The sequence below is a fragment of the Mesorhizobium sp. B2-2-3 genome (assembly GCF_006442405.1).
Taxonomy (GTDB): Bacteria; Pseudomonadota; Alphaproteobacteria; order Rhizobiales; family Rhizobiaceae; genus Mesorhizobium.
Genome location: NZ_VFWC01000011.1, coordinates 111,790 through 167,792, shown reverse-complemented (window position 1 = coordinate 167,792; position 56,003 = coordinate 111,790). Strand labels below are relative to the sequence as shown.

The following is a 56,003-nucleotide window of genomic DNA, read 5'->3' as shown; positions in this document are numbered from 1 at the left end:
GCGTTATGCCCGGTTCATAGACCGCGACCGTGGTGCTGCCGTTCAACGGATTGGCGTATTTGACATCGAACAGATTGTCGGCGCGGAAATCAACCTTCAGATTGTCGGTCGCCTGGTAGCTGGCGAAAGCGTTGACCAGCGTATAGTCCTTGGCGATCGGGTTACCCTTGGGCTTGCCATTGTACTGCACCTCGCCGCCGACAGTGAGTTTGTCCTCGAGGAAGCGCAGGCCGAGCTGCACGGTGACCTGCGCGGACGGTATCGTGGCAAGGTCCGCCCGATCGCCTTCGTAGGATATGGTGTGACCATTGATGATGGAGGCGGAAAGTCCGGCGTAGCCCCATGCTGCATCATAAACGCCTTCCATCTCGAAGCCGTTGATCTTTGCCTTGGCGAAGTTCTGGTACTGGAAGCAGATCGGAATGCCCGGCCCGAAGGGGCACCCACTGGTCGGATCGAAGGCCGACAGCGTAACGCCGTCAATATAATCGTCGACGTCGTTGTTGAAATAGGCCGCCTTCAGCCGAAACGCGTCGCCGGACTCGAGAACGTCGTTCTGCTTGTAATTGACACCGAATTCGACGGTCTTGCCGGTTTCGGGCTTTAAATTGGGATTGGGCAGGAACGGGAAGCTGACGCCCGCCGGATGGTTGCCGCTGATCAGGGTTTCGGTCAGCGAAGGCGACCGGTAGCCCTCCGCGTAGGTGCCGTAGAATTGCAGGCCGGCAAGGCCGGCGCTTTCGAAAGGCGAGACGCCGACGGTGACGCGCGGCGACAGGCGGTCGCCCGACGTTTCGTGCGTGTCGTCCTCGAGGCTGTAATTGTCATAGCGCAGCCCGGCAATGACTTCGAGCCAATCCCAGCTGAGCTTGTCCTGGACGTAGGCGCCAGAAACGTTGCGCTTGCCGGAAGGCGTGTAGAAGCTGTCGCCGCCTGCCGTGCCGCCAGTCTCGACGTCGTCATTCACCCAGTCGCCGCCATAGGTCAGTTCATGCGCGAGGCCGCCTGTCTCGAGTCGCGACGTGTTCCAGATGTCGATGGCGGCTGTGCCGACATCGAAGGTCGACGTCGAACCTGCCGGCAACATCACGGGAAGGCCGGTGACGGGATCGAAGCGGCGCTGCGGAACAAGGCCGGTCAGGTCGAGATTGGTCTTGTTGTAGGAGGTGTTGACGTGGAGGTCGAGCCAGCTCCTGTCTTCGTCCGTGACATTGTAGCGAGCCGTGAAGGTGTTCGATTTCAGGTCGACGTCATTGACCGGCATGCCGCCGCTGATCTCGTTCCAGCCGTCGCTCGAACCGACCCAGCCGAGCTTCAGTTCGCTATTGTCGCTCGGGCGGATCGTGGTCTTTAGCAATCCGCTCAGCACGTCGAAGCCGGTGCCCTTGACGGTGTCGCCGTCGCCATCCTTGTAGTCGTCATAATTGCGGTAGACGATGTTGCCCAGCGCATCCAAATTGTCGTTAAAGCGATAGGCGCCGGATGCGCTGGTGGTCCAGCCCTTGCCGTTGCTCTCGTAGCGTCCGGTGACGGAACCAGCCCATGTCTCGTCCGGCTTGAGGAAGTCCTGGGCGTCCTTGGTGTCGAAGAAGACCACGCCGCCGATCGCGCCCGAGCCATAGGTGTTGGCGACCGGCCCGCGGATCACGTCGACGGATTTGATAAGCTCGGGGTCGACGTAGAAGGTCGATTGGGTGCCATGGTCGGAACGTTGGAAGTTCTGCCGCGCGCCGTCGACGATAACCGCGACGCGACCGAAATCCTGCAGGCCGCGGATATTGACGCTGGTGCTGACGCGCCTGGCATCGGCCTGCGCCGCGACGCCGGGCACGCCGAACAGCATTTCGTTCGGCGTCGTCGCCATGCGGCGGTCGAGCTGTTCCTGGTCGACATGGCTGGCCGAGGCCAGCGATTGGATGGCCGTTTCTCCGGTGCGGCTGATGACCAGCACCTTGTCGAGCAGCGTTGCGCCCGCTGGCGCCGGCTTTTCCCCCTCAGCCTGCTTCGATTGATCGGCCTGCTCTCCCGCCGCCTGTGCTGATTGCTGAGCGTTGGCAGGTGGCACGTATAAGGCAATCGCCGCCACGCCCGCCAGCAAAGCCGCTGCACCCTTCGCCGCCGACCAGCCGCGCCGTTCCCAAATCGCTAACCCCATGTGCCCCAACTCCAAAGTTTCCAGGTTCGATGCGGGCTGGCCTGGGGCTGGCTGGCATTTGTGATCGTATTCGCGTCTTAAATCTTGACTAATTTAATCCGGTATTGCACTGACTAGTAAACATGATTATTCAAGTCAAGAATGAATCGGATTACGCAAACGCCTAGCCAGACGCCCGGCACAGGAAAGGACCGATCCACATGAACACGCACAATCCCAACGACTTCCGCTATCGCGTCCGCCGGTCCGACGATGCTTCCGCCCGCTTCGACCGCGTTCAGCTGGCGGTGCGGACGCTGTCGAGCAACACGCTGTTCCAAGGTGAGCACGAGATCGGCATCGAGCATCACGGCGCGCTCTACCGGCTCAAGATCACCCGTCAGGGCAAGCTCATCCTCAACAAGTAAGCGTAAGGCAGCAGGACAATGGACCAGCGCGTAAAACCCACCCCGCACGAAATCCGGCGGGCGCGGACGGATAATCCGAAAACGCGCGAGCGCGATCTGGCCGCACAGCTTGGCATTTCGGAGGCTGAGTTGGTGGCCGCGCATTGCGGCGACGGTGTCGTTCGCGTCGAGCCACGCGTCAACGATCTTCTGACCGGCCTCGAAGCCGTCGGCGAGGTGATGGCGCTCACCCGCAACGAAAGCGCCGTGCATGAAAAGATCGGCGCCTACGACAAGGTCGTCACCGGCAATCACAATGCCATGGTGCTGGGCGAGAACATCGACCTGCGCATTTTCCCGAAAATATGGGCGCACGGCTTTGCCGTGGAAAAACGCGACGGCGACGACATCCGCCGCAGCCTGCAATTCTTCGACGCGGCGGGCGAGGCGGTGCACAAGGTGCATCTGCGGCCGGGGTCAAACCTCTATGCCTATCAGAAACTGGTCGCTTCGCTGGAATCGCCGAACCAGGAGCCACTGGTCGCCATTTCGGGGCCAGCCGCCGAGAACGAAGGCGAGGCGGTGACAACGACCGCGAATCTCGACGATCTGCGCGATCGCTGGAGCCGGCTGACCGACGTGCATCAGTTCTTCGGCATGCTGAAGACGTTGAAGCTCAGCCGCCGCCAGGCGGTGCGCATGGTGGGCCAGGACTATGCATGGCTGCTCGACAATGATGCGGTGAGAGCCATGTTCAATCGTGCCGCCGAGGGCGAGATGCCGATCATGTGCTTTGTGGGAAACCGTGGCTGTATCCAAATCCATTCCGGTCCGGTCAAGTCGATCAAGCCAATGGGGCCATGGATCAATGTGCTGGACGAGACCTTCCATCTGCACCTGCGCACCGACCACATTCATGAGGTCTGGGCCGTGCGCAAGCCGACCAAGGACGGCCATGTTACGTCGCTGGAGGTCTACGACGCCGGCGGCAACATGATCATCCAGTTCTTCGGCAAGCGCCATGAAGGAGAGGGTGAGCGCGACGACTGGCGCTTCCTGGCCGAGAACCTGCCGCGCATTCCAAGCCCGACCGCAGCCTGAGGAAACGATGATGGGTCTTCTCACCGGATTGATGGTTGTGCGCGGATCGATGCTTGGCCCGATGCTCGGTCTTTCCCTTGCCTTCGGCGCACCGCAGCCGGCCAACGCCGGCGACGGTGTCTCCGTCTTCGCCGATCCCACCAGGATCGCGTCCATCGGCGGCTCGATCACCGAGATCGTCTATGCGCTCGGCGAGGAAAAGCATCTTGTGGCGCGCGATTCCACCAGCCGCTATCCGAAAGCAGCTCTCGACCTGCCAGATGTCGGCTACATGCGCCAGCTGTCGCCGGAGGGTGTGCTGTCGGTCAACCCTTCGGGCATGCTGGCGCTGCACGGCAGCGGCCCCAAGGAGGCGCTCGATGTGCTGAAGAAGACGAGCATCCCCTTCATCGAAGTGCCTGACCGGTACGACCGTGAAGGCATCCTCGAAAAGGTCCGCGTGGTCGGCAAGGCGCTCGGCGCCGACGCCAAGGCCGAAGCGCTGGCCAGGGAGATCGATGCCAAGCTGCAGGCGGCGGAAAAGCAGACGGCCTCGATCGAGGAGCGCAAGCGCGTTCTGTTCGTGCTGTCGATGCAGGGCGGCAAGATCATGGCGGCCGGCAGCGACACCGCGGCCAACGGCATCATCAAGCTGGCCGGCGGCGTCAACGCGATCGAAGGCTTCTCCGGCTACAAGCAACTGTCTGACGAGGCTGTTGTCACCGCCAGGCCGGACGCGATCCTGATGATGAGCAATGCCGGGCCGCCGGTATCGGACGATGAACTGTTCGGCAACGCATCGATCGCCTCGACGCCGGCCGGAACCGCGCGCAAGCTGATCCGCATCGACGGCGGCTATCTGCTCGGCTTCGGACCACGCACGGCCGACGCCGTCCACGAACTCGCCGCCGCGCTCTATGGCACGCAGATTACGGACTGAGCGGCATGGTCGACCAGTCGATCGCCAGGCCGGCGGAGAGGAAGATGGCCAGCGCCGGTGACCGTTCCGGGCGCGCCCGTCTGGTCATCGCGCTCGCCTGCGTCATGCTTGCGGCAGCGGTATTGCTGTCGCTGACCTCCGGCGCCTCGGATGCCTCCGCCGTCAAGGTCGTCGGCGACTGGCTGTTCGGCGCAGCGCCTGGCGACGTGGCGATGAGCGCGCGAGATCGCCTCATCGTCTATGACATAAGGCTGCCGCGCGTCGTGCTCGGCGTGCTGATCGGGGCCGCCCTCGCGGTGTCCGGCGCGGTCATGCAGGGGCTGTTCCGCAATCCGCTTGCCGACCCCGGCCTTATCGGTGTTTCGGCGGGCTCCAGCCTCGGCGCGGCGGCCGTCATCGTGCTCGGCACGACCGTGCTGTCGCCGGTGACCGCCTCGTTCGGCGCGCTGACCCTTCCTCTGGCGGCCTTCGGCGGTGGTTTGTCGGTGACGTTGCTGCTCTACAAGGTCGCGACGCGGCAGGGCCGCACATCCGTCGCCACCATGCTGCTTGCCGGCCTGGCGCTGGCCGCACTTGCCATGGCGCTGACCGGTATCCTGATCTTCATGGCCGACGACCGGCAACTGCGCGACCTGACCTTCTGGCAACTCGGCTCGCTGGCCGGTGCGACATGGCAGAAGATCGGCTCTGTCGGCCCGGTCATCGTGCTTTCGCTGGCGGCGATGCCGTTCCTGGCTCGCGGCCTTAATGCGCTGGCGCTGGGCGAGGCGACCGCCGGCCATCTCGGCATTCCGGTGCAGCGGCTTAAGTACACGGCCATCGTCGGCGTCTCGGCGGCGGTCGGCGCCTCCGTCGCCGTCAGCGGCGGCATCGGTTTCATCGGCATCGTGGTGCCGCATCTGCTGCGCCTGCTGATCGGCCCCGACAATCGCTATCTGCTGCCGGCCTCGGCGCTGCTCGGCGCCTCGCTGCTGCTTTTGGCGGACGCGGTCGCGCGCACCATCGTGGCGCCCGCCGAACTGCCGATCGGCATCGTCACGGCGATCGCCGGAGCGCCGTTCTTCCTCTGGATCCTGCTGCGCAAGCGCGGCGTCATCGACCTGTAGGGGTGTTTCATGATCGAAGCGCGCGATGTTTCGGTGGCGATCGGCAGGAAAGGCATTGTCGCCGGCGTCGATTTCGAGGTCAGGCCGGGTGAGATTTCGGCCATTGTCGGCCCCAATGGGTCGGGCAAGACGACCTTCCTCAAGGCGCTGTCGGGGGAACTCGCGCATACCGGCCGGATTGCCATCAACGGCCGCGAGCTCTCGACGATAACGCCAGTCGAGGCGGCGACGCTGCGCGCGGTGCTGCCGCAGGCGACGACCTTGTCGTTTCCCTTTACTGTGCGCGAGATTGTCAGGCTCGGCCTTGTCGGAGGCCGCTCAGGTGTGCTGCCGGGCGAGGACGAACGCCTGCCGGAACGGGCGCTGGCGCGTGTCGACCTCGACGGTTTCGCCGGCCGCTTCTATCAGGAGCTTTCCGGCGGCGAGCAGCAGCGCGTTCAACTCGCCCGCGTGCTGTGCCAAATCTGGGCGCCGGTGCTCGACGGCAAGCCGCGCTATCTGTTCCTGGACGAGCCGGTGTCCAGCCTCGACATCAAGCACCAGCTGATCATCATGAACATTGCCCGCGACTTCGCCAGAAGGGGCGGCGGCGTGGTTGCCATCCTGCACGACCTCAACCTGACGGCGATGTATGCCGACCGGATTTTCGTCATGCACCGCGGCCGGCTTGCCGCCACCGGTTCGCCGCAGGATGTGCTGAGCGACGATCTGATCGAAAGGGTATTCGGTTGCCGCTTAAAGGTTGGAGTCCTGCCAGCCGGCAATATGCCGTTCGTGCTGCCTCAATCAGCGGCCTAGATTCTGGCAGCGGCCTAGATTCTGGACGTTCGCCGCAGGTCCAGCCTGCGGCGAACCGGATCAGGCCGCCGGTGCGCGGCGCTCCAGCAGGTCAATGCCGAGCAGGTTGCGCACGTTCGGACGCGCCGCCACGAGATCGGCGATCGTATAGCGGGCAAGGACCGCGAAGAAGGCGTTGAGCGCCTCGCGCAACGCGGAATTCAGCGCGCAACTGTCGACCAGAGGGCATTCCGCGGCGTCGTTCTCGAAGCACTCGGCCATGGCGAAGCTTTCCTCCGTCACGCGCACGACGTCGAACAGGTTGATCGATTCCGCGGCACGGCCAAGCCTGACGCCGCCATTGCGGCCACGCACCGTCTCGACAAGGCCATTCTCGACCAGTGGCTGGAGGATCTTGAACAGGAAAAGCTCCGACACCGAATAGGCGGCGGCGATCTCGGGGATGCGGCTCAGCCGATCGGTATTGGCCGCGCAATACATCAGGATGCGCATGGCGTAATTGGTCTGGCGGGTAAGTCGCATCTTGTCCTCACAAAGCGCCGGCGAGCTGCGATCACGCCAGATTTTGAACTTTGCTGGTGCGGCTTTGCTCCGAGCTTTCGGATTCGCCACACTGGCCTCGGCGGAATATGGCCTATACCTTGGAATAATTCCAGACTAGCTTCGCCTAATAGCTGAATATTCCCGTCAACTTTGTGTGCGCAAGGCGGCAAGACGCGGGCCGAATCGGCTGTCACGCGCATTTTCTCGGGCGAAACACCAGAGCGGTCCAGTGATTGGCAGAATGGCCGACCGCCCTAACTCTTTGTTTTCACACAATTCCCTGGGGAAAGCGCCAGGCGCTTTTCCAGAGAACAGCGTTACACACCTTTCCTGGAATGCTCTAAATAGATCAGAGATCGACGAGGAGCGGCTCTGACATGTCACAATCAGCCACGGCCCTGGCTTCCGGCGGATACGATGCCGACGCGCATGCCAAGCTTACAATGCTGCGGCGGACCAAATTCGTCGCCACGGCGGCACTTGCGCTTTGCGTCGCCGTGTTCGCTCTGGCCAAGTCCTTCGAGAGCACCTATCCCTGGCTCGGCTTCGTCGCCGCCTTTGCCGAGGCGGCGACCATTGGCGGCCTGGCCGACTGGTATGCGGTGGTCGCGCTGTTCAAGCGGCCTCTCGGTCTGCCGATCCCGCACACCGCGATCATTCCCGAGAACCAGAACCGTATCGCCGATAGTCTCGGCCGTTTCATCGAAGCCAATTTCCTTGCCCCCGAGCCGGTGCGCGAAAAGTTGGCCGAGGTCGATTTCTCGGCGCTCGTCGCCGACTGGCTGGCCGATTCCGAACGTGCCGCGGGCCTGTCGCGTTTCGTCGTGCGCCTGGTTCCGCAGACGCTTGCCGCCGTCGAGCAATCGGGGCTGCGCGGCTTCGTCACCAGCCGGATGCTGGAGCAGATCGAAAAAGTGCCGCTGGCGCCGTTGGCGGCCGAATTGCTCTCGGCCCTGACCGACGATCGCCGTCACCAGAGGCTGTTCGATGAGTTCATCAAGGTGATCGGCCGGTTCCTCAACGATGAACAGGCGCTGACGACCATGCGCGAAAAGATCCGCGAGGAACTGCCGTCGCTGTTCAACCTGTTCAGGGCCGACGCCTATCTCCTGAAGAAGATCGTCGCCTCGGCCGGTTCGCTGCTCGACGAGGTGAGAGCCGATCCCGAGCACCCGATGCGCGCAGAATTCGATCGTTTCGCACAGGGCTTCGTCGAGCGGCTGAGAACGTCGAAGCAATATGCAAGGCGCGCCGAGAAGCTGAAGCGCGATTTCCTCGCCAGGCCGGAAGTCAAGGCGCTGGCCGGCGACATGTGGGAAAGCCTCAGCCTGTTCATCGAGCAGGATGCCAAGGCGCCGCGATCGATCATCCGCGCGCATCTTGCCAACATGTTCGTCGAGGTCGGCCGGCATCTGGCCGGAGACGCCAAGATCAGGGCCGACATGAACCAGGGATTCGTGGTGGCGCTGTCCTCTTTCGTCGAGAGCCAGAAGAGCGGCGTATCGAAATTCATCGCCGACCAGGTCAAGCGCTGGGACCTGGCGCAGCTGACGCGGCTGATCGAGATGAATATCGGCCGGGACCTGCAATATATCCGCTTCAACGGCATGATCATCGGCGGTCTGGCCGGCATCGTGCTTTACACCGCGGAGCGGCTGTTTCTCGTCAATTGACGGGCGCACGCCATGCCCTATTCTCATGGGCGGGGCATCAGCAGTCGCGGCAACAGGGGAGCAGATGAGCATGGCCAAACAACCGGATTCCGATTCCTTCACGGACATGTTCGGCCGGTTCGGCCGCGATCTGAAACTGCCCAATGTCGATGTCGAGGCAATCCTCGCGCACCACCGCAAGAACCTTGAAGCGCTGGAGAAATCGGCGCGGGCAAGTGCCGCCGGCGCGTCGTCGCTGTTCTCCAGGCAACGCGAGATGCTGCAGGACACACTGCGCGAAATTGCCGACATGACGCAAGGCTACAGAGCGCCCGGCACGCCGCAGGACCTGATGGCCAAGCAGACTGAGTTCGCCAGGAAATCCTTCGAGACCACGCTGAAGAATGCCAGCGAAGTGGCCGAACTGGTCAGGACATCCGGCACCGAATCGGTCGACATCCTGCGCATGCGCATCAAGGAGGCGATGGAGGAAATCCGCGCCGGCTACGAGAAGAAGTAGCTTGCGTGACAAAGACCGGTTGCCTGCCAACCCTGCGCCAGGCGTAGTTTTGTTCGGATGCTCTTTCATCGGCCGCCATGCTTTTACACCATGGGTACCCTCAAATGCCAAGGCCGGGCGAACACGGCTTGACGTAGGACCATGCCAGGATTCGCGTCGGTCCCGGCGGAACGGAATCATGCAGGGCGAATTGACAGAGGCCGCCGGTTCGTGGTCCGGAAGCGTTGGAAGCCATCGGGAAAACAGGAATGACCGAAATACGGCCTAAGACGCCGCCGACCTACGAGCAGTTGAGGACGATGTCCGGGCAGGAGCTTGGCGTCTCGGAATGGACGACAGTCGACCAGAACCGTATCAACCAGTTCGCCGAATGCACCGGCGACCATCAATGGATCCATGTCGACCCCGAACGGGCGCGGCGGCAAAGCCCGTTCCGCACGACGATTGCACATGGCTATCTGACGCTGTCGATCATCGGCGCGCTGGCGCTCGGCATGGGAATCGTGCCCGAGAACACGCAGGCCGCCTTCAATTACGGCTTCGACAAGGTGCGTTTCCTGGCGCCGGTCAAGGTGGGCGCACGCATCCGGCTGCGCACCACGCTGCTGTCCATGGAGGACAGGGGGCCGGGCCAATACCTGATGAAGGCCGCCAACACCGTCGAGATCGAGGGCGAGGAAAAGCCGGCGCTGACGGCCGAGACGCTGGTCATGCTCTATGAGCGCCGCAAGCGGGCAGGGGCCTGAGCGGCATTCGCCCAAGCCCCCTGAATTGATCTTCGTCAGGCATTCTCCGCCCGCCGGCTCGGCAAAAGGCTGAGCGCCAGCGCCGCCACCGCCAGTGCCGTTGCCGTCTGGAAGGTCACCTGCATTCCGCTGGCCGCCGCCGCTGACGTCAGCATGCCTTGGCCGATGGCTTCGCGTCCTCCGGCCGATGCGGCGGCGAATATGGCGCCCATGACGGAGGCGCCCGTAATGAGGCCAAGGTTGCGCGACAGATTGAGCAGGCCGGAGATGACGCCGCGTTGACCGGCGCCGACGCTGCTCATGACGGCGGCGTTGTTCGCTGTCTGGAACAGGGCATAACCGAAGCAGGTCACGGTGATGGGGACGACATAGCTGGCGATGCCGAGTGTCGTTATCGCCAGGGACAGGAGGAACGTGCCCGTGGCAAGGCCGAGCAGGCCCGCGACCATCATCCTTTTGGCTCCGAAGCGATCGGCAAGGCGTCCGGCAAGCAACGCCGACAGCGCAGAGACCAGCGGGCCTGTCGAGAGCACCAGTCCGACGTTTGCCGCCTCCAGTCCGAGCCCGCGCGAGAGATAGAACGGCGCAACCACCAAAGTCGCCATCATCACGGTGGCAACGATCAGGTTCATGGCCAGGCTGGCGCTCAGCGAGAGATCACGGAAGGCGGAAAGCTCGACCGATGGGTTTTTCGCCATCCTTTGCGCAGTGGCGAACAGGAAGATGCCGATGCCAGCCGCGACCAGCAGGCCGAGATTGATGAGCCCGAAACTGCCTCTACCCAGTGTCATCGCCAGCGCGTAGGCCGCCAATGTCAAGGCCAACAGGCCCGTGCCCAAACCATCGAAGCCGGCTTGGCCGGTCCACGCCGTCCGGTTGCCGGCAGGCAAAGCACGCCAGGCCATTGCAAAGGTCAGGATGCCGAGCGGCACGTTGACCAGGAAAATCGAACGCCAGCCGAGAGCGGCGATCAGCAGGCCGCCTATGGAAGGGCCGAGCGTGGTGCCGATGGCCGACATGGCGCCGAGCAGGCCCATGGCGCTGCCGGTCCTGGCCTTGCTCACCGTCTCGGCGACAACGGCCAATGTCAGCGCCATCATCAGCGCCGCGCCAAGCCCTTGCACCGCCCGCGCCGCGATCAGCAGCCACAAAGCCGGCGAGAGGCCGCAGAGCACCGACGCCGATGTGAACAGCGCGATGCCGAAAAGCAGCAGCGGCCGCCGGCCGAGCATGTCGGCGAGGCGCCCGGCACTGACGATCAGGATGGTGATGGCGAGCAGATAGGCAATCACGACCCATTGCACCTGTTGGAACGAGGCATCGAATGCCTGCATCAGCGAGGGAAGGCCGACGCCGGCGATGCTGGTGCCGAGCGACGACAGCAGCGTGGCCAGCGACAGGCTCGCCAGCGCCCATCCAGCCGATGGGATTTTCTGTGCGACCGATGCGTGCTCGTTGCGATGTTGCTCAGTGACTGCCACGGCGATCTCCCTTTGTCGGCTTCAGGTCGAAGCTTCGAAGATCTAATCGTTTGTATGATGTGGCGGAACGCGCAGCATTTGCATTCTATTCGTGCGTTGCACGCCACATCAGCGGATTTCGTGCTAGGATCGAACCATGTCGCCGCCCGATCTCAACCTGCTCGTCGCCCTCGATGTCCTGCTGGACGAAGGCAGCGTGGCGCGTGCGGCGACGCGATTACGGCTCAGCCCCTCGGCGATGAGCCGCACGCTGGCGCGCCTGCGCGCGGCGACGGGAGATCCGCTGCTGGTGCGGGCCGGTCGCGGTCTGGTTCCAACGCCACGCGCGCAGGAACTGCGCCAGCAGGTCGGTCGTGTGGTTCAGGATGCGGAAACGCTGCTGCGCCCGGCGAGGCTGCTTGATCTGCCGGGCCTGGAGAGGACCTTCACGCTGCGCACCAATGAAAGCTTCGTCGAGGAGTTCGGGCCGCGCCTGATCGCCCGCATCCAGGCCGATGCGCCGGGCGTGCGGCTGCGTTTCGCGCCGAAGTCGGACAAGGACATGGCGTCACTGCGCGAAGCGGCGATCGACCTGGAAGTAGGTGTGGCCGGCGAGACCGGGCCGGAGGTGCGCATCCAGGCGCTTTTTCGCGACCGTTTCGTCTGCGCGGTGCGCAGTGGCCATCCGCTCGGCCAGGGCGCGATGACGCCGGAACGCTATGCGGCCGGCCGCCACATCAATGTTTCGCGGCGGGGCCGCGAAAGGGGGCCGATCGACGAGGCCTTGAGCCGGCTCGGATTGCAACGAATGGTCGTGTGCATGACTTCCGGTTTTTCGGCCGCGCTCGCGATGGCGCGCGCCTCGGAACTGATCGCCAGCGTGCCCGAGCGGCATACGCAAGGCGCGCGCGCCGGCATGCAGACTTTTTCCCTGCCGGTCGACATTCCGGCGGTCACCATTTCCATGCTCTGGCATCCGCGGCTCGATGCCGATCCGGCGCAGCGCTGGCTGCGGAGTTGTGTGCGCGAGATTTGCGTGAAGTCCTGATCGCGCAAGCCGCGCCCCGGCCGTCAACGCGGCATGGCTGCCTCCAGCACCTTGAAAATCCGCTCGTCTTCGCATTGCGCAACGTTGAAGCGCAGGAATCGGCTGGCTGATCGCGACAGGCTGAACGCGTTCCCGGGCGCCAGCACGACATTGGCCGCAAGCGCGCGGCGGGCAGTCTCGGCTGCGTCCACTGCATCCGGCAGGCTGCACCAGAGGAACAGACCGGCAGGCTGCTCGATCCAGGGCGTGATCCCGATCGCCTTCAGCCGAGCGCTTGTCTCGATCATGGCACGTGAGAGCCGGGCGCGCAGCAGGTCCATATGCTTGCGATAGCTGCCATCCCTGAGCAGGGTCAGCACCAATTCGGCCGCGAGCCGCCCGCCGCCGAAAGTGGTGGCGATCTTGAGGTCGGCCAGCCCTTCCATCCAGTCACGGGGCGCGGCGATGAACCCGCAGCGTATCGAGGCCGAAAGCGTCTTGGAGAAACTGCCGATATGGACGACACGTTCGAGACCGTCGAAAGCCGCAAGCCTCGGGGCAGGAGTGTGTTCGAAATCGGCGAAGATGTCGTCCTCGACGATGGTCAGGTCCGATTGATCGGCGAGCTTGAGCAGCCGGTGCGCGGTGACCGGCGACAGGATCGCGCCGGTCGGGTTGTGGATGGCGGAGTTGGTGATGTAGAGGCGCGGCCGATGCTCGGCCAGCGCCTGCGCGAACAAGTCGATATCCGGTCCCGATGGCGTATAGGGGACGCTGACGACCTTGGCCTGATGGGCACGCAACAGTGCGTGGAAATTGAAATAGCAGGGATCGTCGACCAGCACTGTATCGCCGGGTTCGAGCAGGAACCGGCACAGGAGGTCGATGGCCTGCGTGCCCGATTCCGTCAGCATGACCTGTTCGGGGGAAGCCTCGATGCCATGCGTGGCCATGCGCCGCGCCAGCAATTGGCGCAGCGGCGGCAGCCCGAGCGGCGTGCCGTAGTCGGCAAGGGCCACATCATCGGCGCGCGCCACGTTGCGCAGCGCGCGACGTAGCGCTGCCTGCGGCATCCACGAGGCGGGCAGCCAGCCGCAGCCGGGCTTCAGCATCTCATCGCCCGCTTCCAGCGACTGCCGCGAAACCCAGAGCGGATCGACGGCGCGATCGAGTCGGGGGCCGATCTCGGCCAGCGACAGCGGCGCCAGCGATCCGGCGGCATAGAAGCCGGAGCCTGGCCGGGAACGGATCGCGCCTTCCGCCGCCAGTCGCTCATAGGCCTCGACCACTGTCGATTTGGAAACCTGCATGGATTTGGCGAAGGCGCGGATCGAGGGCAATCGGGCGCCGGGCGTGAGGCTGCGCGCGGCAATTCGCTGGCGGATGGTGGACATGACGCCTTCGACAAGGGTTCCGCTGTTGTCGAATCTCGCTGATACGTTCATCTGTACCTTCCGGCAAACCATTACAGTTTTGTTGAATTGTACTGCATTGTCTCTGGTGACGCCATGGGTATGGGCCCGATAGAGGGCGCAACGGATGGAGTGCCTGCAATGGACAAGACGACGAGCGGCTGGGTGAGCGGATTCATCGGCGTGTTGATTTTCAGCGGCTCCTTGCCGGCAACGCGCATGGCGGTGATGGATCTCGATCCGACATTCCTGACGTCGGCGCGCGCGGTGATAGCAGCTTTGCTTGGCCTCGCGCTGCTGCTCGTCTTCCGCGAGAAGCGCCCGGAGCGTCATGACCTGATGTCGCTTGTCATCGTCGCGTTGGGTGTGGTGGTCGGCTTTCCCTTGCTGACAGCCTTGGCGCTGAAGCATGTCACCTCTGCTCATTCCATCATCTTCGTCGGCCTGCTGCCGCTGGCGACCGCGATCTTCGGCGTGCTGCGCGGGGGCGAGAGGCCGAGACCGGCCTTCTGGCTGTTCTCATGCCTCGGCAGCGCGCTGGTGGGCGGGTTTGCCCTTGCGCAAGGCGTGACGGCCTCGCCGGTTGGCGATGCACTGATGCTCGCCGCAATCGTCGTTTGCGGCCTGGGCTACGCAGAAGGCGCCGCGCTGTCGCGCAGGCTGGGCGGTTGGCAGGTGATCTGCTGGGCGCTGGTGCTGTCACTGCCGGTCATGCTGGTGGTGACCCTGGTCACCTTGCCACCGTCCTTCGCCACGGTCGGGACCAATGCATGGATCGGGCTTGCCTATGTCTCGCTGTTCAGCATGCTGATCGGCTTCGTGTTCTGGTATCGCGGCCTCGCGCAAGGCGGCATCGCCGCCGTGGGGCAGTTGCAACTGCTGCAGCCCTTCTTTGGCCTCGCCCTGGCGGCGTCCCTGCTGCATGAACAGGTCAGCCCCCTGATGGTCGTCATCACGCTCGGCGTGGTGCTGTGCGTATTCGGCGCCAAAAAGTTTGCCAGGCGGGATTTGCCACGGCCCGCAACCGGCGCCGCTGGCTAAAACTTCGTCACCACACCGATGCCGATGCCTTCGAAGCCGCCCATCGCCATCAGTGCAGCCGGCGCTTCCTCAAGGCTGATCTTCTTGCCGACCAGAAGCTCGGGTTTCAGCTTGCCGGTGCGGATCATCTCCATCATCGCGGGGTAGCGGTAGGCCTGCATGCCGTGGCTGCCGAGGATTTCGAGCTCGAACGCGATCACCTTGTCCATCGGAACCTGCGGGCGGGCGTGATCGCCCAGCATCAGGCCGACCTGCACATGGCGGCCGCGCCGGCGCAGATTGGCGATCGAATTGAACGAGGTCGTGGGATGACCGAGTGCATCCATGGACATATGCACGCCGCCATTGGTGATCTGCTTGACCGCCTTGACGACGTTCGGGGTCGTCGCCGCGTTGATGGTCGCCACCGCGCCGATCTTCCTGGCAAAGTCCAGCTTCTCTTCGGTGAGGTCGATGGCGATGACATTGGCACCCATGGCGCTGGCGATCATGATCGCCGACAGGCCGACGCCGCCGCAGCCATGCACCGCCACCCATTCGCCCGGCCTCACCCGGCCCTGGTCGACGATGGCGCGGAACGAGGTGACGAAGCGACAGCCGAGGCTGGCGGCAGTGGCGAATTCCATCTCGTCGGGCAGGCGCACGAGGTTGGTGTCGGCGTGCTCGATGGCGACATATTCGGCGAACGAGCCCCAGGCGTTGAAGCCCGGCTGGGACTGGTGCTCGCAGACCTGGTGATTGCCGGACGTGCATTCGAAACAATGGCCGCAGCCGACGGCGAACGGGACGGTGACGCGCTCGCCAGCCTTCCAGCGGGTCACCTGCTTGCCGGCGGCTACCACGACGCCGGCCAGCTCGTGACCGGGGACATGCGGCAAGCGGATATCGGCGTCATGGCCCATCCAGCCGTGCCAATCGCTGCGGCACAGGCCTGTCGCCTCGACCTTGATGACGACGCCGTCCGGCGCCGGCTTCGGATCGGGAACGGTCTGGATCGTCGGCGCCTCGCCGAATTTTTCGAAGACGACGGCTTTCATCGGCAACTCCACCTTGCGCGCACTTCGGGAAACGATAGCCGATTCCCTGGCCGGTCAAGCGGAAATCGATTCCGCCAGACAAGTCGGCCGTTTGGGCATACGCCGATGGCGACGCTGCGCGTCGCCGAATGAAGGTTACTCGGCATCGATCTGGTTTTGCGGCGCGGCGTTCTGGAAGGCCGGCAGGGCCATGCAAGCGGCGTTGATGCGCGAGATCGTCGGGTAGGGCGCCATATCGACGCCGAAACGGGCATTGCTGGTGACTTGTGCCGCCAGGCAGATATCGGCCAGCCCCGGCGTGTCGCCGTGGCAGAAGGTGCCGGTCTCGGGCGAAGCCATCAACAGGTCTTCGAGTGGCTTGAAACCCTCTTTGACCCAGTGCCGGAACCACTTGGCGACATCCTCGTCGCCGGCGCCGAACAGGGTTCGCAGCGCGGTCAGGATACGCAGATTGTTCACCGGATGGATATCGCAGGCAATCATCTGCGCCAGCATCCTGACACGGGCGCGCCCAACTGCGTCCTTCGGCAGCAGAGGCGGTTCGGGCGTCGTCTCGTCGAGAAATTCGATGATCGCCAGCGATTGCGTCAGCAGGGTGCCGTCGCCCAGGATCAGCGCCGGCACTAGGCCCTGCGGGTTGACCGCGAGATAGGCCGGTTCGAGATGCTCGCCATGGCGCAGGTGATGCGGCACGTAGTCATAGGTCAGCCCCTTCATCTCCAGCGCAATCCGCACCCTGTAGGAGGTGGAGGAGCGGTAGTAGTTGTGAAGGACGATGTCGCTCATGCACTCACCGATTTGGCTGGCCGATGGTCACTTCGATCGTGCCGATGCCGTCGACGCCGCCGGTCATCGTCTCCCCAGGGTTGACCGCGCCGACGCCGGCCGGCGTGCCGGTGAAGATGAGGTCGCCTGGCTGCAATTCCATGCCTTCGCTGCAGATCGAGACGATGTCGGAGATCGGCCAGATCAACTCGGCGAGGTCGGCGTCCTGCCGGACCTTGCCGTCGACGGCCAGCCAGATACGGCCTTGGCTCGGATGGCCGGATTTTTGCGCGGGAACCAGAGGACCGCACGGCGCGGAGCGGTCGAAAGCCTTCGACCAGTCCCAGGGCCGCGCCGCTTTCTTGGCTTCGTCCTGGAGATCGCGGCGGGTGAGGTCGATGCCGACGGCATAGCCCCAGACATGATCCAGCGCCTGGGCGCGCGGGATGCGGAAGCCCGGCTTGCCGATCGCGGCCACCAGTTCGATCTCATGGTGCAGGTTGGTCGTCAGCGGCGGGTAGGGGATCGTGGCGCCGGAGTCGGCCACCGCATCGGCGGGCTTGGTGAAGAAGAAGGGTGGATCGCGCTCGTCATTGCCGAACTCCCTGATATGCGCGGCGTAGTTGCGCCCGACGCAAAAGATGCGGCGCACCGCAAATCGTTCGTTCGAGCCGGCCACCGCGACCGAGGGCGTTGGCGGAGCGGGGAGGACAAAGGCGGTCATGGTCTGTCTCTGCTGTTGGATGTCGGGGTCGCGGGCACCTTCGGCCGAATTAAGGGGTCGGGCAAGGCGTCGCTTTTCATAAAGCATTGGCTTGCCGGCCCGTATAAGGAATCCGGAGTTTCCATCACTTTCGCGGCGATGCATCCTCCGTTGGGATAGACTATTTGCCAATAAGTCGGCCATGGTCGCGGGATTATGCTGCGGCCGGCAAACCGAAACGAGCCACATGACAGCAGCCACTGACAGCGCCCGGTTCCTGATCATCGACGATCATCCGCTGTTTCGCGAGGCGCTGCACAGCGCCGTTCAGATGGCCTATCCGGAGGTCGACACGGTGGAGGCGCGGTCGATCGCCGAAGCACTCGACCTGCTGGCCGGGACAAAGCCGTTCGACCTTGCCCTGCTCGATCTCAGCATACCCGGCGTGCACGGATTCGAGGGGTTGCTGCAGCTTCGGACCCGCTATCCGCGCCTGCCCGTGGTCATCGTGTCCGGATACGAGGAGCCCAAGATCATCTCCGAGGCGCTGTCCTACGGTGCTGCCGGCTTCATCCCGAAATCGGCGCGCAAGAGCGATCTGGCCAACGCCATACGCTCGGTGATGGAAGGTGCCATCTATGTTCCGGAAACTTATGAGGGCCGCCCGCCCGACGCCGACAGCACCGACCGCGCCGACATGGTGCAGCGCCTTTCGACATTGACGCCGCAGCAGTTGCGCGTGTTGCAGATGCTACGCCAGGGCCTGCTCAACAAGCAGATCGCCTATGAGCTGCAAGTGGGCGAGACCACAGTCAAGGCGCACGTCTCGGAGATCCTGCGCAAGCTCAACGTCTACAGCCGCACGCAAGCGGTGATCGAGGTTTCGAAGCTTGATAATGCGGAGCTTTTCAGGGATCAGGCGGGGTTTTGAGGGGCAGGTCTAAGCCAGCAGATGTGCCAGCAGCGCCCTTAGTTGCGCGGGCTTGAGCGGCTTGCGCATCAACTCGATGCCGCCGGCCCGCGCCGCCTTGGCGACGGCTTCGGAACTGTCGGCGGTGACGATCAGCGCCGGCACCGCGCGGCCGAGATAGCGGCGGACCTTCGATATGGTGGCGGTGCCGAGATCGCCGCCGTCGAGATGCTGGTCGGCTATGACGATGTCGGGCACCCAGTCCGTGTCGCCGAGCATGTCGAGCGCGTCGTCGGTCGAGGTCGCGGCGCGCACCAGGCATTGCCAGCGTTCGAGCAACGAGGTCATCGCCTGCAGCACCTCGACATCGTTCTCGACCAGCAGAACCTTGGTGCCGAACAAGCCGTAGCCGCGCGGCCGCTCCAGGCTTGCAGCGCTGGCGACGGCGTCCGCCGTGGCACCGATGCCGACGGGGACATCGATGTGAAAAATCGTGCCGCGACCGACCTTCGAGGAAAACGTCACGGGATGGCCGAGCGCGCCGGCGATGCGCCGCACGATGGCCAGCCCAAGGCCGAGGCCGCCGCCGGCGAGTTCGGCATTGGCAGGCATGATGCCGCGATGAAATTCCTCGAACACCGCCTCGCGCTGGTCGTCGGGAATGCCGCAGCCGGTGTCGGCGACATCGATGCGGATGGCATCGCCGCGGTGCCTGGTGCCGACAAGGACACCGCCCGAGCGGGTGTAGCCCAGCGCATTGGAGAGGATGTTCTGCAGGATGCGGCGCAGCAGCGTGCGATCGGAGCGAACCACTGCGTTGACGGCGCGGAATTTCAGCGACAGGCCCTTCAGTTCGGCCACAGGCTGGAAATCCGACCGCAGCGACGAGAACAGCGCCTCCAGGCTGACGTCGCCAATGTCGGGCTGGACCACACCCGCATCGAGCTTGGAGATGTCGAGCAGCGTGCGCAGCAGGTCCTCCATCGTCTCCAGCGAGCGCTCGACCTGCCGTACCAGTTTCCGGCCCTCGTCGCTGGTCTGCACTTCGGCAAGGGCGGAGACGGACAGATGCGCCGCATTCAACGGCTGCAGCACGTCGTGGCTGGCCGCCGCGAGAAAGCGGGTCTTGGACAGGTTCGCCTGCTCGGCATTTTCCTTGGCGGCGCTGAGGTCGATGTTCGATTGTTCCAGCCGCCGCAAGGTCGAGTGCAGTTCCTCGGTGCGGGCGCGTACCCTGCTTTCCAGTGAGATCGCGGTCTGGAACAGCGAGAAAGCGTTGCCTTGCTGGTCCATCGAGCGCTCGACGCGGCTGACCAGCGCAGCGTTGATCTTCTTCAGCCTGTCGGGATCGTCTATGTCCTTGAGGGGCACGGCAGCGCTCACTCGGCGGCCGGGCGCTCGCCGAAGGCGATGCCGGTGAAGGTCTGGTTGAGATGCATCGACCGGTATTGTTCGCCATAGGTGCCGAAGCCGATGACGTTGTTGACCCGGTAGAGTTCGGAAATCTCGCGAAAGACCTGGCGGTTGCGCGCATCCAGCCGGCGCAGGACACAGTCGAAGCCGATGATCATGTCGATGCCGCCAAGCCTCGCCTCGACGTCGAGCAGAGCCGCGCGGGTCGATTCCACCATGTCCTTGGGTTGGGCGATCGACAGCACGACACCATCGTCGATGGCGCAGAAGAACGACAGCGAGCCGTCCGCATGCATCTTCTGGATGGAGCGGCAGTAATATTCACCGCCTACCTTCACCACCACCGGATGCGAGGCGAAGCTCAGCGGCGTCAGCGTCTGCGCGACGATGCCGACCGAAGCGGCATATTCCTCGGCCGCATTGGTGGCATTGAACTCGCGCACGATGCGGTGATCGGGATCGGAGGCGGTGACCACCAGCTTTTCGTCGGTGGGAACGAAATTGTCGGTCTTGAAGACATGGAAAGGGATTTCCGTGGCGACCAGCACGATGATGGCGCTGTCGGAGGTGACCTTGCCGTTGGAGATCAGGCTCGTCGTCTCGAATTTCAGGTCGTCACCGGCGGAACCGCCGAGCAGTGGTATGTCATCGAGGCCCCAATGGATGGCCGAACTCACCGCTTCCTCGGCATAGGACAGTCCGTCGATGAAACAGAGCGCGAAGGTGTTCCCAGCCCGCTCGCCGCCGATGCGCCCATACAGCGTGCGCCGCAGATCCTCGACATCACCAGTGACCCTGTCCAAGCCCGATGACGACAGGTTGTCGACCGTGGTGCTGACCGCGGTAAACGACGCCGAAGGGAGCAGCATGGCGAGGATATGGCCCTCCTCGAGGCCCTGCGGCGTGATTTCGCCGGCGGTCGAGCAGCCGGCGTAGTGGAGCGCCGGCGCATGAGCCGCGATTGCGCGCGAAAGGGCGCCGGCCTCGACAAGGCGCTGGGAAAAGAATAACAGGGCGAAGCCGGCCTCGATGGCGGCCGCCTCCGCCGCCACCGCGCGTGCGAAGACGTCCGGGTCGGGCTCGTCCGTGGTCAGCGCCGACAAACCGCATGCGTAGCGCGTCCGTGAAACGGTCAGCGACGTTCTCCCGCATTTCCTCCGACGCTGCCTGTGCGCGGCTGTTGATGTGCTTCTTGCGCCAACGTCGAAAGCCATTGTTGCCGCCAATCGGCATTTTGGCAATGGGGCGAGGGCAATGCGTGTTTCGCCCTGCCATGGCCGAAAGTACAATGATCCGGCTTTGCGCTGCGCTGTTTTTTACGGCTTGTGCGGTGTACGAATAACGCATGGCCGAAGCCAACACCGCGTCGGCAGCGTGATGACCAAGGTGATACCCAGGGAGGATTCATGTCGGACGTTTCGTTGATGGTGAACGGAAAACAGGTCCGCGGTGCGGCCGAGGACCGGACGCTGCTGGTTCACTTCTTGCGGGAGAATCTCGGTCTCACCGGTACCCATGTCGGTTGCGACACCTCGCAATGCGGCGCCTGCGTCGTCCATGTCGACGGCAAGGCGGTGAAGTCCTGTACGATGCTCGCGGTGCAGGCGTCCGGATCGAGCGTGGTGACGATCGAGGGACTTGCCAACGGTGCCGACCTGCATCCCGTGCAGGCGGCGTTCACGGAGCATCACGGACTGCAATGCGGCTTCTGCACGCCGGGCATGATCATGACGGCGGCCGACATGATCAAGCGCCACCCCGAGGGCCTCGACGAAGCGACGGTGCGCGCAGAGCTCGAGGGCAACATCTGCCGCTGCACCGGCTACCACAACATCGTCAAGGCGATCCTCGCCGCATCGGAGGGGATGAGCGGCAAGGTCAGGCAAGCGGCGTGAGATGAACAGTACGGCAGTACGGACCAGAGCCAATTCCCCTACTGCCCTACTGCCTTACTCACCTACTGCCTTACAATTCGGGAGGAATTTCTGATGGGCATTGAAGGTGTTGGCGCTCGCGTGGCGCGCAAGGAAGACAAGCGGTTCATCACCGGCGCCGGTCGCTATGTCGACGACATGGTGGTACCCGGCATGAAGCATGCGGCCTTCGTGCGCAGCCCGCACGCGCATGCCCAGATCGTGAAGATCGAGGTCGACAAGGCTCAAGCCATGCCGGGCGTCATCGGCGTGCTGACCGGCAAGGAGCTGAAGGCCGATGGCATCGGCAATCTCATCTGCGGCTGGATGATACATTCCAAGGACGGCTCCCCGATGAAGATGGGAGCCTGGTCGCCGCTGGCGGTCGACAAGGTTCGCTATGTCGGCGATGCGGTCGTCGTCGTGGTCGCCGACACCAAGGGCCAGGCGCGCGACGCCGCCGAAGCGGTCGAGATCACCTACAATGAACTCGAGGCGGTGGTGGATGCGACGAAGGCGCTCGAAAAGGGCGCTCCGCAACTCCATCCGGAAGCCGAAAACAACCTGATCTTCGACTGGGAGATCGGCGACGCCAAGGCGACCGACGCGGCGATCACCGCGGCTTCCCACGTCACCCGCATGAAAATCGTCAACAACCGGCTGGTGCCCAACGCCATGGAGCCGCGGGCAGCGCTGGGCCACTACGACAGGGCAGAAGACCACTATACCTGCTGGACGACCTCGCAAAACCCGCATGTCGCCCGGCTGGTGATGAGCGCCTTCTACAACATCGCGCCGGAAAACAAATTGCGCGTCATCGCGCCCGATGTCGGCGGCGGCTTCGGGTCCAAGATCTACATCTATCCAGAAGAAATCGTCTGCCTTTGGGCGTCCAAGAAAACCGGCGTGCCGGTGAAATGGGTAGCCGACCGCACCGAAAGTTTCCTTTCCGACGCGCATGGCCGCGACCATGTCTCGACAGTGGAAATGGCCTTCGACAAGAACAACAGGATCACCGGCCTCAAGGTCGACACGTTGGCCAATCTCGGCGCCTACATGTCGCTGTTCTCGTCCTGCGTGCCGACCTATCTCTACGCGACGCTGCTGTCGGGCCAGTACGATATCCCGGCGATCCACGCCAATGTCCGCACGGTCTACACCAACACAGCACCGGTCGATGCCTATAGGGGGGCAGGGCGGCCCGAAGCCACCTATCTCATCGAGCGCACGATGGAGACCGCGGCGCGGGAACTCGGCGTCTCGCCGGCGGAGCTTCGGCGGACCAACTTCATCACCACGTTTCCGCACCAGACGCCGGTCATCATGAACTATGACGCCGGCGACTATGGCGCCTCGCTCGACGCGGCGATGGGGGCCGCCGACTATGCCGGCTTTGCCGGACGCAAGGCGGAGGCCGCCAGGAACGGCAAGCTGCGCGGCATCGGCATGAGCTGCTACATCGAAGCATGCGGCCTGGCGCCGTCGGCCGCGGTGGGCTCGCTCGGCGCCGGCGTCGGCCTTTGGGAATCGGCCGAGGTGCGCGTCAATGCCGCCGGCACCATCGAGGTGCTGACCGGCTCGCACAGCCATGGCCAGGGCCATGAGACGACCTTCGCGCAACTGGTCAACGAACGGTTTGGGGTGCCGATCGACAGCGTCTCGATCGTCCATGGCGACACTGACAAGGTGCAGATGGGTATGGGTACCTACGGCTCGCGCTCGGGCGCGGTCGGAATGTCGGCGATTGCCAAGGCGCTGGACAAGGTCGAGGCCAAGGCCAAGAAGATCGCGGCGCACCTGCTCGAGGCCGACGAGGGCGACATCGTCATCGAGAACGGCGCGCTGAAGGTCGCCGGCACCGACAAAAACGTGCCGTGGTTCCAGATGGCGCTGGCGGCCTATACCGCTCATAATTTGCCCGGTGGCATGGAGCCGGGATTGAAGGAGACGGCGTTTTACGACCCGTCCAATTTCACCTTTCCGGCCGGCTGCTACATCTGCGAGGTCGAGATCGATCCGGAGACCGGAACGACCGAGATTATCCAGTTCGTCGCGGCCGACGATTTCGGCAACATCATCAACCCGATGATCGTCGAGGGCCAGGTGCATGGCGGCATCGCGCAGGGCATCGGCCAGGCACTGCTCGAAGGCGCCCACTATGATGCCGACGGCCAGCTTCTGACAGCGAGCTACATGGACTACACCATGCCGCGCGCGGATGACCTGCCTTCGTTCAAGGTCTCGACCTCGAACACGCCGTGTCCGGGCAATCCGCTCGGCATCAAGGGCTGCGGCGAGGCCGGCGCTATCGGCTCGCCGCCGGCGGTGATCAACGCCATCACCGACGCCATAGGAATCTCTGACATCGCCATGCCGGCTTCGCCGTCTACGGTGTGGGCCGCGATCCGTGCGGCGAAGCACTGAAAGGAGAGTGAGTAGTGAACAAAAACGCGGTTGCCGCGGCAATGGATCACCCGCTATTCACCACATTACCGACCAATGCCTACTCACTAATCACTACTGACTACTGACTACTGACTACTGACTATCCACTCTTCACCAGGGAGAGCCTCCAAATGTACGCAGTCAATTACCACCGCGCCGCCTCAGTCGCCGATGCCGCGAAGCTCGTCACGGGCGGCGACGCCAAGTTGCTGTCGGGCGGCATGACCCTGATCCCGGCCATGAAGACGCGGCTGGCGGCCCCCTCCGATGTCGTCGACCTGTCGCGGATCAAGGAGTTGCAAGGGGTGACAGTGTCCGGCAGGGCAGTCACGATCGGCGCCGCCACCACGCATTTCGATGTTGCCAGCGACGACAAGTTGAAACAGGCCTGCCCGGCGCTCGCGCATCTGGCATCGCTGATCGGCGATCCGGCAGTGCGCTATAGGGGCACGATTGGCGGCTCGATCGCCAACAACGACCCTGCGGCCGATTATCCAGCGGCCATGCTGGCGCTAAATGCCACCATCATTACCAACACGCGCCAGATCGCGGCCGACAAGTTCTTCGTGGGCCTGTTCGAGACGGCGCTGGAGGACGGCGAAATCCTCACGGCCGTCACCTTCACCGCGCCGGCAAAGGCAGCCTATAAAAAATTCCGCAATCCGGCCTCCCGCTACGCCATTGTCGGCGTGTTCGTGGCCAAGGGTGAGGACGGCGTCAGGGTGGCCGTGACCGGGGCCGGCGACGATGGCGTCTTCCGCTCGAAGGAGATCGAGGCCGCGCTCGCGAAGGACTTCGTGGCTTCGGCGCTCGACGGCGTCAAGGTGCCGGCGACCAAGCTGATGAGCGATATCCACGCTTCCGCCGACTACCGTGCCAATCTGGTCGCGGTCATGGCCAAGCGCGCGGTGGCCGCCGCCAACGCCTGATTCCTTCCTGCTCCTGTCAGGCAGGAGAGGGACTTCTCGCCCCTTTTCCGCAGACGGGCGCATTGTGGCAATCTCGCACTTGCACAAAGCAATATTGCACTGCACTATGCCGGCGATCAAACGCGAGCCGGGTTCGGAGTGTTCATCACGACCTGCGACCCTATTCGCATGTTTCAATGCGAAGGGAGCGGCATGACCGACATCTCCGCGACGCATGTTGTGCCGCCAAGATCCGTCGCCGACAGATCCGCCAGGACAAGACTGGCCTATCTCGACGGCTGGCGCGGACTTTCGATCGCGCTGGTGCTCATCGGCCATTTCTTTCCCGTTGCAGGGATCAATCTCGGCGTACTGGGCGTCGAATTCTTCTTCGTGCTCAGCGGCCGGCTGATGGCCGAGATCCTGTTCGTCGAGCGCTACCCGCTGAAGAAATTCTTCAAGCGCCGCTTCTCCCGCATCTATCCCGCGCTGCTGGTGTTCGTGATCGTTTCGATGATTGCGCTGTCGGGCACGTTCGTCGCCTTCAAATGGAAGGCGGCGCTGACGGCGCTGACATTCACCTACAACTATGCCGGAATTCTCGTGAACCGCGCCGGCGCGCTCGACCACATCTGGTCGCTCTGTGTCGAAGAGCATGCCTACATCATCCTGGCAGCGATCAGCGCACTTGTCGCAAGCCGTAGCCGCGTCATCCCGCTGCTCCTGGTGCTGGCGGTGCTGGCCATGGCAAACGGTGCGGTTTCGTACTGGTTCCTGCACATGGACTACGAGACCACATACTGGCGCACCGACGTGCATATTGCGTCGATCCTGCTGTCGGCCGCCATCTGCCTGCTGAAGACCGACGGCAAGCTGCCGGCCCTGTTGAAGGGCCCTTATGTGGCGGTGGCGGCGGCCATCGCGGCGGTGCTTCTGTTCATGGACCCGGTACCAACCCCGATCCACTATCTGGTCGCCGTGCCGCTCCTGGCGCTTGCCGTCAACGCTCTCGATTTCAGCACGAGATTGTTTTCTGGACTGCTGTCGTCCTGGCCTATGGCGACGCTGGGTCTATGGTCCTATTCGCTCTATCTGTGGCAGCAGCCATTCTACAAATTCGTCTATGAGCGAGGCAGCGACCCATGGCTGATGCTGGCTGGGGTCTTTGCCTGCGCGCTCTGCAGCTATTATGTCATCGAGCGGCCGTCGCGTGAGTGGCTGAACCGCAACTGGTGAGTGACGCCGCAGTGTCCCTCCCTTGCGTTGCCTAGCGGCCAAGGTCAGCCTCGCTCGATGCCGCCTGTACGGCAGCTTGTTTGGTAAGTTCGTCCTAATATAGCCAGGGGTTACCTGGCGATCTGCTTGCCGGATAGCCCAATGTCCTTAGACATTGGTATTATGGCAGCTATTCCTTGTTGTCCCGCCCCGTGCTCCGCCTAGTTTATTCGAATCGGTGCATTGCATGGGAGGATGGAATGGCAACGACCAGGGAAAACGCTGGCGGCTGGCTCGATCGCTCGCGCACGATCGCCGAGCCTGGTTTCAGCAGATGGATGGTGCCGCCGGCGGCGTTGTGCATTCATCTTTGCATCGGTCAGGCCTACGCGTTCAGCGTCTTTAACCTGCCGATGTCGAAACTGATCGGTATCACCGATTCGGCGCCCGACGACTGGAAGCTGACCGGACTCGGCTGGATTTTTTCGATCGCGATCCTGTTTCTTGGCCTCGCGGCAGCCTTCGGCGGCGGTTGGCTGGATCGCGTCGGCCCGCGCAAGGCGATGGTCGCGGCCGCCTGCTGTTTCGGTGGCGGTTTCATCGTGTCGGCGCTCGGCGTCACCTTGCATCAACTGTGGATCATCTATCTCGGCTACGGCGTCCTGGGCGGCATCGGCCTCGGGCTCGGCTACATCTCGCCGGTCAAGACGCTGATCACCTGGTTTCCCGACCGGCCGGGCATGGCGACCGGCATGGCGATCATGGGGTTTGGCGGCGGAGCCTTCATCGCTTCGCCGCTTTCGGTCTATCTGCTGAAGCTGTTTTCGACCCCGCAGCATATCGGTGTCGCCGAAACCTTCATCGTGCTGGGCATTGTCTACTTCATCTTCATGCTGATCGGCGCCGTCATCGTCAGGGTGCCGCCCGATGGCTGGCGTCCGGCCGGCTGGACGCCGCCGACGACACAAAACCCGATGGTGACAACCGCCAACGTCCATCTCGACGACGCGTTGAAGACACCGCAGTTCTGGCTGTTGTGGGGCGTGCTGTGCCTCAACGTGACGGCCGGCATCGGCGTCCTCGGCCAAGCCTCCGCCATGAGCCAGGAGATGTTCCCGGGACGCATCACGCCGGCCGCCGCCGCCGGCTTCGTCGGCCTGCTATCGATCTTCAACATGCTCGGCCGCTTCTTCTGGGCGTCGACCAGCGACTATATCGGCCGCAAGACGACCTACGCGGTCTTCTTCGTGCTGGGCGTGATCCTTTATGCGGTGGTGCCGTGGACGGGCCAGTCGGGCAACGTGTTCCTGTTCGTGCTGTTCTATGGCGTCATCTTGAGCATGTATGGCGGCGGCTTTTCCACCATTCCGGCCTATCTGCGCGATGTCTTCGGCGTGCGGTATGTCGGTGCCATCCATGGCCGCCTGCTGACGGCGTGGTCGGTGGCGGGCGTGCTGGGGCCGGTCCTGGTCAACTACATCAGGCAGTACCAGATCGATGCAGGAGTAGCGAAGGCCGATGCCTACACGGTCACCATGTACATCATGGCCGGCCTGCTCGTCGTCGGTTTCCTGCTCAACCTGATGATGCGGCCGGTGGATGCACGGTTCCACATGAAGGCCGAACCGGCTGCAGCGTAAGGAGAGTGATCATGGCGCAAGACAACAGCAATTCTGTCAAATTGGTCCTTGCCTGGCTGCTGGTCGGCATCCCGCTGTTGTGGGGGTTCTGGACGACGCTGGTCAGTGCAGCGGCGTTGTTCCAGTAGTGGCAGAGACCTGGAAAGGAGCAGCGCTCAGGCGATGATCCGCCTGACGTAGTAGCGCACCGCCTTCTTGCCGCCATGGATCACCGCGTCGCCGACCTCGGTGAAGCCGAGCGCTGCATGGAAGGCGTCCGAAGCCGGGTTGGGCGGGTCGGCATTGACCTCGCATGTGACCAGTGCATGGCCGGCGCGCGTGGCGTGCTCGAACAGGTCTTGGTAGAGCAGGCGGGCATGGCCGCGGCCACGAGCTTGCGCCGCCACCACGACGCGATCGACATAGACGAAGCGCTCGTAGCGTTCGCGAAACCAGAGAAAATTCGGACTGTCGTACCGAGCCCCTTGATCGAAGGTCATGATGAAGGCTTCGAGCGCGCCGATGCGGCGCGCATAGAACGCCTCGCCAAGCAGGAAAGACAGGCGCTCGGGCTCAAGCCACGACAATTCGGCGGCATGCTCGTTGTTGAGCGCGAGTATGGCCGCTTCGTCGCTTTGCCTGACACGGCTGATCGGGGAGAGGGCGGTCATGCCTTGGCCGCCGCGATCGTCGCTGCCACAAGCGGCGTATCGGTGAGCGTATTGCGATACTCGCGGTCGAGATCGGAGCCACCCATGCCGACCTTGGGATTGCGGTAGCGCATGGCGCTGGGCACGTCCTTAAGGACGGCGAAATGCATTTCGGACAGTCCGGTCCTTTGCCGCACCTCGGCAATGTTGCCGAGATCGAGCCCGCCGCAGCCGAGAATGACGATGCGGTCGCCCCCCTGTCGCACCAGGTCCGCCAACAGCGACAGGCCCTCCATCGCCGTGTCGCGTTGGCCGCTGGTCAGCACGCGGCCGACCTTGCAACGGATCAGCGCTTCCAAAGCCTCGGCCGGGTCGCGCGTCATGTCGAAAGCGCGGTGACACGTGACGTTAAGGCCGCCGGCGGCCTCCGTCAGTTCGCTCATGCGGCGCTCGTCGATGGTGCCTTCGGCGGTGAGGCAGCCGAACACCACGCCGGGCACGCCGAGGTCGCGCAGGGCGGCTATGTCGGCCAGCATCGAACGGTACTCGGTTTCGCTGTAGAGAAAATCGCCGCCACGCGGCCGCACCATGACATGGAACGGCACAATCGCCTGGTCGAGCGCGGCGCGCACGGTTCCCAAGCTCGGCGTGATGCCGCCTTCGACGAGGCTGGCGCACAGTTCGACCCTGTCGGCGCCGCCGGCCTGTGCGGCCAGAAGGCCATCAATGCCCTCGACACAGATTTCGATCAGCGGCGGGCGGGCTTCTTCAGTCAAGGTGTGATCCTGTCCATGATGTTGTGAGAAGCCCGTAGCACCCGCGCGGCGGGCGCGAAAGCAGGAACGGCACGGCGCATTGGACCAGGGGGCATTTCCCTGCTTGATAGTCTTATAACTACATGGTTATGAGTTAACCCATAGCCATCGAGTTATTGATCGCGAGCGGTGGCTCGACGACGACTAAGAGGAGCACGGCATGACAGAGACCAAATCGATCGTCGTTGAACGACTGATTCCGCATTCGGCGGAGAAGATCTGGCGTGCGCTGACGGTGCCCGAACTCGTCGCAGAATGGCTCATGCAGAATGACTTCGCGCCGCAAGAGGGGCACCGCTTCACCTTCCGCGCTTCACCGGTACCGGGCTGGTCCGGGGTGACGAACTGCGTCGTGCTGAAAGTCGAGGCGCCACGCCTGCTTGCCTATAGCTGGGGCGACGGAAGCGAATCCGACAGCGGACTGAAAACCGTGGTGACCTGGTCGCTCACGCCTGAGGGCGCGGCGACCCGGGTGCGGATGGAGCACTCGGGGTTCCGGCCGGCCGATGAGCGTGGATATGTCGGCATGGGAAGCGGCTGGCCGCGTATTCTTGAGCGACTTGAGCAGGTGGCTGCGAAGCAAGGCTGAGCCGACTCTCCTCGACCAACCGGTCGCCATGGCCGGCGAACCACAACAAGTCTCCCCGGATGCGCCGCTTCCGGGCATGGCAAACCGCGCCCTGACCAAACTTTTCAAACGGAGAAACACCATGGAAGCCAGGCTCAAGAACCCCGTGATGCTCATCCCCGGCGCCCTGCAGGCGCTGCTGGCGCTGGACAAGTCGACCGAGGCGGCCGATTTGCCCTATGTGACGCGCAAGCTCGTCCATCTGCGCGCCAGCCAGATCAATGGCTGCTCGGTTTGCGTCGACATGCATGCGCGCGAACTCAAGAAGGCTGGCGAGAAGGACGAACGCATCTTTGCCTTGTCGGCCTGGCGGGAGACGCCGTACTTCACCGATGCCGAACGCGCCGCGCTTGCCCTTGCCGAAGCCGGCACAAGGCTGGCCGACAGAACGGATGCCGTGACGGACGAGGTATGGGACGAGGCCGCCCGGCACTATGACGAAAAGGCGCTTGCCGGGCTCGTCATCCAGATCGCCGTGATCAACGCCTTCAATCGGCTGAACGCCACGACACGCCAAATGGTCGGCGCCTGGGGCTAAGGCCGCGCGAAGGCGAGCCGTGCCACGGTGCAATGGCGGCTGGACTCGCGGTGCACCAAACCTGCTTGCCTAGCCCGGCCGGGTCGCGGCCGGCGGCAATTCGAACAGTTTGGCGCCATTTTCCTCGCCGCGTTCGACATAGCCGATGGTGCGAAACCATTTTGCGATTTCCGGTCCCGTGAGCCAGCTGCGGGAGTGAATAGGGAGATTGCCGGCGAGCGCCTGGATCTGCCTGATATGCCGCCTGCAGAAACGCACGGTCGCGGCCCTGAAAAAGCCCTCGCGCGCGGCGAACAGCGTGTCTGCGGCGTCGCCATGCTCGTGCCAGGCGACGATCGCTACGGTCCCGTCGCTGTCGACAAGGGCATGGGCGCGGCCCTCCTTCAGGTTCATCATCAGATTGTCGTAGGCGACCTTGCTGTCCTTGCCGGCGGCGATGTATTCGTCGGACATCCGCTTGGACAAATGGCGAAACACGTCTTCCAGATCGCCGACCGTCGCTGTTCGTGCTCTCATTTCTGCTCCTTGAGCCCCGGCAGGGAGTTTGCTCCAGGAAAAGGCATTCACCAAGCAAAGGGATTTCGCGAAAAACCCAACGGGGGGAATCCGGTTCCGCCGGTAAGGCGGGCAACCGGCATAGCATCGTCAGCCCGGTCGTGCGGAACCGGATGGGAGCTGGGCCAACGACTTAGCGCGGCGCGCTCCCGTGGCGAGACAGTTCGAGGACCCGGAGCAGCGGTGGCTTACTGGCGCAAAACCGTGTTCTTGGTGCCTTCCTCGACCTGGTCGATCACCAGCAGCTTGACCGGGCCTTCACCGATGTTGGTGGCCTGATGCCACTGCCCGATCATCTCGATGATGAAATCGCCAGTCTTGTAGGTGTTGCTGTTGCCGGTCTCGACATTGGTGACCTTCAACGTGCCGGCCTCGACATAGGCGTAGCGCGGGAACGGATGCTTGTGCACCGGCAAGGTCGCGCCCGGCGCTATGTCGTAGGTCGACACCAGCACCTGCACGTTCTTCTGCGGCAGCGTGATCGGCTGGCCGGAAGCGGTGGTCGTGCGCGAGGCGAGGGGTGTCACGACGACGGGCGTGCCGCTGCTGTCCAGCGCATGAGCGCCGGTCGCGAACGCCGCAGCCGCCAGCAGCAATGCCGATGCCAGGACTTTTCGCATGATTCCTCCCCAAACCGCCGCATCTATCGCGCCGCGAAGGCCGGTGCGCAAGCATGTCCCTGACGAATCTGATTGGACTCGCTGGCCTGGACGTGGCGTGCGACGTGTCAAATCGCTGCGGTAAGCTGGATCTCGACACGGATCTCGGGCAAGGCGAAGCTCGCCCCGACCGTGGCGCGTGCCGGGGGCTCCACGCCGTCGAGCCATGTGACCCAAGCCTTGTTCATCGCGTCGAAGTCTTCGACATCCCTCAACCAGATCTGCGCGAACAGCAGCTTCGATCTATCCGAACCGACGCTCGCCAGAAGGCGATCCGCCTTTTCCAATATCTCCTTCGTCTGGTCAGACGTGCCGGTTTTCTTGTCATCGGCCGTCAAGCCCGAGAGATAGGCCGTGCCGTTGTGAACGACGATACGGCTAAGCCGTTCGTTCTTGTCGAATCGTTCGATGTTCCCCATGGCGGAGGCCCCTGGTTGCGTTGGTCAAAAGCAGGCCGCCGTACGCAATCCAGCGGTCTGCTGAGCGGGATCAGACGTGCGCGACAGCGGAGCGCTGGGCGTGGGCCTGGAAGAGGCGTTGCGGACGAAACGTTTCCATTTCGTCATGGATTTTGCCGCGCACGACTTCGTCGGCGACCACCTTGCCCAATTGCGGGCCGATGGTCACACCACTGTGCGTTACGGCCATGTAGTGGCCGACGATATCCGGCATGGCGCCGGCACAGGTGTAGCCGTCCTCCGGGAACGGCCGGACCGTCGTGCGAATGGCTTCCACACCTGCGTCGCGGAGCGAAGGCAGGACCTTGGTCGCCGCATCCAGGAGCGTCGCCGCCTCGTTCCCGGCAGGGCTGAGCACCTCCGGCTTCTCCAGGGTCATGTCCACCGAGACCTTATGGATCATGATGCGGCCCGCTCCGTCGGGACGGATATCCAGATCGTCGGCATGCAGCTGGCTGCGGAGCGTCAAGGCCACCGGCGGGGTGAAGGCGAGCACGCCTATGGTCGAGGAAAGTGGAATACCCTGGGCATCGCCGAGCCTCTCACTAGACCAGCCGCCGGTGCAGCTCACGACGGCATCCGCAGGGTGTCGGTCTCCGTTCGCCGTCCGAACTGCCCGTACGCGCCCGCTTTCGGTCTCGATCTCGGTCACGCGTGAACCGAGTTTGACCTGTGCTCCCCAGCGCTCCTTCGCCGCCCGCAAAAGCCAGGCCGAGTAGAGCACCGGATCGACCCAGCCTTCTTCCGGATAGTAGGAGATTGGACAATCGCCGAAAGCGGAGACATCGATATCGGGCTCCATCTCGGCGACGCGCTTCTTGTCGATCCACTCGACGCCGTAGCCCCATTCCTTCATCTGCCTGAAGTTCTCGAAATAATCGTCCATCGACTCCGGCTCTGTTCGCCAATCGAAACTGCCGGTCTGGGTGAACCAGGGAGCGATGCCGAAGTCGCGCTTGAGTTCAAGATGGGCGCGCATTCCCGAGACGTTCAGATCGAAATACGGCCGGGGCCGCTTGGTCGTCGCATTTGTCCAGGCAAAGCTTACCCCCGACGTACCGCCTGCTATCCGTCCGGCCTCGAGCACGACGACGCTTGCTCCCGCCTTGGCGCATTCATAGGCGGCGGAACTGCCGACGATACCGGAACCAATGACCACGACACGCATAAAGATGATCTCCAAAAATTCCCGGGCTAATGACGTCATCCGATACGAGTAATCTCTGAAAGACGAATCGATGCAAATGCCGCTATATCGTTGAGAGATGTTGCTGGAGCGTTTGACAGTACTGCTGACGCCGCTCTTCTTAATTCGATCGGCGCCTGCGATGTGTTTGCAACCCCGCACAACATCCTCGGTTGCCTGAAAACATTGCAATGGGTGCCAACTGCGGTCAATTGAACTGGTCGCTGCCGTTCATGGCCAAAAGTTATGAACCAATGTCCCAGCCATCTGCGGCTGCCCAGGTCGGCCCATTAGCCCGCACGGGCAACTTCTCGTGCGAAGTTATCAAATTCGGGCGCAACCGTTTGCGAGAGCAATGCTACGCTTATCGGCGCATCGGGGATCGCGGAATGGAAGAGACTGCACGGTGAGTGGCGAGCCGGAATTCCTCCTGATCGACAAGAACGCGATCCGGGACATTTTGAGCCTATCCCTGGCTCTTGAAGCGACCGAGGCCGCACTGCGCAAAACATCGAGCGGCATGGCGCGCCAGCAGATCAGGCGCACACTTGAGCTGCCGGGTGCGGCCGGGAGTTGTCTGTCGCTTATGTATGCTGCGCTGGATGACCGGCCGCTGTTCGGGGCGAAGGTGCTTTCCGTGTTTCCTGACAATTTCGCGCATGGGTTCGCGTCTCATCGCGGCGGTGTCTTCCTGTTCGACAAGGATCATGGACGGCCTGTAGCCTTGATCGACGGGGGAGAGCTTACGGCTTGGCGGACCGCGGCGGCCAGTGCTGTCGCGACCAGGGCACTTTCGCGCGAAGACAGCACCACGTTGACACTGTTCGGATATGGCGAGCAAGCCCGCCGGCATGTCGCGGCTATTGCGGGCGTCCGGCCGATCCATGCGATCCATATTTGGGGTCGCGACTTTGCAAAGGCGCAGCGATTCGCCGAGGAGCAGTCAGCCGCCGGATTCCAGGCGAAGGCACATCACGACCCTGGCGAGGCCGTTCGCGAGGCCGACATCATCTGCACCACGACATCTTCCGAAAAGCCGGTGCTGTGCGGCCAATGGCTTCCGCCTGGTGTCCATATCAATGCGGTCGGGGCGAGCGTCGCTTCATGCCGCGAGCTCGACCTCGACTGTGTGCGCAGAGCGCAGATCTGGGTCGACTACCTGCCTATGGCGCTGACGGCCGCGGGAGAACTGATCGAGGCGATTGAAACCGGCGTGATCGGCGTCGATCATATCCGTGGCGAGGTCGGCGACGTGCTGGCAGGTGCGAAACCCGGCCGCACTGGCGACGATCAGATCACGCTTTTCCGGTCTCTCGGCGTTCCGGCGCAAGACATCGAGCTTGCCAATCTTGTCTATATCTCCGCCCGCAACGCCGGACTCGGCACCTCAATTGATTTCAGGTTGTGATGCCATGCTGAGCTGCCAACGAGATCTCTTCTCCATTCCCCGCGAGACAGCTTATCTGGATGCCGCATATATGTCTCCGATCCCGACCGCCGCCGTCGCGGCCGGCGAGGCCGGCGTCAGGGTGAAAGCCGAACCCTGGAAAATGACCATCGCCTCTTATTACGACGAGGTGGAAGAGGCGCGGCAGCTCGCCGCATCAATGGTGGGCGCCGATGCCGATGAGATCGCCATTGTGGCCGCCACCAGCTATGGCATGGCTATCGCAGCCGCCAACGTTTTGGTTGCGGCAGGTTCGGCCATCCTTCTGATGGAGAACGAACACACCTCGCACAGATATGTCTGGTATGACCTCGCGCAACGCGCCGGCGCCTGCGTTGATATCGTCCCGCAACCAGCCGACGGCGACTGGACCAGCGCGATCGTATCGGCAGTCCAAGACTCGAGCCGTCCCATCGCGGTCGTTGCGGGGACGCTGGTGCATTGGTTCGAGGGCATGGCGATCGACCTGGAGGCGGTGGTCGCCGCCACACGGGCAGCGGGCGCCAGTCTTGTCGTTGACGGAACCCAGTGGGTTGGCGCGATACCCTTCGATGTCCGGCGCGTCCGACCGGACTTTCTCGTCTTTGCCACCTACAAGTTCCTTCTGGGGCCATATCGCCTCGCATTCCTTTACGCCGACCGGCGTTGGCACACAGAGGGGCGCACTCTGGAGCATCATTCATGGAACCGGATGGGCGGGGACAAATCGGACTTCTACAAGGTGGCCGTAGCCGAGTTTCTTCCCGGCGCGCGGCGGTTCGACATGGGGGAACGCTCCGATTTCGCGGTCCTGCCCATCGCAATCGCCGCAATGAAGCTCATCCGCGGCTGGACCGTCGGGCGCGTGTTTGAGCGCCTGCGTCACCTTAATGAGCTTGTCTGGGCGCAGGCGGAAAGCAGAGGGCTGCCGGTCGCGCGTCCGCGACACCCAACGCCCCATATCGCGATCCTCGACATAGGGGGCCGTCTCGCGCCGAATGCGGCACAAGAGCTGAAGCGGGCTGACGTGCACGTCACGCTGCGCGGCACGAAGATGCGCGTGTCGCCGCATGTCTACAATGACGAAGCCGATATCGGCCGCCTGTTCGAATGCCTGCCGCTCCGCTAGAGGCTTTCAGCGGTGAATGGAAACAGTTCTGTCGGCCTAGCGGCGAGGACCCAGGGCGGTGATTCCTGCCTCTACGCCGTTCATAAAGCTTCGCGTCGTCTGGATGAGATGCTCGGTGAAGGCGTCCGCCGCCGTCGATGCAATGACACCCCAAGGCCGGTAGACGCTGAGGTTCAGATCGAGACGTGGCCGGAAATCCCTGATCTCGATCGGCAGGTCGCGTGCCAGCCACGCCGAAAGCCTGTCGACGACGCTCACGCCCGCCCCGGAAGCGACAAGGGCGATGCACGCACTGGACAGGCTGGCCTCTACCTTCAACAGACGTCCCACTCCGCGTTCTTCGCACAAGGCATCGAGCTGCTGCCGCATCGGATCGGCGGAGCCCATCGAGATGAAGTCGAGACCGTCGAGATCTTCTGCCTGCACCACGTCGAGCTCAGCCAGACGGTGACCCGCCGGCATGACGCAAACCGGTGGGGTCGCTGTCAGCGCTCGCCTGACGATTGAAGAATTCTCGTCCGATGCCGTTACGCCTATTCCGATGTCGAGCTGATTGCGGCTCGCCCGCTGCACCACCGTGGCGGAGCTGCGGATATCCAGGGAAATCGACACGGATGGATGCTGTTTTGAGAAGCTCGTGATGATGGACGGCAGCAGCGTGGACCCGAAGGCCGGGAGCGCGCAGATGTTCAGCCTGCCACTTCGCAACTCGCGTATCTCCCTCGCGGCGCGCGAGATGCCGCGCGCGGACTCGAAAACGCGCTTCACCTCGGCATAGAGCATGTGTGCTTCAGGGGTGGGGATCAGCCGCTGCCGGCTTTTCCTGAACAGCTGGAAATCCGCCTTCTCGCTGAGTTGCTGGAGCATCTTGCTGACAGCCGGCTGCGTGATGTCAAGTGCGTCGGCCGCCTTGGTGGTTGTTCCATGCAGCATGACCGAAGCGAAGACCTCGATCTCGCGAGGCGTAAACTCTGCCTCCTTCGTGACGGTGTCCTTTTCGCCAAATTTCATGCCCGCTTACCTTGCCAGGCAGCTGATCGCTGTGCCGAAACAGCGAGCTGCGAACGCCAAGATTAATGGGAAGGGTCGGATGTTCCAAGAGGCGCGCGAAGGAAGTTTATTCCTGGAGGTTATGAACTTTCAGCGATTTGGCGGAACTGATTTCAGTTGCTTGTCAACATTTCGGCGAGATCGAGCAAACCGGCGTCCTGACCCGGACCTGCGGCCAGTTGCACCGACACCGGAAGCCCGTCAGGAACCGGCAAAGGAATAGCCAACGCCGGCATGCCAAGCATATTTGCCCAGCGGCGGAAGCGGCCGCCGGCCAGTCCCCACGGCACCATTTCCCCATTCACCTCGGTAAGTTCGTCGGAAAGCCGCGGCGCCGATCCAGGCGCCGTAGGAATGGCAAAAGCGTCCAGGCCCGCGATTTTCTCCAGAAACCGGCCTCGCACGCCGTTACGGATTTCGATGGCGCTATCATAGGCGCCGGCATGGATGCGAATGCCGCCCTGCAGGAATGAGTGAACCGCGTCGCCGACCATGTCCGGCTTCTGCTCGATTGCATTGCGGTAGATTCGCGCGAACTCACATTGGAGGATTGTCAGTCCCGCGGCAACGAACGCCTCCCTGTCGTCGAAGGTGATCTCGACCGTGCGCACTTCAGGACGATCGAGCATGGTAGCCAACGCGATATCGACTGACGTGTCGACGTGAGCGCCAAGCAGTTCGGGGCAGATGCCGATCGTGATGCCCGTTGTCGTTTTGCTGCCCCCGCTTGCCGACGGGGCGAGCCGTTTTCCGGCAAGCGCCTCGGTCACCAGGCGAACGTCCCTGACCGAGCGTGCAAGAACGCCGACGCAGTCCAGCGAAGGCGCTATGCTCATGACGCCCTGCACGGCGATCAGATCATTCGTCGGCTTGTAACCGAACAAGCCGGTTGCAGCAGCCGGGGATCGGTTTGACCCGCCGCTGTCCGTGCCAACCGCTGCCAGGCAAAAACCGGCCGCGACCGCTGCGGCCGACCCGCTGCTCGTGCCACCTGTCCCACGGTCCGGATCAAGCGGGTTGGCGACCTTGCCGTGCCAAGGATTGTCGTGGCCGCCGACGCACAGTTCGTGCAGGTTCGTCTTGCCGATGATGATGGCGCCGGCCGCCTGAAGATTGGCAATGCATGTTGCCGTTTCCGTCGCGACGTGATCCCGAAACAACCGGGAGCCAGCCGTTGTCGGCCAATCCTTGACGTCGATAACGTCTTTGACCGCGATCGGCACGCCATGCAGCGGGCCGCGCCTGTGACCGGATCTGATTTCGCGTGTGGCCTGAAGCGCGGCGTCCAGGGCATCAGCTTCGGCCACGAAAATCATCGCCTTGATGTGTTCATTCAGTTCCTGGATGCGATCGAGGCAACCCTCCATGATTTCCACGGGCGACAGGCCGGCAGCGATCTTTTCGCTCATCTCCTCGATGGACCGGCAAGGGCTGCTATTCATGTGACCACCTTAGAGCGAACGGGCCGCGGGCCGACTGCATTGCGGCCGGCCATCCCGGAACCGGCCGACGATGCCACATCAGAAATTTGGTGGACAGTCGCGAGCTTATTCCCGTGGACGCGGGACTATCGCTGAAAACTCATAGTCGCGATCAATGGCGGCGTCGTGAACCGTTCAATTCAGCCCTGTCCTCGCACGCGCAGATCAACGAGCGGCGATCGTTTGCCGGTCGCCGGACTGCGTCACTCGAAGGGGCTATCGCTGTCATAACTATTGGTGATGAACCGCACGGCAGGGGGCATTAGATCGAGATCATTTGAACTGTTAGCGTTTTCAAACACCGCCCTGAAAGAAGGTCGACTGAGCCGAATGGCCAAGTTCGCATCGCCGACATCCGAACCAGTCCACGATGCTCGATGCTGCCGGCTGGCCACGGGCCGACGTCGAAAGATCGGCAGATGCCCGGCTACCAGCATCATCATTGCGGAAGATACAAATCCACATAAACAAAAAGGGGAACAATCATGAAAAAGCTTGCACTCGCCTTGTCACTGATCGTGGCGGTATTTGGCGCCGCCAATTCATCGTCGGCGGCCGACGATGTCATCCGTTTCGGTGTCGCCGCGGAGCCATACCCGCCTTTCTCCGTCAAGGATGCCAGCGGCACCTGGCAGGGCTGGGAAATCGACCTGATGAATGCCGTTTGCAAAGAGATGAAGGCGAAATGTGAGATCGTCGATATCGCCTGGGACGGCATCATTCCCGCGCTGTTGGCCAAGAAATTCGACGTCATCTGGAGCTCGATGTCGATCACGGACAAGCGCAAGGAGGTGATCGATTTCACCGACAAGTACTACTATTCGCCCAACGTGCTTGTCGGCGCCAAGGCGGATACGCGGCAGTTCGACGTGACCAAGCCGGAGACATTCAAGGGGATTGCGGTCGCGGCACAGAGTGCCAGCCTGCAGGCGACCTACATGCAGGATAAGTTCAACGGCATTGCCGAAGTGAAGATCTATCCAACACTCGATGACGAAATCGCGGACATCCAGGCCGGACGCGTGGATCTCATGGCTGCGGCAGGCATCCAGATCCAGGATTTCTTGAAGAAGCCGGAGGGCCAAGCTTATGAAATCAAGGTGACGCTGCCGCATGAGAAAATGTTTGGATACGGCGACGGCGGCGGCCTGCGCAAGGAAGACACCGCTCTGAGGGACCGCCTCAATGCAGCACTCAAGGCGGTGCGCGCCAGCGGCGAGTACGAGACGATCACCAAGCGCTATTTCGATTTCAACATTTACGGCGATTGATCATCTGGTTCAGGCCCGGGGGACGGCCGGCCCGGGGCGGCCGTCGCCATCTTCATTGAACTGGAACGCGCTGTATGAACTCGACCGTGTCTTGGGCAACCCTGCTCAGCTTCGGGGACAAGGGCTGGGGCGACGAATTGCTTCTTGGCGCTTGCCTGAGCCTTGGAATTTCGATCAGCGCCTATCTCGTGGGCCTGACCCTCGGCCTCATGGGTGCGGTGGCCAAGATCTCGAAGAACCGCGTGGCGGTCTCCGCAGCCGTTGCCTATACGACAATCATCCGGTCCGTACCGGACATTCTCATCATATTTCTCGTCTACTATACCGCGACGGACGCGTTGCGCTGGGCCGTGAGCCTGGCGGGACTGACTTCCGAATTCCAGGTCAATGGGTTTGTCGCCGCGACCCTGTCGCTTGGGATCGTTCAAGGCGGCTACAGCACGGAGGTCCTGCGCGGCGCGATCGTGGCCATCCCGCGAGGTCAGGTCGAGGCAGCCTATTCACTCGGTCTGACACGGCGCCAGACCTTCTTCCTGGTGACCGTGCCGCAAATGGTCCCCTTGGCCTTGCCGGGGCTTGGCAATTTGTGGCTGGTCGTCTTGAAGGAAAGCTCACTGGTCAGCCTGATCGGTTTTACCGAGCTCGTTCTCGCCGGCAAGATGGCTGCCGGCGCGACGCGCGATTACTTCATGTTCTATTGCGCGATCGCGTTCGTGTTCCTCGCCATGTCCGGCATATCGGCGATGCTTTTCCATGCCCTCGAAACAGCCACCGTCCGTGGCGGGAGGCGGGGCTAGCGTGACTGAGTTTGGAGCCTACCTTGCCAATCAGCTTCTGGCCGGCGTCGAGGTCACCATAATCCTGTTCCTCGGCTGTGCGGTGGTCGGCAATTTGCTTGCCATCCCGGTTGCACTGGCCCGGCTATCCAACAGCAAATGGCTGCGATATCCAGCGGTTGCGTTTATCCTCGCGTTCCGGGGGACCCCGCTCCTGGTCCAGCTTTACCTCTGCTACTTCGGTATCGGCCAAATTCTCTCGGGGATCCCCTCGATCCGCTACAGCCCGCTCTGGCCCATTTTGCGAGGCGCGGACTTCTATGCGTTTTTTACCCTTTCCCTGAACACCGCGGCCTACTGTGGCGAGATTTGGAGAGGGGCGATACAGGCCATTCCAGAAGGGCAGCGTGAGGCCGGCCAATCGCTTGGCCTGTCGAAAACACGGATCATGATTTCCGTCCTTCTCCCGCAGGCTTTCAGGTTGGCTTTGCCGGCGATCGGCGGCCAGAATATCCTGCTTTTGAAGGGGACCGCACTGGCGTCGACGATCACGGTGTTCGAACTCATGGGTGCGGCGAACCTCGTTCGCGCGCAGACATTTCGGGTCTACGAGCCTCTGTTCGCCGCCGCGCTAGGATATTTCCTGCTGGCGGCATTGATCACTATCGGCTTTGGTTTCTTCGAGAGACGGCTTGCTCGACGACATTGAGCGGAACGGATCGGCATATCGAGCCGCTGCGTGGAAGGCGACGTGACCTTCAGGCACGCCGAATTCGACATAGGATCGCGCCGCCTCGATGACCTCGCCAAATCCCGTTTTGCAAGCAGCGGCTATTTCGTCGCGGAACTGATCCCACGCTGTCGGGGCCGTTCGCGCGCTTGACCGCGTCGGACAAAAAACTTCTCGGCCCCTACATGAACCCCAGGGTATTTCTTGAGGGCCTCCTGGTCAGTGGCGCCAAGCGGGCACGAGGTGTTCTCGCGTGCCCAAAATAACCCGAAGTTCTCCAGGGATTTTGCGCCTGTAGCGCCATCCGGCCTTGCCGCGCTTCTGAATGTGGTTCACGCCGATCGTCATAGCCCAGTGTACCCCGCAGTGTACCTCTGGGAGGCGGAAACCCTTGCAGTGCTTGGGTTTAAAGACATTTCTGGATTAAGTGGCTCCCCGGGCCGGATTCGAACCAGCGACCAACCGGTTAACAGCCGGTTGCTCTACCACTGAGCTACCGGGGAACAGAGGCTCTCATGCGAGTGGCGCAGCCTATAGCAAACCCTTTTCGGCTTTGCAAAGAACCATTTCGCATTTTTCCGAGACTTTTTCGCTCAGGCGTTTCTCGCAATCGGCGGCGTTCGTCCTCATATTAGCCGTCTTGCGAGGGCGCGGAACCGAATGCGCGGTCGCGGCTTTCGTCAAGTGACATCCTCAAACCACCAGACGGACCGGCCATTCGAGATGACGGCAGCAGAAGAAAACCAGGCACCGGCGCGAAAGATATCGGTCTTCGGGCGCAAGTTCACCATGCCGCGTTCGCGCGGCCTCAGGATTGCAATCGGCGTGCTTTTGACGATTGGCGGCATTCTGGGGTTCTTGCCGATTCTCGGTTTCTGGATGGTGCCGCTCGGACTTTTGGTGCTCTCCTACGAATTCGCCATGGTGCGCCGCCATCGGCGCCGGTTCGTCGTCTGGTGGGAACGGCGGCGCCGGCCGGATTGATCGGCCACGCCGGGGACCTTGCCCGGCTTCGTCGCGGCGGCCTTTGGGGCCCGAATCAAATCGCAGCGCTATCCTGCGTTCCAGTGCTCGCCTCCTCCGGGGCGTCCTGCTGGCCTGCTCTCAGATCCTCGCTGATTTCCTTCAGGACGGCGGAAGCCGAGGCAAGGCGCGCGCGGTCGCGCGGTGAAAGCCGGCCGGTGCCTTCTATCTTGAGGCAATCCATGGCGTAGCGCACCAGCTCCTCGCACCCCAGCAGCGGCGAGCTGTCCGCGTTGTTGGTCGACTCGTCCGGTTTGGCCAGCTGCATGGCGCAGTCCTCCTCGGCCTCAACGCAGCCCGGTGCGCGGAGTTTCTCCCGATCATCCGCCATGCTTAACGGCTTGCTAACGCAGCTCGAACCGCCCTGTCTCGCATTTAGGGCGGGGTGCGGGGACTGGCGCAGGCGAAACCGTCGCGAATGCATTGTCGCCGCTTGACGGCTTTTTCGCCGCAACCTATTGGAACCGGGTGGAACGCCGGGAGTAACGAGGCCTCGTGGCGGAGTGGTTACGCAGAGGACTGCAAATCCTTGCACCCCGGTTCGATTCCGGGCGAGGCCTCCAATCTCCGGGCTCCCGCGCGTCAGCGCAGGGAGCTCGCCGTTCCCGTCTAAATGAACCGCGATGTGGCGCGGCAAGCGGATTGGTTGGGACATGAGCGCTGATTTCTCCGAGCTTCGCGTCAAGATGGTCGATGGCCAGATCCGCACCACCGACGTGACCAGCACGCCGCTGCTCGACGCCATGCTTTCCGTGCCCCGCGAGCTTTTCGTCGACGAACGCCAGCGCAATCTCGCCTACATCGACGAAGACATCCGCATCGCGGACGGCCCCGGCGGCGCGCGATATCTGATGGAGCCTTCGCCGCTGGCCAAGCTGATGCAACTGGCCGAGATCAGTCAGGCTGATTCGGTCCTCGATGTCGGCTGCGGCACCGGCTATGCCTCGGCCATCCTGTCGCGACTGGCGGGCTCCGTGGTGGCGCTTGAAAGTGATTCGGCGCTGGCCGAAACCGCAAAGTCGGTGCTCTCATCGCTGGGCTGCGGCAATGTGACCGTGGTCCAGGGCCCGCTGCCGCAGGGATATGCGGCCAAGGCGCCCTACGATGTCGTCTTCGTCGGCGGCAGCGTCGGCAAAGTGCCGGCGGCGCTGCTCGACCAGCTCGCCGAAGGCGGCCGCCTCGTCGCGGTCGAAGGGCAGGGCAATTCCGGCGTGGCGCGGCTTTTTTTCAAAGCAGGGGGGGTTGTAACCGGTAGACGGGCATTTAATGCGGCAATTAAGCCACTACCCGGGTTCGAACGTGAGCATGCTTTCGAATTCTGAATGATTTGGCCTTGCAGCAGAGGCTTTGTCATGGTCGCTTGCATTTGAACAATCGTTGCTGATCCCAATGGGGGCACTTTGGGCCGAGCGACAGGGAACATTCTGACACGCCGCTCCGGTTCTCCAAGGAGAAGCCGGTGCGGCGTGGTTCCCATGGAAAACGAATGAGGGTTTAATGGTGCCGTCTCTACGCAAGTCACTTTTCACCGCCGTCCTCGTTTCGGCGACCGCGCTTTCCCCGCTGGCCGCCTCGGCCGAAACCATCTCCGGCGCGCTTGCAAAGGCCTATCAATACAATTCCTCGCTGAATGCCTCACGAGCCGGCGTACGCGTCACCGACGAGAGCGTGGCCATAGCCAAGTCCGGCTGGCGCCCGACCATCACCGGGACGGCCGACACGAATTATGTGAATACCCGTGCCAGCGGCGCCAACGTCAAGACGGGGTCGGCCAGTGTGGCCATCGTCATAAACCAGAGCCTGTTCGACGGCTTCCAGACGAGAAACAATGTGGCGGCAGCCGAATCGCGGGTCAAGGCATCCGTCGAAAGCCTGCGCAACACCGAGGAGAACACGTTGTTGAGCGCGGCCACGGCCTATATGGACGTGATTCGCGACCGGCAGATCGCGGTGCTGACGGAGCAGAATCTGCAGTTCCTGACCGAGCAGGCGCGCGCCGCGCGCTCGCGGTTCGAGGTCGGCGAAGGCACGCGCACCGACGTTGCGCAGGCCGATGCGTCGCGCGCTTCCGCCGTGGCGTCGCTCAGCGCCGCCCGCGCGCAGGCGCTGGCAAGTGCGGCGAGCTATCACCAGATCGTCGGTGACGAGCCGGGCAAGCTCAGGCCTGCCTCGCCATTGGCCAGGCTGCTGCCGCCGAGCCTCGATTCGGCGATAGCCATCGCCTCGGCCGAGCATCCGGCGATCCTCGCCACCCAGCATCTGGTCGATGCGGCCGCGTTTTCGGTGAAGTCGTCCGAGGGTGCATTGCTGCCGCAGCTTTCCGCATCGGCCGGCATTTCGGAGGATTATCTGCATCGCAATCCCGACCTCCAGGGGAGCAACGGCGGTTCGACCTCGGCCAACATCGGTGCGACACTGACGATCCCGATCTATTCGGGCGGCCGCACCTCGGCGGTCGTGCGACAGAACAAGGAATCGCTTGGCGAGGCCCGCATCCAGGTCGACGTCAGCCGCGACCAGGTGCGCCAGGCCGTCGCCTCGGCGTGGTCGCAATACACCGCCGCGCAGCAGAGCGTCGCCGCCAACAGGCAGGTGATCGACGCCGCTCAACTGGCGCTGAACGGTGTCATCGAGGAACGCAATGTCGGCCAGCGCACCACGCTGGACGTGCTCAACGCGCAGGCCACCGTCATCACCGCCAAGATCAACCAGGCAAATTCCGAGCACGACGTTGTGGTGGCGAGTTATGCCATCCTGTCGGCGATCGGCCGCCTCTCGGCCGAGCGCCTTGCGCTGCAGGCGACGAAGTACAGGCCTGAAGAGCACTACAATGCCGTCAAGGACAAGTGGATCGGCCTGCGCACGCCGGATGGCCGCTAAACTCCACAGATTCGAGTAGTTCTCTCGAAGCGACCCGGCGTTCGATCGAAACGCCGGGTCGCTTCATTGTTTGCGCAACTGCGCCGGCAACCCGTCACATGCTTTTCGACGAATTGCGCTAATCTGTTGAAATCCCACATGTCCCCAGAATGGGGATTCTCGTACGGCGCTCCGTCGGTTACGCTGTCGCCATGATTCGAATCCGGCGTTTACCGGAGCGGAAGTCTGTAACAGGTCACAAGGGCGGCGGATGTGACGATGGCAACGGCAAGCAGCGCACAGCGCGAACCTTCCATGGAAGAGATACTGGCTTCCATCAGGAGGATCATCGAGGACAGCGACAGCGGCCGCAAGCAGCCGGACGATGCCGATGACTTGCGGCAGGATCTGAAGCCGGCGGCGGGCGCTGCTCCCGACGTCGATGCGTTCCGCGCCGAATTGCATGCCGCTCCCGAGGTCAGGAAGCCGGTCACGCTGGCGGAGGTGCAGGCACAGACATCGGCGGCCGAACCAACGGTCGCGCGCATGGAAGCGCCGGAGCGAACCGATCCCGTGGCACCAAGGGCGTCGATGACGCTTGCCGAGGTGAGCGCCCGGATCGCCGCCGAGCCGCTGCCCGCCGAAAGGACCGACAGGCCCGCGACGCCCGAGGCCGGCGCGGCAAGCGATGCCATCGTCGCCGATTGGCGCCGCGAGATCGCAGCGGTCGGCGAGCAGGCGAAGGCGATACCAGGCATTCGCAAGCCGGTTGTCCAGCCCGAAGCGCCGGTGGACGAGCCGATGCCGGAGCCGGCGTTCGAGCGGACCCCTTCGATCGCCGCCCCGGCGAGCACCGACGAGGCGCGCAAGGCGGCGGATGAAACGCCTGCGGCCCGTCCGGCAATCCTTTCCGAGCATACGGGCCGGCAGGTCGCCGCGGCCTTTGGCGAACTCTCCGACGCCTTTGCCAGCCGCAGCAAGAAGACATTCGACGAGATGGCCGAGGAGATGCTGCGGCCGATGCTGCAGGACTGGCTGGACAACAACCTGCCAACGCTGGTCGAGCGCCTGGTGCGCGAGGAGATCGAGCGCGTGGCGCGCGGCGCGTAATGATTTTCCCGGGTCGCCTTAGGTGGCTAGTTGGACACCGCTGCGCCTTCACCCTGGCGCAGGCACGGTAATCTCAGGATCGGCACGTCGAAGGAGGCGGTGGCCGCAATAATAGCTCCGATGATGGCGATTGCCACGACCACGCCGCTCCACGCTTCATATAGGCCCGACCCAAGCATAGAGCCCGCCAACCTCATTGTTCGAACATATCTCGGCAGTCTTTCGGGTCTTCTCCGGGTTGGACTAGGCCCATGCGGGCCAAATAGGTTTCGAGCTTCGCGGTTCGGTCTGCATCAAGAATCGCCATCACACCGATATATCCGTCCGGCCGGATCAGCACACACTCGCCCGGTGCCAGTGCATAAGCATCGCGAAGGTGTCCCCAGGCATCGATGACATCGCCTTGCGGGCCGATGTGGTGGACATGCAGCCCCTTGAGTGGCCCAACCGTCTCTCTCCCGGCTTGATGAACAAGCAGTGTCCAATGCGGCCCTTGCAGCAATTGGAACAGTCGCCATGGTTGCCCCGCCGCGCCCCTGATTTGGGCATCCGGCGCGCGGTCCCCCGCGTGCGGGCCGCTGCTGCGTTCGGCCATTTCCCTGGAGAGCGGCGATTCCGGATAGGCGATATCGAGCTGGCGCACCTCGCGGCCGCGGTGCATTCCACCCTGTTTCTGGGTGTCGAGCAGCCGGGTCGAAAGGCCGAGAACCGATTCTGCGACCGGACGTCGTTCCTGCTCATAGGTGTCGAGCAGGCAATCATCCGCGCCGTCGAGGACGGCGGCAAGTTTCCAGCCCAGATTATAGGCATCCTGCACGCTGGTGTTCAGGCCCTGGCCGCCGGTTGGCGGATGGATATGAGCTGCATCGCCAACGAGGAATACCCGATCGACCCGGTAGCGATCGGCAAGCCGGGCGTTCATCAGGTAGGCCGACGCCCAGGCGACCGAATCCACCCGCACGTCGCCGCGGCCGGTCCGCTCATTAATCAAGCGCCCCAGCTGTTCTGCTGAGAGGTCCACTTCGCCGTCCAGCAGAATGGGTGCCTGAATCTGGAAGAGATCGGTTCCGGCGAGCGGGCAAATCGCGACCATTCGCTCCATGTCACCGTCGTTGAACTGGTGCCACGCATCGCGGTCCAGCCCGGTCAACAGCACATCCGCCACGACCGCACGCACGCCCAGCGTCTTGCCGGGGAAATTCAAGCCGAGCGCGCCGCGCACGAAGCTGTGCCCGCCGTCCGCCCCGACAAGATAGCGTGCGCGAACGGTTTGCTCGCCGTTCGGCCCCGCAAGACGTGCCATGACACCGTTCTCACCTTGCTCGAACCCAACCAACTCACATCCGTACTCGACCCTATGGCCTAGTTCTGCCAGCCGCTCTCGCATGATCCGCTCGGTGAGGAATTGCGGAATCATTAGCGCGATGGCGTAAGGCTCTGCCGGCGTCGGATCGGGGCGCTCGCCGGTGTCCTTTTCGATATAGCTGCCGTCATCGCCATACACGCGCATCGGCGGATAGACGCCGCCTGCGGCAACGACCCTGTCGAGAATGCCAAGATCTTCGAAAATCTCCTGTGTCCTCGGCTGGATGCCCTTGCCGCGCGAGCCACGGAAGGGTTCGCTCATCTTCTCAATGAGCTGGAAGGATATACCGCGCCGTGCAAGCTCGATCCCCAGCGTCAGGCCAGCCGCTCCTGCGCCGCAGATGAGCACATCTGCCGCAAAACCGTTTGTCATGTCGATCTCCTTGTGTGTAAAATGCACATAATGGAGAGTCGGAGTGCTGTCAATGAAAAGCGTGAAAAATACACATATTGGGAGTCATCAGATTCGTGAACTCCACGGAGCGCTGATCGAGATTGCCAGCCTTATGAACCGGCCTCAGCGCGATGAGCAGATGGTAAAGGAGGCCGGAATTGCGCTCGACCGCGCACTGTTTCCTCTGCTGGTCGGGATAGAGCGGCTTGGGCCGATAGGGATAGTGGACCTCGCCGACCGGGCTGGCCGCGATTACACCACTGTCAGCCGTCAGGTGGCGAAGCTCGAAAGCCTTGGCCTGGCCGTGCGCCGGCAGAGCGAGACAGACCGCCGCGTGAATGAGGCTGTCGTCACGCCAAAGGGCAAGGCGATGACCGACAAGATCGACGCAGCACGAGAGAGAAACGCTCGCGCCGTTTTCGAAAGCTGGGACGCACACGACATCGACGAACTCGTGCGGCTCATGCGCAAGTTCGCCGAAGCTTTGAAAGAAAAACCAGAGGACTCCAGCGCGTCCTGAGACGTCGCACTATTCCTCGTTTCGTACGACCCGAGCTGGCATTTGGGATTGGGCGGCGTAGGCGTGCAATGCCTCTCCGGCTGGAGCCGGTGACAGTGCCGACGCCACCAGGCATTGTCGCATACGGGACAGACACTATCTGAACGGTGATCCTCTTTCTGTTGTGCCGGTTGCCGAGGCGGCCCCTACGGTTGACTCGGTCAAAGCCTTCCGATTTACACCGGACCAGCAAAAATCCGACAGCGCGGACCATTTTCCCATGCTTGAAAAGACCTACGACGCCAAAACCGTCGAACCGAAGATTGCCAAGGTGTGGGAAGAGGCCGACGCGTTTCGCGCCGGCGCCGGCGCCGAGGAGGGGGCCGAGGCCTTCACCATCGTCATCCCGCCGCCCAACGTCACCGGCTCGCTGCATATGGGCCACGCGCTCAACAACACGTTGCAGGATATTCTCGTTCGCTTCGAGCGCATGCGCGGCAAGAACGTGCTGTGGCAGCCGGGCATGGACCATGCCGGCATCGCCACGCAGATGGTGGTCGAGCGGCAGTTGATGGAAAAGCAGATCCATCGCCGCGACCTCACCCGTGAACAGTTCATCGAGAAAGTGTGGGAGTGGAAAGCCGAATCCGGGGGCGCGATCCTCAACCAGCTGAAGCGGCTCGGCGCCTCGGCCGACTGGTCGCGCGAACGCTTCACCATGGACGAAGGCCTGTCCAAGGCCGTGCTCGAAGTGTTCGTCACGCTCTACAAGGAAGGCCTGATCTACAAGGACAAGCGCCTTGTGAACTGGGATCCCAAGCTGCTCACCGCGATCTCCGATCTCGAGGTCGAGCAGCAGGAGGTCAACGGCAATCTCTGGCACTTCCGCTATCCCGTCGAAGGCGTGGCCTTCGATCCGGAAAACCCGAAGACCTTCATCATCGTGGCGACGACGCGCCCCGAGACGATGCTGGGCGATACGGCCGTCGCCGTGCATCCGGACGACGAGCGCTTCCGGCACCTGGTCGGCAAGAATGTCGTCCTGCCGATCGTCGGCCGCAAGATTCCCGTGGTGGCGGATGAGTATTCCGACCCCGAGAAGGGCTCTGGCGCGGTTAAGATAACGCCGGCGCATGACTTCAACGACTTCGAGGTCGGCAAGCGCCACAAGCTGCCGGCGATCAATATCCTCACCGTCGAGGCGGCGGTAAACCTCAGGGACAACGAGGATTTCCTCGCCGGGCTCGAGGTGACGCCGGAGCGCCAAGCCGTCTGGGATGAACTCAACGGCCTTGACCGCTTTGTCGCGCGCAAGAGGATCGTCGAATTGATGGAAGAAGGCGGCTTCCTCGACAAGGTCGAGCCGCATCGCCACGCCGTGCCGCATGGTGATCGCGGCGGCGTGCCGATCGAGCCGTTCCTGACCGAGCAGTGGTATGCAAACGCCGCCGAACTGGCCAAGCCGGCGATCGCCTCGGTGCGCGAGGGGCGTACCAAGATCATACCCGCGAATTGGGAAAAGACGTACTTCCAGTGGATGGAGAACATTGAACCCTGGTGCATCTCGCGCCAGCTTTGGTGGGGCCACCAGATTCCGGCATGGTATGGGCCGGACGGGCGCGTCTTCGTCGAGAAGACGGAGGAAGAGGCGCTGAGTGCCGCGATCGAATATTATCTGGCGCTCGAAGGACCCTGGAAGGCCTGGGTCGAGGACAAGCTCGAGAATTTCCAGCCGGGCGAAATCCTGACCCGTGACGAGGACGTGCTCGATACCTGGTTTTCCTCGGCGCTGTGGCCGTTCTCGACGCTGGGCTGGCCGGATGAGACGCCGGAGCTGAAAACCTACTACCAGACCGACGTGCTGGTGACCGGCTTCGACCTGATCTTCTTCTGGGTCGCGCGCATGATGATGATGGGCCTGCACTTCATGGACGAGGAGCCGTTCCACACCGTCTACATGCACGCGCTGGTGCGCGACAAGAACGGGCAGAAGATGTCGAAGTCGAAAGGCAATGTCGTCGACCCGCTCGACCTCATCGACGAATATGGCGCCGACGCGCTGCGCTTCACGCTGACGGTGATGGCGGCGCAGGGGCGTGACGTGAAGCTCGACCCGGCGCGCATTGCCGGCTACCGCAATTTCGGCACCAAGCTTTGGAACGCGACGCGCTTCGCCGAGATGAACGAAGTCGCGCGCAACGACGATTTCTGGCTGAACGACGCCAAGCTGGCGGTCAACCGCTGGATCCTGACCGAGCTGACGCGCGCCGCGCGAGAGGTCACGGACGGCATCACCTCATATCGCTTCAACGAGGCGGCGGGGGCGGCCTACCGCTTCGTCTGGAACCTGTTCTGCGACTGGTATCTGGAGCTGCTGAAGCCGGTGTTCATGGGCACGGACGAGGCGGCCAAGGCCGAAAGCCGCGCCTGCGTCGCCTTCGTGCTCGACGAAATCTACAAGCTCCTGCATCCGATGATGCCGTTCATGACCGAGGAACTTTGGGCGCAGACCGCGGGCGAGGGCAAGGAGCGCGCTTCGCTGCTTTGCCATGCCGCGTGGCCGTCGCCGGATTTCGAGGACGCTGAAGCGGCCGCCGACATCAACTGGCTGGTTGATCTCGTCTCCGGCATTCGTTCCGTGCGTTCGGAAATGAACGTGCCGCCGGCAGCCATCGCGCCGCTGATGGTGATCGGAGCCAACACGCTTACCCGCGAACGGCTGGAGCGCCACGCCGCCGCGATCAAGCGGCTGGCGCGCGTCGGCGACATCTCGCAGGTTGACGCCGCACCCAAGGGCTCGGCGCAGATCGTGCTCAACGAGGCAACGGTCTGCCTGCCGCTCGGCAGCCTGATCGATCTCGCCGCCGAGGCCGCGCGCTTGCAGAAAGAACTGGCCAAGGTGACCGAGGAGATCGCACGCCTGCACAAGAAGCTGTCGAACGAAAGATTCGTCGCCAGCGCGCCGGCCGAGATCGTGGAAGCCGAGCGTGAAAAGCTGGCCGAATACCGCGAGGCGCAGAGCAAGCTTTCGGTGGCGCTGGCCAGGGTTCGCGAAGCGGGTTGAGGGCAGATTCGGGAGACTTTAGGGCCCTCTAAAATGGGGTGGCTTTTTGCCTCGAAACCGGCATTCCGTAGCGTTAATGTTGACGTAAACGGAAGTTTTCGCCCCATTGTTGCCATAATGTAACAATGGGGCATTCGACTGCTCAAAACTGATTATTTTTGGCCTTTTTGGCCGATTTTCTCCCGTTTTTCTGAGTGAGACACGCCCGGCGAACCGTTTTTCTGCCTCGCTGCGCTGGTCTGCATTTTGTCCGGAATGCGTCCGGTGGACATGTACATGTACGCCCCAAGAATTCGTTGTTGCACCGTTAACCCGAATTGGTTCTAGCTGGATGCACTGACTATTCGGGGAGGACATCCATGAACAATCTGCGTTTGAAAGCACTGCTGGGGGCAGGGTGCTTTTCGCTGGCTTTGCTGGGGACGGCAATGAGCTCGGCACATGCCGGCGGCCTGGAACGTGGCGGCTACGATATCGACCTGCTGTTTGATCCGGCGCCGTTCGCGACGGACGCGGAAGCGACCTATGTGATGCCGGACCGTAAGTACGAGAATGCGCGTGGTCCCGGCGGAGCCAATCTCGGCCTTGGTACCTCGGCCGACGGAGCCGAGGGCTATTGGGTACCGCGCATAGGAATGAAGGCCCAGGTTGTGCAGAGCGTCGACTGCATGGTCGATTATTCGCAGCCTTGGGGCGCGCATACCGCACCAGGTATGTGGAACGGAGCGCTTTCTAACGTCGAGACCGATATCAAGAGCAACAATTACGCCGGCACCTGTTCCTACAAGTTTGATGCTGGCAAGGGCCAGCTCCGCTTTATCGGCGGGTTGTTCTATCAGGACATTTCAGGCTTCAAGGAAAGCTTGGTCGGTTTTACTCCCCTCGGACAACCGCTGCTTGGTCGTGTCGATCTGGAGGCTAACGGTTGGGGCTGGCGCGCCGGCGTTGCCTACGAAATCCCTGATATCGCGCTCCGCGCCAGCTTGGTCTACAATTCGAAAGTCAAGCTAGACAACATTTCGGGCACACTCACCTTACCAGCTATTCTTGGAGGTTCTCGGCCGATCTATGGCGCAGAGGAGTCGATGCCAGATTCGCTGGAACTGAAACTGCAGTCCGGTATTGCGCCTGACTGGCTGGCCTTCGGCTCAATCAAGTGGGTCAACTGGAGCGTGCTGCAGAGCGTTCCGATCTGTCCAACAATTGCGCCTGGGGCGGCTTGCTTCACGAACGGCCCGGGTCAGGTGACGTCGCTCGACCTGATGTATCGTGACGGCTGGACCGTTTCAGGTGGTATCGGCCACAAGTTCAATGATCAATGGAGTGCCGCCGGTCAATTGACCTGGGATCGTGGCACCTCGCATGGCTATGGTGCGCAGACCGATACGTGGACCCTGGGCGGCGGCGTCGCCTATACGCCGCAGCCCAACATCGAAGTGCGGCTCGCTGGAGCGGTCGGCGTTTTGACCAGCGGCCACTCGGGGACATTGGCTGGTGAGAACGGCTATGTTGCAGGCGAGGATGCCAGCTATGATTTCGGGAATGATCTGATCACGGCGATCTCTGGTGGTGTGAAGATCAAGTTCTAAGTCTCTGTAAAATCAAATGAAAGGCCGGGCAATGCCCGGCCTTTTTCGTTCCGGGGCTGTGGCCGAGCCTGTCGGCCCCAGGGCTGCGTTGCAGATAAACCGCACCAGCTCCGCCTCGTGTCGTTGTGATGTTTTGGCAACACTTTCTGAACAACCCCTGCGCTAGAAGTCAGGCCGACGAAATTGCCCATTTCCCGCCATAAACCCGGCGCACCTCGATCTTGTCTCGGGACACGCGCCAAAAGGCTCGGCGATGGGAGCAGGCCGCACCGCCCTCTTGCGAGGAAGATGTGGGGCAAGGAAGAGTATGGACGCCAAAGTCATCTCCAAGGCTAAGCTCCCCAGCCGCTATGTGACCGTCGGTCCGGCGCGTGCGCCGCATCGCTCCTATCTCTATGCCATGGGCCTGTCGGCGGCCGAGATCGCACAGCCGCTGGTCGGCGTCGCCTCCTGCTGGAACGAAGCGGCGCCCTGCAACATTTCGCTGATGCGCCAGGCGCAAGTGGTCAAGAAGGGCGTCGCGGCCGCCAACGGCACGCCGCGCGAATTCTGCACCATCACCGTCACCGACGGCATCGCCATGGGCCACCAGGGCATGAAGTCGTCGCTGGTGTCGCGCGAGGTCATCGCCGATTCGGTCGAGCTCACCATGCGCGGCCATTGCTACGACGCGCTGGTCGGGCTCGCCGGCTGCGACAAGTCGCTGCCCGGCATGATGATGGCCATGGTGCGGCTCAACGTGCCGTCGATCTTCATCTATGGCGGCTCAATCCTGCCCGGCAGCTACCGCGGCCGCCAGATCACCGTGCAGGATGTGTTCGAAGCGGTCGGCCAGCACTCGGTCGGCACGATCGGCGATGCCGAACTGCTTGAAATCGAGCAGGCCGCCTGTCCCTCGGCCGGCTCCTGCGGCGCCCAGTTCACCGCCAACACGATGGCGACCGTGGCCGAGGCGATCGGTCTGGCACTGCCCTATTCCTGCGGCGCGCCGGCGCCTTATGAAATGCGCGATCGTTTCAACTTCGCCTCCGGCGAAAAGATCATGGAACTGATCGCCAGGAACATCCGGCCGCGCGACATCGTCACGCTGAAAGCACTGGAGAACGCGGCGACGGTGGTTTCGGCCACCGGCGGCTCGACCAATGCGGCGCTGCATTTGCCGGCCATAGCGCATGAGGCCGGCATCAAGTTCGACCTGTTCGATGTCGCCCGGATTTTCGAGAAGACGCCATACATCGCCGACCTCAAGCCCGGCGGCAAATATGTCGCCAAGGACATGTTCGAGGCCGGCGGCATTCCGCTGTTGATGAAGACGCTGCTCGACCACGGCTACCTGCATGGCGATTGCCTGACGGTCACTGGCCGCACTTTGGCCGAAAATATGGAGCATATTGCCTGGAATGAACACCAGGATGTGGTCCGCCCGGCCGACAGACCTATTACCCAAACCGGCGGTGTCGTGGGCTTGAAGGGAAACCTTGCCCCCGAAGGCGCGATCGTGAAGGTCGCGGGCATGACGGAGTTGAAGTTCTCCGGCCCGGCGCGCTGCTTCGATTCGGAAGAGGAATGTTTCGAAGCGGTGACGCATCGCAACTACCGGGAAGGCGAAGTTCTCGTCATCCGCTACGAAGGGCCGCGCGGCGGACCGGGCATGCGCGAGATGCTGTCGACGACGGCGGCACTCTACGGCCAGGGCATGGGTGGCAAGGTGGCGCTGATCACAGACGGCCGTTTCTCGGGCGCGACGCGCGGCTTCTGCATCGGCCATGTCGGGCCGGAGGCAGCCGTTGGCGGTCCGATCGGCCTCATCCGGGACGGCGATGTGATCTCTATAGATGCCGTGAACGGCACGATCGATGTGGCGTTGTCCGATAGGGAACTGGCTGCGAGGGCAAAGAGTTGGAAGGCGCGCACGACCGACTATCAGTCCGGCGCGATATGGAAATACGCACAGACGGTAGGTTCCGCCCGCGACGGCGCAGTCACCCATCCGGGCGGTGCGAAAGAAACACACTGCTATGCGGACATCTGAGTTGTTGAGGTCGTCTGTCCTTCCGGCACTGGTCGCGTTAGCGATCTTTGGCGCCGTCGGCCAGGCCATGGCCTTCGACGACAAGGTGTTCGACGACAAGACCGGCGTGAAGCCGCAGTCGAGCCCCTGGGCGGTGTTCCAGTTCGGTTTCTCCGCCTACAAGAACGGCCACAAGGAACAGGCCGCGGAGGCCTATAAATACGCCGCCGAGAACGGCCAGATCGGCGCTACCTGGAAGCTTGCCCGCATGTATGCCGAGGGTGACGGCGTGGCGCGCGACGATTACGAGGCGTTCAAGTTCTTCTCGGAGATCGTCGATCAGGACGTCGAGCCCGGCTCACCGGAAGAAAGCTACGTTTCCGACGCGCTGGTGGCGCTGGGCGACTATTTGCGCAAGGGCATTCCCGGCAGCCCGGTGACCGAGAACGAAGTGGCGGCCCAGGAATATTACATGCGCGCCGCCGCCAACTACCGCAACCCGAATGCCCAGTTCGAGATGGGGCAGATGTTCCTGAAGGGCGAGGGCGGCGTGAAGGCCAGCGTCAAGCAGGCCGGGCGCTGGTTCCAGCTCGCCGCCGAAAAAGGCCATGCCGGCGCGCAGGCGACGCTTGGCCATCTGTTGTTCCAGAGCGGCAAGATCGTGCGCGGCCTGGCGATGATGACGGCAGCACTCGAACGTGCGGCGCCCGCCGACCAGCCCTGGATCCGCGGCATGCAGGAGGAGGCCTTTGCCGCCGCCGGCGAAGCCGACCGCCGCACAGCGATCTCGCTCGCTGACGACATCCTGACCAAGGGCAACAGCGCCGATCAGTAAGGATGATCTCCCCACGAGGAGATCGCTAATCAGACATTAATTCTCGGTCGGCTCCGCCGGCACCATGCTGGGAGCCGGCGCCGAGATCGGCGTCATCCGCCGGTGCGG

The 56,003-nt window shown here is 62.9% G+C and carries 52 protein-coding genes and 2 tRNA genes (2 of these 54 only partly in view); 33 read left to right on the top strand and 21 right to left on the bottom strand.

The genetic code is table 11. The annotated features are described in order from the left end of the window. A protein-coding gene (locus FJ951_RS21085; RefSeq protein WP_140517210.1) for a TonB-dependent hemoglobin/transferrin/lactoferrin family receptor crosses the window boundary here: on the bottom strand, window positions 1–2,155 show its 5' portion. The gene continues 35 nt to the left of window position 1, outside the view; only the first 2,155 of its 2,190 coding nucleotides appear in the window; its start codon is at window positions 2,153–2,155; its stop codon lies beyond the left edge, outside the window. 200 nt (window positions 2,156–2,355) lie between these two features. Between FJ951_RS21085 and hemP the strand changes: the two genes are divergently transcribed. Genes hemP through FJ951_RS21060 form a run of 5 tightly spaced genes read left to right on the top strand, consistent with a single transcriptional unit; the run spans window position 2,356 to window position 6,465 of the window. Next, the gene (hemP, locus tag FJ951_RS21080) at window positions 2,356–2,562 is read left to right on the top strand and encodes a hemin uptake protein HemP (protein WP_140517208.1); all 207 of its coding nucleotides are present in this window, start codon (window positions 2,356–2,358) and stop codon (window positions 2,560–2,562) included. Window positions 2,563–2,580: 18 nt separating this feature from the next. Beyond that, on the top strand, window positions 2,581–3,642 hold the full coding sequence (locus FJ951_RS21075; RefSeq protein ID WP_140517206.1) for a hemin-degrading factor: 1,062 nt from the start codon (window positions 2,581–2,583) through the stop codon (window positions 3,640–3,642). Between the two features lie 10 nt (window positions 3,643–3,652). Then, window positions 3,653–4,561 carry a hemin ABC transporter substrate-binding protein gene (locus tag FJ951_RS21070; RefSeq protein ID WP_140517204.1) on the top strand — a complete coding sequence of 303 codons (909 nt, stop codon included), beginning with the start codon at window positions 3,653–3,655 and terminating at the stop codon, window positions 4,559–4,561. A 5-nt stretch (window positions 4,562–4,566) separates the two neighbouring features. Beyond that, complete coding sequence (locus tag FJ951_RS21065; RefSeq protein WP_140517202.1) at window positions 4,567–5,667, top strand: iron ABC transporter permease; 1,101 nt, start codon at window positions 4,567–4,569, stop codon at window positions 5,665–5,667. A gap of 9 nt (window positions 5,668–5,676) precedes the next feature. Next, the gene (locus FJ951_RS21060; RefSeq protein WP_140517200.1) at window positions 5,677–6,465 is read left to right on the top strand and encodes a heme ABC transporter ATP-binding protein; all 789 of its coding nucleotides are present in this window, start codon (window positions 5,677–5,679) and stop codon (window positions 6,463–6,465) included. Window positions 6,466–6,525: 60 nt separating this feature from the next. On the opposite strand, the gene rirA is transcribed toward FJ951_RS21060, so the two are convergent. After that, window positions 6,526–6,987: an iron-responsive transcriptional regulator RirA gene (gene rirA, locus FJ951_RS21055; protein ID WP_140495713.1), complete on the bottom strand. Its 462-nt coding sequence runs from the start codon at window positions 6,985–6,987 to the stop codon at window positions 6,526–6,528. Window positions 6,988–7,385: 398 nt separating this feature from the next. Here rirA and FJ951_RS21050 point away from each other — a divergent pair, with 398 nt between their 5' ends. The 3 genes from FJ951_RS21050 (at window position 7,386) to FJ951_RS21040 (ending at window position 9,926) form a co-directional block, all read left to right on the top strand. Next, window positions 7,386–8,681, top strand: a complete 1,296-nt coding sequence (locus FJ951_RS21050; RefSeq protein WP_140517198.1) for a DUF445 domain-containing protein — start codon at window positions 7,386–7,388, stop codon at window positions 8,679–8,681. Window positions 8,682–8,751: 70 nt separating this feature from the next. Next, on the top strand, window positions 8,752–9,180 hold the full coding sequence (locus tag FJ951_RS21045) for a phasin family protein (RefSeq protein WP_140517196.1): 429 nt from the start codon (window positions 8,752–8,754) through the stop codon (window positions 9,178–9,180). A 248-nt stretch (window positions 9,181–9,428) separates the two neighbouring features. Beyond that, a complete protein-coding gene (locus FJ951_RS21040; RefSeq protein ID WP_140495716.1) occupies window positions 9,429–9,926 on the top strand; it encodes a MaoC family dehydratase in 498 nt (165 codons plus the stop codon). Window positions 9,927–9,961: 35 nt separating this feature from the next. Here FJ951_RS21040 and FJ951_RS21035 read toward each other — a convergent pair whose 3' ends face one another. Continuing rightward, the gene (locus tag FJ951_RS21035) at window positions 9,962–11,407 is read right to left on the bottom strand and encodes an MFS transporter (RefSeq protein WP_140517194.1); all 1,446 of its coding nucleotides are present in this window, start codon (window positions 11,405–11,407) and stop codon (window positions 9,962–9,964) included. 136 nt (window positions 11,408–11,543) lie between these two features. Between FJ951_RS21035 and FJ951_RS21030 the strand changes: the two genes are divergently transcribed. Continuing rightward, the gene (locus FJ951_RS21030; protein ID WP_140517192.1) at window positions 11,544–12,434 is read left to right on the top strand and encodes a LysR family transcriptional regulator; all 891 of its coding nucleotides are present in this window, start codon (window positions 11,544–11,546) and stop codon (window positions 12,432–12,434) included. 23 nt (window positions 12,435–12,457) lie between these two features. Here FJ951_RS21030 and FJ951_RS21025 read toward each other — a convergent pair whose 3' ends face one another. Further along, window positions 12,458–13,858, bottom strand: a complete 1,401-nt coding sequence (locus FJ951_RS21025; protein WP_140517190.1) for a PLP-dependent aminotransferase family protein — start codon at window positions 13,856–13,858, stop codon at window positions 12,458–12,460. A 108-nt stretch (window positions 13,859–13,966) separates the two neighbouring features. On the opposite strand from FJ951_RS21025, the gene FJ951_RS21020 reads away from it, so the two are divergent. Then, window positions 13,967–14,866 carry a DMT family transporter gene (locus tag FJ951_RS21020; protein ID WP_140517188.1) on the top strand — a complete coding sequence of 300 codons (900 nt, stop codon included), beginning with the start codon at window positions 13,967–13,969 and terminating at the stop codon, window positions 14,864–14,866. On the opposite strand, the gene FJ951_RS21015 is transcribed toward FJ951_RS21020, so the two are convergent. The 3 genes from FJ951_RS21015 to FJ951_RS21005 all read right to left on the bottom strand — a co-directional run bounded on the left by FJ951_RS21015 (window position 14,863) and on the right by FJ951_RS21005 (window position 17,392). Continuing rightward, window positions 14,863–15,903 (bottom strand): zinc-dependent alcohol dehydrogenase family protein, encoded by a 1,041-nt coding sequence (locus FJ951_RS21015; RefSeq protein WP_140517186.1) that lies wholly within the window; start codon window positions 15,901–15,903, stop codon window positions 14,863–14,865. The two genes, FJ951_RS21020 and FJ951_RS21015, sit on opposite strands and share 4 nt — an antisense overlap. Before the next feature lie 135 nt (window positions 15,904–16,038). Then, window positions 16,039–16,689, bottom strand: coding sequence for a maleylacetoacetate isomerase (gene maiA / locus FJ951_RS21010; protein WP_140517184.1), 651 nt, complete (start codon window positions 16,687–16,689; stop codon window positions 16,039–16,041). Window positions 16,690–16,693: 4 nt separating this feature from the next. Next, window positions 16,694–17,392: a fumarylacetoacetate hydrolase family protein gene (locus tag FJ951_RS21005; protein ID WP_140517182.1), complete on the bottom strand. Its 699-nt coding sequence runs from the start codon at window positions 17,390–17,392 to the stop codon at window positions 16,694–16,696. Window positions 17,393–17,618: 226 nt separating this feature from the next. Here FJ951_RS21005 and FJ951_RS21000 point away from each other — a divergent pair, with 226 nt between their 5' ends. Beyond that, on the top strand, window positions 17,619–18,302 hold the full coding sequence (locus FJ951_RS21000) for a response regulator transcription factor (protein WP_140517180.1): 684 nt from the start codon (window positions 17,619–17,621) through the stop codon (window positions 18,300–18,302). 9 nt (window positions 18,303–18,311) lie between these two features. On the opposite strand, the gene FJ951_RS20995 is transcribed toward FJ951_RS21000, so the two are convergent. Then, complete coding sequence (locus tag FJ951_RS20995) at window positions 18,312–19,652, bottom strand: hybrid sensor histidine kinase/response regulator (RefSeq protein WP_140495725.1); 1,341 nt, start codon at window positions 19,650–19,652, stop codon at window positions 18,312–18,314. 8 nt (window positions 19,653–19,660) lie between these two features. After that, complete coding sequence (locus FJ951_RS20990; protein WP_140675765.1) at window positions 19,661–20,797, bottom strand: FIST signal transduction protein; 1,137 nt, start codon at window positions 20,795–20,797, stop codon at window positions 19,661–19,663. 303 nt (window positions 20,798–21,100) lie between these two features. Between FJ951_RS20990 and FJ951_RS20985 the strand changes: the two genes are divergently transcribed. The 5 genes from FJ951_RS20985 (at window position 21,101) to FJ951_RS20965 (ending at window position 27,815) form a co-directional block, all read left to right on the top strand. Then, window positions 21,101–21,589, top strand: a complete 489-nt coding sequence (locus FJ951_RS20985; protein WP_140517175.1) for a (2Fe-2S)-binding protein — start codon at window positions 21,101–21,103, stop codon at window positions 21,587–21,589. Between the two features lie 93 nt (window positions 21,590–21,682). Continuing rightward, window positions 21,683–24,031, top strand: coding sequence for a xanthine dehydrogenase family protein molybdopterin-binding subunit (locus tag FJ951_RS20980; RefSeq protein ID WP_140517173.1), 2,349 nt, complete (start codon window positions 21,683–21,685; stop codon window positions 24,029–24,031). Between the two features lie 152 nt (window positions 24,032–24,183). Next, window positions 24,184–24,981, top strand: a complete 798-nt coding sequence (locus FJ951_RS20975; RefSeq protein WP_140517171.1) for a xanthine dehydrogenase family protein subunit M — start codon at window positions 24,184–24,186, stop codon at window positions 24,979–24,981. Window positions 24,982–25,173: 192 nt separating this feature from the next. After that, the gene (locus FJ951_RS20970; protein ID WP_140517169.1) at window positions 25,174–26,196 is read left to right on the top strand and encodes an acyltransferase; all 1,023 of its coding nucleotides are present in this window, start codon (window positions 25,174–25,176) and stop codon (window positions 26,194–26,196) included. A gap of 239 nt (window positions 26,197–26,435) precedes the next feature. After that, entirely contained in the window at window positions 26,436–27,815 is a 1,380-nt protein-coding gene (locus FJ951_RS20965; protein WP_140517167.1) for an OFA family MFS transporter, read from the top strand. A 155-nt stretch (window positions 27,816–27,970) separates the two neighbouring features. On the opposite strand, the gene FJ951_RS20955 is transcribed toward FJ951_RS20965, so the two are convergent. After that, window positions 27,971–28,465 carry a GNAT family N-acetyltransferase gene (locus FJ951_RS20955; RefSeq protein ID WP_140495733.1) on the bottom strand — a complete coding sequence of 165 codons (495 nt, stop codon included), beginning with the start codon at window positions 28,463–28,465 and terminating at the stop codon, window positions 27,971–27,973. Beyond that, window positions 28,462–29,220, bottom strand: a complete 759-nt coding sequence (locus FJ951_RS20950; RefSeq protein WP_140517165.1) for a copper homeostasis protein CutC — start codon at window positions 29,218–29,220, stop codon at window positions 28,462–28,464. The genes FJ951_RS20955 and FJ951_RS20950 overlap by 4 nt, the downstream gene beginning before the upstream one ends. A gap of 199 nt (window positions 29,221–29,419) precedes the next feature. Between FJ951_RS20950 and FJ951_RS20945 the strand changes: the two genes are divergently transcribed. Together FJ951_RS20945 and FJ951_RS20940 are read left to right on the top strand one after the other, a co-directional pair. Next, window positions 29,420–29,848, top strand: coding sequence for an SRPBCC domain-containing protein (locus tag FJ951_RS20945; protein ID WP_140517164.1), 429 nt, complete (start codon window positions 29,420–29,422; stop codon window positions 29,846–29,848). Between the two features lie 121 nt (window positions 29,849–29,969). Next, entirely contained in the window at window positions 29,970–30,425 is a 456-nt protein-coding gene (locus tag FJ951_RS20940; RefSeq protein ID WP_140495736.1) for a carboxymuconolactone decarboxylase family protein, read from the top strand. 69 nt (window positions 30,426–30,494) lie between these two features. On the opposite strand, the gene FJ951_RS20935 is transcribed toward FJ951_RS20940, so the two are convergent. From FJ951_RS20935 to FJ951_RS20920, 4 genes are all read right to left on the bottom strand, one after another. Further along, a complete protein-coding gene (locus FJ951_RS20935) occupies window positions 30,495–30,941 on the bottom strand; it encodes a hypothetical protein (protein ID WP_140495737.1) in 447 nt (148 codons plus the stop codon). Between the two features lie 227 nt (window positions 30,942–31,168). Next, entirely contained in the window at window positions 31,169–31,600 is a 432-nt protein-coding gene (locus tag FJ951_RS20930; RefSeq protein WP_140495738.1) for a cupin domain-containing protein, read from the bottom strand. A 107-nt stretch (window positions 31,601–31,707) separates the two neighbouring features. Next, window positions 31,708–32,058 carry a RidA family protein gene (locus tag FJ951_RS20925; RefSeq protein ID WP_140517162.1) on the bottom strand — a complete coding sequence of 117 codons (351 nt, stop codon included), beginning with the start codon at window positions 32,056–32,058 and terminating at the stop codon, window positions 31,708–31,710. A 70-nt stretch (window positions 32,059–32,128) separates the two neighbouring features. Beyond that, complete coding sequence (locus FJ951_RS20920) at window positions 32,129–33,475, bottom strand: FAD-dependent oxidoreductase (protein ID WP_246671761.1); 1,347 nt, start codon at window positions 33,473–33,475, stop codon at window positions 32,129–32,131. A gap of 214 nt (window positions 33,476–33,689) precedes the next feature. Between FJ951_RS20920 and FJ951_RS20915 the strand changes: the two genes are divergently transcribed. Next, window positions 33,690–34,691 carry an ornithine cyclodeaminase family protein gene (locus tag FJ951_RS20915; RefSeq protein ID WP_181167634.1) on the top strand — a complete coding sequence of 334 codons (1,002 nt, stop codon included), beginning with the start codon at window positions 33,690–33,692 and terminating at the stop codon, window positions 34,689–34,691. After that, window positions 34,633–35,838, top strand: a complete 1,206-nt coding sequence (locus FJ951_RS20910; protein WP_246671760.1) for an aminotransferase class V-fold PLP-dependent enzyme — start codon at window positions 34,633–34,635, stop codon at window positions 35,836–35,838. Before FJ951_RS20915 ends, FJ951_RS20910 begins: the two co-directional genes overlap by 59 nt. Window positions 35,839–35,874: 36 nt before the next feature. On the opposite strand, the gene FJ951_RS20905 is transcribed toward FJ951_RS20910, so the two are convergent. Both FJ951_RS20905 and FJ951_RS20900 read right to left on the bottom strand, forming a co-directional pair. After that, entirely contained in the window at window positions 35,875–36,849 is a 975-nt protein-coding gene (locus tag FJ951_RS20905) for a LysR substrate-binding domain-containing protein (RefSeq protein ID WP_140517158.1), read from the bottom strand. 152 nt (window positions 36,850–37,001) lie between these two features. After that, the gene (locus FJ951_RS20900; protein ID WP_140517156.1) at window positions 37,002–38,330 is read right to left on the bottom strand and encodes an amidase; all 1,329 of its coding nucleotides are present in this window, start codon (window positions 38,328–38,330) and stop codon (window positions 37,002–37,004) included. A gap of 524 nt (window positions 38,331–38,854) precedes the next feature. Between FJ951_RS20900 and FJ951_RS20895 the strand changes: the two genes are divergently transcribed. The 3 genes from FJ951_RS20895 to FJ951_RS20885 all read left to right on the top strand — a co-directional run bounded on the left by FJ951_RS20895 (window position 38,855) and on the right by FJ951_RS20885 (window position 41,125). Then, window positions 38,855–39,640 carry a transporter substrate-binding domain-containing protein gene (locus FJ951_RS20895; protein ID WP_140495742.1) on the top strand — a complete coding sequence of 262 codons (786 nt, stop codon included), beginning with the start codon at window positions 38,855–38,857 and terminating at the stop codon, window positions 39,638–39,640. A 74-nt stretch (window positions 39,641–39,714) separates the two neighbouring features. After that, window positions 39,715–40,437 (top strand): ABC transporter permease subunit, encoded by a 723-nt coding sequence (locus FJ951_RS20890; RefSeq protein WP_140517154.1) that lies wholly within the window; start codon window positions 39,715–39,717, stop codon window positions 40,435–40,437. A gap of 1 nt (window position 40,438) precedes the next feature. Further along, the gene (locus FJ951_RS20885; protein WP_140517152.1) at window positions 40,439–41,125 is read left to right on the top strand and encodes an ABC transporter permease subunit; all 687 of its coding nucleotides are present in this window, start codon (window positions 40,439–40,441) and stop codon (window positions 41,123–41,125) included. A 449-nt stretch (window positions 41,126–41,574) separates the two neighbouring features. On the opposite strand, the gene FJ951_RS20880 is transcribed toward FJ951_RS20885, so the two are convergent. Beyond that, window positions 41,575–41,649 (bottom strand) — tRNA-Asn (locus FJ951_RS20880). Window positions 41,650–41,869: 220 nt separating this feature from the next. On the opposite strand from FJ951_RS20880, the gene FJ951_RS20875 reads away from it, so the two are divergent. Beyond that, window positions 41,870–42,130: a hypothetical protein gene (locus tag FJ951_RS20875; RefSeq protein WP_140495745.1), complete on the top strand. Its 261-nt coding sequence runs from the start codon at window positions 41,870–41,872 to the stop codon at window positions 42,128–42,130. A gap of 55 nt (window positions 42,131–42,185) precedes the next feature. Here the strand turns inward: FJ951_RS20875 and FJ951_RS20870 are convergent, their stop codons facing one another. After that, complete coding sequence (locus tag FJ951_RS20870) at window positions 42,186–42,437, bottom strand: hypothetical protein (RefSeq protein WP_140495746.1); 252 nt, start codon at window positions 42,435–42,437, stop codon at window positions 42,186–42,188. 221 nt (window positions 42,438–42,658) lie between these two features. On the opposite strand from FJ951_RS20870, the gene FJ951_RS20865 reads away from it, so the two are divergent. The 4 genes from FJ951_RS20865 to FJ951_RS20850 all read left to right on the top strand — a co-directional run bounded on the left by FJ951_RS20865 (window position 42,659) and on the right by FJ951_RS20850 (window position 46,138). Next, window positions 42,659–42,732 (top strand) — tRNA-Cys (locus tag FJ951_RS20865). Window positions 42,733–42,822: 90 nt separating this feature from the next. Further along, entirely contained in the window at window positions 42,823–43,491 is a 669-nt protein-coding gene (locus FJ951_RS20860; protein ID WP_140495747.1) for a protein-L-isoaspartate O-methyltransferase, read from the top strand. A 178-nt stretch (window positions 43,492–43,669) separates the two neighbouring features. After that, window positions 43,670–45,049, top strand: a complete 1,380-nt coding sequence (locus FJ951_RS20855) for a TolC family outer membrane protein (protein WP_140495878.1) — start codon at window positions 43,670–43,672, stop codon at window positions 45,047–45,049. Between the two features lie 258 nt (window positions 45,050–45,307). Then, on the top strand, window positions 45,308–46,138 hold the full coding sequence (locus FJ951_RS20850) for a PopZ family protein (RefSeq protein WP_140495748.1): 831 nt from the start codon (window positions 45,308–45,310) through the stop codon (window positions 46,136–46,138). Between the two features lie 193 nt (window positions 46,139–46,331). On the opposite strand, the gene FJ951_RS20845 is transcribed toward FJ951_RS20850, so the two are convergent. Continuing rightward, window positions 46,332–47,876 (bottom strand): FAD-dependent oxidoreductase, encoded by a 1,545-nt coding sequence (locus FJ951_RS20845; RefSeq protein ID WP_140517150.1) that lies wholly within the window; start codon window positions 47,874–47,876, stop codon window positions 46,332–46,334. Between the two features lie 43 nt (window positions 47,877–47,919). On the opposite strand from FJ951_RS20845, the gene FJ951_RS20840 reads away from it, so the two are divergent. The 5 genes from FJ951_RS20840 to FJ951_RS20820 all read left to right on the top strand — a co-directional run bounded on the left by FJ951_RS20840 (window position 47,920) and on the right by FJ951_RS20820 (window position 55,895). Continuing rightward, the gene (locus FJ951_RS20840) at window positions 47,920–48,417 is read left to right on the top strand and encodes a MarR family winged helix-turn-helix transcriptional regulator (protein ID WP_140517148.1); all 498 of its coding nucleotides are present in this window, start codon (window positions 47,920–47,922) and stop codon (window positions 48,415–48,417) included. A 259-nt stretch (window positions 48,418–48,676) separates the two neighbouring features. Then, window positions 48,677–51,460 (top strand): valine--tRNA ligase, encoded by a 2,784-nt coding sequence (locus FJ951_RS20835; protein ID WP_140517146.1) that lies wholly within the window; start codon window positions 48,677–48,679, stop codon window positions 51,458–51,460. Between the two features lie 359 nt (window positions 51,461–51,819). After that, window positions 51,820–53,049 (top strand): OmpP1/FadL family transporter, encoded by a 1,230-nt coding sequence (locus FJ951_RS20830; RefSeq protein ID WP_140517144.1) that lies wholly within the window; start codon window positions 51,820–51,822, stop codon window positions 53,047–53,049. 307 nt (window positions 53,050–53,356) lie between these two features. Continuing rightward, window positions 53,357–55,081 (top strand): dihydroxy-acid dehydratase, encoded by a 1,725-nt coding sequence (gene ilvD, locus FJ951_RS20825; RefSeq protein WP_140495754.1) that lies wholly within the window; start codon window positions 53,357–53,359, stop codon window positions 55,079–55,081. Further along, a complete protein-coding gene (locus FJ951_RS20820; RefSeq protein ID WP_140517142.1) occupies window positions 55,068–55,895 on the top strand; it encodes a tetratricopeptide repeat protein in 828 nt (275 codons plus the stop codon). Before ilvD ends, FJ951_RS20820 begins: the two co-directional genes overlap by 14 nt. A 36-nt stretch (window positions 55,896–55,931) precedes the next feature. On the opposite strand, the gene FJ951_RS20815 is transcribed toward FJ951_RS20820, so the two are convergent. Next, window positions 55,932–56,003 carry the 3' portion of a hypothetical protein gene (locus FJ951_RS20815; protein ID WP_140517140.1) on the bottom strand. The gene runs 246 nt beyond the window's last position, so only the last 72 of its 318 coding nucleotides appear in the window; its start codon lies off the right edge, out of view — the gene reads right to left on this strand; it ends in the stop codon at window positions 55,932–55,934.

What these genes read in the sequence shown, in the direction of transcription:
- hemP (WP_140517208.1), top strand. Translation starts at nt 2,356, where the DNA reads ATGAACACGCACAATCCCAACGACTTCCGCTATCGCGTCCGCCGGTCC.
- FJ951_RS21075 (WP_140517206.1), top strand. Translation starts at nt 2,581, where the DNA reads ATGGACCAGCGCGTAAAACCCACCCCGCACGAAATCCGGCGGGCGCGG.
- FJ951_RS21070 (WP_140517204.1), top strand. Translation starts at nt 3,653, where the DNA reads ATGGGTCTTCTCACCGGATTGATGGTTGTGCGCGGATCGATGCTTGGC.
- FJ951_RS21065 (WP_140517202.1), top strand. Translation starts at nt 4,567, where the DNA reads ATGGTCGACCAGTCGATCGCCAGGCCGGCGGAGAGGAAGATGGCCAGC.
- FJ951_RS21060 (WP_140517200.1), top strand. Translation starts at nt 5,677, where the DNA reads ATGATCGAAGCGCGCGATGTTTCGGTGGCGATCGGCAGGAAAGGCATT.
- rirA (WP_140495713.1), bottom strand. Translation starts at nt 6,987, where the DNA reads ATGCGACTTACCCGCCAGACCAATTACGCCATGCGCATCCTGATGTAT.
- FJ951_RS21050 (WP_140517198.1), top strand. Translation starts at nt 7,386, where the DNA reads ATGTCACAATCAGCCACGGCCCTGGCTTCCGGCGGATACGATGCCGAC.
- FJ951_RS21045 (WP_140517196.1), top strand. Translation starts at nt 8,752, where the DNA reads ATGGCCAAACAACCGGATTCCGATTCCTTCACGGACATGTTCGGCCGG.
- FJ951_RS21040 (WP_140495716.1), top strand. Translation starts at nt 9,429, where the DNA reads ATGACCGAAATACGGCCTAAGACGCCGCCGACCTACGAGCAGTTGAGG.
- FJ951_RS21030 (WP_140517192.1), top strand. Translation starts at nt 11,544, where the DNA reads ATGTCGCCGCCCGATCTCAACCTGCTCGTCGCCCTCGATGTCCTGCTG.
- FJ951_RS21025 (WP_140517190.1), bottom strand. Translation starts at nt 13,858, where the DNA reads ATGAACGTATCAGCGAGATTCGACAACAGCGGAACCCTTGTCGAAGGC.
- FJ951_RS21020 (WP_140517188.1), top strand. Translation starts at nt 13,967, where the DNA reads ATGGACAAGACGACGAGCGGCTGGGTGAGCGGATTCATCGGCGTGTTG.
- FJ951_RS21015 (WP_140517186.1), bottom strand. Translation starts at nt 15,903, where the DNA reads ATGAAAGCCGTCGTCTTCGAAAAATTCGGCGAGGCGCCGACGATCCAG.
- maiA (WP_140517184.1), bottom strand. Translation starts at nt 16,689, where the DNA reads ATGAGCGACATCGTCCTTCACAACTACTACCGCTCCTCCACCTCCTAC.
- FJ951_RS21005 (WP_140517182.1), bottom strand. Translation starts at nt 17,392, where the DNA reads ATGACCGCCTTTGTCCTCCCCGCTCCGCCAACGCCCTCGGTCGCGGTG.
- FJ951_RS21000 (WP_140517180.1), top strand. Translation starts at nt 17,619, where the DNA reads ATGACAGCAGCCACTGACAGCGCCCGGTTCCTGATCATCGACGATCAT.
- FJ951_RS20985 (WP_140517175.1), top strand. Translation starts at nt 21,101, where the DNA reads ATGTCGGACGTTTCGTTGATGGTGAACGGAAAACAGGTCCGCGGTGCG.
- FJ951_RS20980 (WP_140517173.1), top strand. Translation starts at nt 21,683, where the DNA reads ATGGGCATTGAAGGTGTTGGCGCTCGCGTGGCGCGCAAGGAAGACAAG.
- FJ951_RS20975 (WP_140517171.1), top strand. Translation starts at nt 24,184, where the DNA reads ATGTACGCAGTCAATTACCACCGCGCCGCCTCAGTCGCCGATGCCGCG.
- FJ951_RS20970 (WP_140517169.1), top strand. Translation starts at nt 25,174, where the DNA reads ATGACCGACATCTCCGCGACGCATGTTGTGCCGCCAAGATCCGTCGCC.
- FJ951_RS20965 (WP_140517167.1), top strand. Translation starts at nt 26,436, where the DNA reads ATGGCAACGACCAGGGAAAACGCTGGCGGCTGGCTCGATCGCTCGCGC.
- FJ951_RS20955 (WP_140495733.1), bottom strand. Translation starts at nt 28,465, where the DNA reads ATGACCGCCCTCTCCCCGATCAGCCGTGTCAGGCAAAGCGACGAAGCG.
- FJ951_RS20945 (WP_140517164.1), top strand. Translation starts at nt 29,420, where the DNA reads ATGACAGAGACCAAATCGATCGTCGTTGAACGACTGATTCCGCATTCG.
- FJ951_RS20940 (WP_140495736.1), top strand. Translation starts at nt 29,970, where the DNA reads ATGGAAGCCAGGCTCAAGAACCCCGTGATGCTCATCCCCGGCGCCCTG.
- FJ951_RS20935 (WP_140495737.1), bottom strand. Translation starts at nt 30,941, where the DNA reads ATGAGAGCACGAACAGCGACGGTCGGCGATCTGGAAGACGTGTTTCGC.
- FJ951_RS20930 (WP_140495738.1), bottom strand. Translation starts at nt 31,600, where the DNA reads ATGCGAAAAGTCCTGGCATCGGCATTGCTGCTGGCGGCTGCGGCGTTC.
- FJ951_RS20925 (WP_140517162.1), bottom strand. Translation starts at nt 32,058, where the DNA reads ATGGGGAACATCGAACGATTCGACAAGAACGAACGGCTTAGCCGTATC.
- FJ951_RS20905 (WP_140517158.1), bottom strand. Translation starts at nt 36,849, where the DNA reads ATGAAATTTGGCGAAAAGGACACCGTCACGAAGGAGGCAGAGTTTACG.
- FJ951_RS20900 (WP_140517156.1), bottom strand. Translation starts at nt 38,330, where the DNA reads ATGAATAGCAGCCCTTGCCGGTCCATCGAGGAGATGAGCGAAAAGATC.
- FJ951_RS20895 (WP_140495742.1), top strand. Translation starts at nt 38,855, where the DNA reads ATGAAAAAGCTTGCACTCGCCTTGTCACTGATCGTGGCGGTATTTGGC.
- FJ951_RS20890 (WP_140517154.1), top strand. Translation starts at nt 39,715, where the DNA reads ATGAACTCGACCGTGTCTTGGGCAACCCTGCTCAGCTTCGGGGACAAG.
- FJ951_RS20875 (WP_140495745.1), top strand. Translation starts at nt 41,870, where the DNA reads ATGACGGCAGCAGAAGAAAACCAGGCACCGGCGCGAAAGATATCGGTC.
- FJ951_RS20870 (WP_140495746.1), bottom strand. Translation starts at nt 42,437, where the DNA reads ATGCAGCTGGCCAAACCGGACGAGTCGACCAACAACGCGGACAGCTCG.
- FJ951_RS20860 (WP_140495747.1), top strand. Translation starts at nt 42,823, where the DNA reads ATGAGCGCTGATTTCTCCGAGCTTCGCGTCAAGATGGTCGATGGCCAG.
- FJ951_RS20850 (WP_140495748.1), top strand. Translation starts at nt 45,308, where the DNA reads ATGGCAACGGCAAGCAGCGCACAGCGCGAACCTTCCATGGAAGAGATA.
- FJ951_RS20845 (WP_140517150.1), bottom strand. Translation starts at nt 47,876, where the DNA reads ATGACAAACGGTTTTGCGGCAGATGTGCTCATCTGCGGCGCAGGAGCG.
- FJ951_RS20835 (WP_140517146.1), top strand. Translation starts at nt 48,677, where the DNA reads ATGCTTGAAAAGACCTACGACGCCAAAACCGTCGAACCGAAGATTGCC.
- FJ951_RS20830 (WP_140517144.1), top strand. Translation starts at nt 51,820, where the DNA reads ATGAACAATCTGCGTTTGAAAGCACTGCTGGGGGCAGGGTGCTTTTCG.
- ilvD (WP_140495754.1), top strand. Translation starts at nt 53,357, where the DNA reads ATGGACGCCAAAGTCATCTCCAAGGCTAAGCTCCCCAGCCGCTATGTG.
- FJ951_RS20820 (WP_140517142.1), top strand. Translation starts at nt 55,068, where the DNA reads ATGCGGACATCTGAGTTGTTGAGGTCGTCTGTCCTTCCGGCACTGGTC.